The following is a 57,499-nucleotide window of genomic DNA, read 5'->3' on the forward strand; positions in this document are numbered from 1 at the left end:
GTGCATCACTTGTGCCTCACGAAGATCCAACATTGCTTTGGATTAATAGTGGTGTTGCTACACTAAAAAAATATTTTGATGGCCGTGTGATCCCAGAGAACCCAAGAATCGTAAACGCACAAAAGTCGATTCGTACGAATGATATAGAAAATGTAGGCTTTACAGCACGTCACCATACATTTTTCGAAATGCTTGGGAATTTTTCTATTGGAGACTACTTTAAAGAAGAAGCCATGGAGTGGGCATGGGAATTCCTTACGGAAGATCAGTGGATTGGATTTGATCCAGGGAGACTTTCTGTAACTGTCCATCCGGAAGATGATGAAGCCTATCAAATATGGAAAGATAAGATTGGATTGGATGAGGAGCGAATTATCCGGATTGAAGAGAACTTTTGGGATATTGGTGAGGGGCCAAGTGGGCCGAACACAGAAATCTTTTATGACCGTGGCGAAAAATATGGCAATGACCCGAGTGATCCAGAACTATATCCTGGCGGAGAAAATGAACGATACCTTGAAATTTGGAACCTTGTTTTCTCTCAATTTAACCATAACCCTGATGATACTTACACACCGCTTCCTAAAAAGAACATTGATACAGGCATGGGTCTTGAACGAATCGTCTGTGTGATTCAAGACACGGAAACGAACTTTGAAACAGATCTATTTAAACCGATCATCGAAGCGACTGAAAATATCGCTAACAAAAAATACGGGGATAGTGTGGAAGCGGATGCTTCATTTAAAGTCATTGCAGATCATATGAGGACCGTTACTTTTGCAGTCAGTGACGGAGCTTTACCTTCTAATGAAGGGCGTGGCTATGTTCTCCGAAGATTGTTGCGACGTGCGGTCCGTTTTGCCAAGCAGATTGGTATTGACAAGCCTTTCATGTATAAACTAGTTCCTGAGGTTTCCAAAATCATGGTCGATTTCTACCCGGAAGTGAAGAAAAAGGAAGAGTTTATTCAGAATGTCATTCAAACGGAAGAGGAGCGTTTCCATGAAACGTTAAATGAAGGACTTCAGATTCTTTCCACGATTATGAAACAAGAAACAGAGAAAGGGAGCAGTGTTTTTCCTGGAACAGAAGTTTTCCGCTTGTATGATACGTATGGATTTCCTAAAGAGCTAACAGAGGAATATGTAGCGGAAGCTGGTTTTTCAATTGATGAAGAAGGTTTCCAAGAAGAAATGGAAAAGCAGCGTGAGCGCGCTCGCAGTGCCCGGCAGAAAGCTGATTCCATGCAAATCCAGGAAGGGGTCCTTGGAGAGGTTCATGTGGAAAGCAGCTTTATCGGTTATGATGTGCTCAACGTGGAAACAAAACTTTTAGAAATGATTAAAGGGAAAGACTTCAGTAATTATGCGGAAGAAGGGGACACGGTCTACCTATTCCTTAAAGAAACACCATTCTATGCTGAAAGTGGTGGACAAGTTGCCGATCGTGGTTATCTGAAAACTGACACAGCTTTACTAGAGGTTAAAAATGTTCAAAAAGCACCGAACGGCCAGCATATGCATGAAGCTATAGTCAAACAGGGATCCATTGAAAAGGGAGCGACGGTTCAAGCAGAAGTTGACCGTGGTGGAAGATCATTCATTGTAAAGAACCACACGGCTACACACCTTTTGCATCAAGCGTTAAAAGACGTTTTGGGTGAACATGTCAATCAGGCGGGTTCTTTAGTAGAACCAGAACGTTTACGCTTTGATTTCTCCCATTTCGGTTCTGTGACTAATGAGGAAATGGAAAAAATTGAAGCCATCGTGAATGAGAAAATTTGGCAATCTATTCCTGTTACCATTGAACAGAGTTCGATTGAAGAAGCCAAAGCTAAAGGTGCAATGGCTCTCTTTGGTGAAAAGTATGGGGATACAGTAAGAGTTGTGCAAGTTGGTGATTACAGTCTCGAGCTTTGTGGAGGATGTCATGTTTTAAACACAGCAGAAATTGGTCTCTTCAAGATTGTATCCGAATCAGGAATCGGTGCTGGTACAAGAAGAATTGAAGCTGTAACAGCTAAGGATGCTTACATGTACATGAATGGTAAAGAAGCATTGCTAAAGCAAGCGGGTGAACAGTTGAAAACGAAGCCGGATCAAGTACCGGAAAGAATTGAAGCTCTTCATAAAGAACTTAAAGATCTCCAAAAGGAAAAGGAGTCATTAAGCGCGAAGATCTCGAATATGGAAGCATCCAACATCATGGATGATGTGGAAGAAGTCAATGGTGTGAAGATACTTGCTAAACAAGTAGATGTAAAAGATATGAATGCATTGAGAACGATGGTTGATGATTTAAAACAAAAGATTACCTCGGGAATCATTCTGTTAGCAGCACCGAACGGTGATAAAGTTCAATTGATTGCAGGAGTATCGAATGATTTAGTAGAAGAAGGATATCATGCAGGAAAATTAATTAAAGAAGCAGCTACCCGTTGCGGAGGCGGCGGCGGAGGTCGTCCAGATATGGCGCAGGCAGGTGGAAAAGATGCTTCTAAAATTCCAGAAGCGTTGCAATACGCAAAGGAATATGCAAGTCAAAACGCCTAGTTTTTCTTGGAAGAGATTTAGGTATATAATGAAGTAAATACTACAAAGTGCGAGGTGACTGTAATGAGCTCAATGGATAAAACGATGAGGTTCAACTTCTCAGAAGAACCGTTTGATCAAGATGTCCAATCCGTACTCTTATCTGTTTACGGAGCATTACAAGAGAAAGGGTACAATCCGATTAACCAAATAGTCGGATATCTGCTTTCAGGTGACCCTGCTTATATTCCTCGTCATCAGGATGCCAGAAACTTAATTCGCAAAATTGAACGAGACGAGTTAATTGAAGAGCTGGTTAAATTTTACATCAAAGAGAATAAAGAGGGCGTTGAATGAAAATAATAGGATTGGATGTCGGCGAAAAGACGATAGGAATTGCTATCTCTGATGCATTTGGCTGGACGGCACAGGGGCTTACTACACTTCGATGGGACGAACAGGACTTTAATACGGCTAAGGAACCGTTAAAAAAGGTCCTCCAAGATCACGAAGTGACGGAGGCTGTTGTAGGGTTCCCTAAGAATATGAATGGGACTGTCGGCCCCCGCGGAGAAGCCAGCCAAACTTTCGCCGCATGGCTCGAAAAAGAATTTCATCTCCAGACACATTTGTGGGATGAGCGCTTAACAACAATGGCAGCAGAGCGAGTGCTGCTGGATGCAGATGTCAGCAGGAAAAAGCGGAAAAAAGTCATTGATAAAATGGCTGCTGTTATGATTCTGCAAAGCTACTTGGATTCGAAACAATAAGGAGGAAGTCGTATATGGCACTAGAGAAAGAAGAACGGATTATTATTCCTGATGAGAATGGTGAAGAGCATTTATTTGAGGTCTTATTCACATTCGATGTAGAAAAAACAGGGCATTCTTACATTGCAGTTATCCCGGCTGAACAAAAAGATGGCGAAGAAGTTGAAGTCTTTGCATTCCGTTACGAAGAAAAAGGGAATGAAGAGGATGACTTGTCCTTATTCCAAATCGAATCTGATGAAGAGTGGGAAATGGTTGAAGAAATGTTAAACACATTAACTGATGAAGACTTAACCTAAGGAACCGAAGCCTGCAGCTATAGCTGCAGGCTTTTTCATTTAATGCCCGCAAACATACATAGGTCTATGTTTGCGAAGATTATTTTTCATGCCTAATGTTAATTTGTAGACTAAACGCCTAGGGATGTAAATTCAAGTTTTCTTATATTTATTTAAATATAAAGGATGGGTATAAAATAATAAACATAGCATGTGAATAACCCTTTCGGCATGTAGAAATTTACGGGAATATGTAGAAAGATTCTTTCACTTTATAGTATAATGTACCGGATGGAAGGGGGAAGTCCGTTGTCGAATTCTGACTTTAAGAAACAATATAAGAAAAGGTTAAAAAATAGAATAGAGGAAGCAAGCACTGTAAGAAAGATTGTGGCCATCATTATTACGGTGTTAGTTCTTGCTCTTGTTATTGGTGGGCTAACAGGTTATTTTTATGTGAAATCCGCCCTGGAACCTGTGGATCCCGATAATGATAAACAGATTAACGTAGAAATTCCGTTAGGTTCATCAACCTCATCAATAGCTTCCATTTTGGAAGAGAATAATATTATAAAAAATGATCTTATTTTCCGCTTTTATACAAAGTTCAAAAATGAATCTGGGTTTCAGGCGGGGGATTATCAATTTACTTCCTCTATGACTATGAATGAGATTATTGAGACATTGAAAACAGGGAAATTAGTTAAAGAACCTGCATTTAAGGTTACAGTGCCTGAGGGGCGTAACTTGGAGGAAATTGCAGAGATCTACGCTGAAAAGTTTTCTTTCACAAGTGAAGAGTTTATGGAGCGTGTCAATGATGAAGAATACGTTCAGGAACTTATAGACCAATACCCACAATTGCTTACAGCGGATATCCTTCATGATGATATCCGCTACCCGCTGGAGGGCTATATGTTTGCGGCAACTTATGATGTTTATGTAGAGGATCCTACAATTGATCAGCTCATTACAAAAATGCTTGATAAGACTCAGTCAGTTGTTCTTCCTTATCTGGATCAGGTAGAAGGTTTAGAAGGGATTGAGAACGTCCATGACCTTGTTACGATGGCTTCTTTGTTGGAAAATGAGGCCAGAACAGCAGAAAGTCGGAAGATGATCTCAGGGGTATTTCAGAACCGATTAGACAAAGAGATGAAACTTCAGACGGATCCGACTGTGCTTTACGCCCAGGGGGAACATAAAGAGAAGGTTTTATATGAAGACTTGGAAATTGAGTCACCTTATAATACGTATTATATTACAGGGATGCCTGTAGGGCCGATTTCGAACTTCAATGAAAACTCGATTCAAGCAGCTGCAAATCCTGAAGAACATGAACATTTATATTTCCTTGCAGATAGCGATGGAGAAATTCATTATGCAGATTCTTTAGAAGAACATAACAAGTTGAAGAAAAAATACATTAATTGAGCCGTTTTTTCTAGAAGGAATGCAAAGAAACCTCGCATTCCTTCTTTTTTTTATGTTAAAATAATGGGGTTGTAAAATAGATGTAATTATTATGTGAGAGGACGAAACTTAATGAAGCAAGAAGACTATCTACAATCATTGCTTTCCGAGCCTTCCACAGCGGTTAGAGAGATGGAATCCTATGCGAAAGAACAGAGAGTTCCAATTATGGAACCTTTGGGAATAGAATTCCTTATGCAGCTTCTCAGGATCCATCAACCTAAAAATATCCTGGAGATCGGCACAGCGATTGGTTATTCAGCCCTTCGAATGCTGGAGGCCTGCCCAGGTAGTAATATAACGACGGTTGAACGAGATGAGAACCGCTATAACGATGCTTTGCAAAATATTAAAGCCATGAATGTTGAAGACAGCATTCATGTTATACATGGTGATGCTCTGGACGTTGCATCACAGATAGAAAAGAACGGTCCTTTTGATTTACTGTTCATTGATGCGGCCAAAGGGAAATACGAGGAATTTTTTCATTTATATTCCCCAATGATCTCAAAAGAAGGTCTCATCATTTCTGATAACGTTCTTTTTAAGGGGTTTGTAGCAGATGACTCTGAAGCGAATCCTCGAATGGCAAAGATTGCGCGCAAGATCAGGAAGTTTAATGAGTGGCTTGTTCATAATCCTGACTATCACACAACTATTGTCCCTATCGGTGATGGAGTAGCCATTACAAAAAGGAAGCAATAGGTGGTTCATAGAGAGAAGATTTGAATGGATGAAAGGAGTACCAAGGAGCATGAGTGACAAACCAATAGTAATTGGAGTAGCAGGAGGATCAGGTTCGGGAAAAACCAGCGTGACTCGTTCGATAATCCAACGCTTTACAGATAAAACCTTATTGATGCTTGAGCAAGATTATTATTACAAGGACCAAAGTGATCTGCCTTTTGAAGAAAGGTTGCAAACGAATTATGATCATCCTCTTGCCTTTGATAACGATCTTTTAATTGAACATTTAGAACAGCTACTCGAACAAAAGCCTGTAGAAAAGCCGGTCTATGATTATAAGATGCATACACGCTCTGAAGATACAATCCATGTAGAGCCCAAAGAAGTCATCATTGTAGAAGGAATTCTGGTTTTGGAAGATGAACGTTTACGAGATTTGATGGATATTAAAGTATTCGTTGATACGGACGCTGATGTAAGAATCATTCGTCGTTTGATGAGAGATATTAATGAGCGGGGGCGTTCCCTTGACTCTGTGATTGAACAGTATATCAATGTTGTTCGTCCCATGCATTTACAATTTGTTGAGCCAACCAAACGCTATGCGGACATCATCATTCCAGAGGGCGGCCAAAATCATGTGGCTATTGATCTTATGGCAACAAAAATACAAACAGTATTATATGAAAAAGGACAATCAGGAACGAAAGAAAATAGTTGAAATACTACCAGAAATCTGGCATAGTTTCTAATAGTAGTTCTAAATCACAGTGTCCTGGGGTAAAGTATAGTAACTTATCTTTAATGAGCGTACAGTTGTACTGCTCATTTCCTATATAAAGGACATCTTATTTTTTCTTGTAATAAAGGAGTGTATTCGGATTATGGCAGAAGAGAAGAGTTATTATATGACAGAAGAAGGTAAACAGAAACTAGAAGAAGAGCTGCACCACCTAAAAACAGAACGACGTAAAGAAGTGGTAGAACGAATTAAAATCGCTCGTGGTTTTGGAGATCTCTCTGAGAATTCTGAGTATGATGCAGCTAAAGATGAACAGGCTTTTGTTGAAGCACGTATTACCCAGGTGGAAAATATGATTCGCAATGCTGTCATTATCGAGAATGACAATGAGAATCCAGACACAGTAACGATGGGGAAATCAGTAACTTTCCAGGAGCTTCCTGATGGAGATGAAGAAAGTTATACGATTGTAGGAAGTGCGGAAGCGGATCCATTCGAAGGTAAAATCTCTAATGATTCTCCAATGGCCCAGAGTTTAATTGGACATGTTGTAGGTGACAAAGTAAAAGTCGCTACACCAGGTGGCGAAATTGATGTGAAAATTATTTCAGTAGAATAAAAAACGACAGGGATCTCCCCCTGTCTTTTTTATATAGAAATTTAGTAAGTAAAGTTGTAAATATTTTCTGTGATTCCCTAGAAAGTAGGAAAGATGACCATCTTTCCTTATAGCTTATTGATTGGGATGTAGATAGGCCAAAGATAGGATTGGTCACAGCCGCTACATCATGTATAATATACGGCGAGTAAAAAGGAGGAAATGATCATGTCAAACAAACATACCCCTCATTCTCGCTCAAGTCGATATGAAAAGAAACGGCGGGGAACGAAATGGCTGACTTGGCTTGTTGGGGCAGGCAGTTTTTTCTTGGTGTTACTCGTTGTATTAATCGTCTTTGGTGGGGAAGACCAGAGTGGAAAAGCGCAGAATACAGAAGAACAGGAGAAGGAAGAAGCAGCTTTACAAGAAAAGCAAATAGAACAGACAGAAGATAAGGAAAAAAATACAGATGAACCAACAGAGGAAGAATCAGATAAACAGAAAGTATCTATAGAAGAGTTTGATGAATTAAAACCGATTGAAGATGAGGAAGGTTTAAAAATAGAAAAAAGTGACGACCCAAATGTAGAGCGGGTTATAACAAAAGATTGGCCTGTTATTCAGACAGAGATGGAAACAAATGGCGAACACAGTATTACCTACCAATCAGGCTCTCAGGACTATAAAGAATTGCAAGAGGCTATAAGAAGCGCTGTCGGACTCCCTGAGGACAATATTATCTATTGGGATGTCAGCAATAGGGGACATCCTCAAAAAGCTAAAGCGACTGTTTCTGACAAGAATAAAACTGGGTATCTAAGGGTCCATGTGGATTGGATCGATGGTCAAGGATATAAACCTGTAAAATTAGAAGTACTAAAGAATTATAATGGTTAAGAGAGGAAGTTTAGGATGGCAATTGGGATTATTGGCGCAATGGATGAAGAAGTAGAATTATTAAAATCAAAGATACAGGCCCCGCAAGAGAAAGAAATCGCTGGAAGTCTTTTTATTGAAGGATCCTTACACGGTCATGAGGTCGTCTTGCTAAAATCCGGGATTGGTAAAGTTAACGCAGCTATGTCTACAACGATTCTCCATGAACAGTATGACATTGAAGCAGTGATTAACACTGGATCAGCTGGAGGTTTTGCTAGAGATTTGGAAGTAGGAGATGTAGTGATCTCATCCATGGTTACCCATCATGACGTTGATGTGACAGCCTTCCAATATGAATATGGTCAAGTCCCTGGAATGCCTGCCATGTATCCTGCTGATCAGAATCTTGTTTCACAAGCCATGGAGGCCGTTAAAAAGACGGATGCCAATGCGGCTAAAGGAATTATTGCCACCGGTGATTCGTTTATGCAAGAAGAAAAGCGAGTTGATTTTGTTCGTGGGAAGTTTCCAGAAATGATCGCTGCAGAAATGGAAGCTGCAGCGATTGCCCAAGTCTGTTTTAAATATGGAACTCCATTTGTAGTTATTCGGGCTTTATCAGATATTGCTGGTAAGGAATCATCGGTATCATTTGATCAATTCTTACCTAAAGCAGCTGAAAACGCAGCCCTAATGATTATGGAAATGGTAAGGAATTACGCTTAACCACAATGAACGCCACTATGAAAGAAATAGGGTAAGCTTTTCATAGTCGATTGTGTTTAGCATGAATGTGAAAAATCTAAAAAAAGTGGCCAGCATCCACCCTTAGAGGATTGAATGAAACAGTTACTCCATTTGTATAAGATGGGAAGTGGCTGTTTTTTTTACCCTTTTTTCCCTTGTTTGCTTTGTTTGTAGAATTCATGAAAAATCTTCATGAGTGCTCTTTTTTCTATTCTTGAAACATAACTTCTTGAAATTCCAAGCTCCTTGGCGATTTCACGCTGGGTCTTTTCTTCTGTCTGGTTTAATCCATAACGGAAGATAATGACTTCTTTTTCCCGTTCATCCAGAACGGTGATGAAGTCCTTAATTTTTTCAAGTTCCATATGAAGCTGAATCTCCTCCACGATATCTGTTACATCCGCTTGCAAAATATCAAGAAGATTGAGCTCATTTCCTTCCTTGTCGTGTCCAATTGGATCCTGTAATGAAATATCCTTACTCATCTTCTTCGTTGATCTGAGGTGCATGAGTATCTCATTTTCAATACAACGGGCAGCATAGGTGGCAAGCTTCGTACCTTTCCCTGTTGAATAACTTTCTATTCCTTTGATCAAGCCAATCGTTCCTATTGAAATAAGGTCCTCAAAATCTTCTTTCGTGTTTTCAAATTTCTTAACGATGTGGGCAACAAGACGTAAGTTATGTTCAATAAGTTTGTTTCTGGCATCATGACTTCCTTCTGCCATTAATTGAAGTTGCTTGGCTTCTTCATCTGGGGGAAGAGGATTAGGGAAGGCCTGATTCTTTACATAGGACATAAAGAAGAGGGATTCTTTGAAAAAATAAAGAATGGAAGCAATGAGACTGCTCATAGGACGCACCTCCTCAAGGATTAGGCAAATGCCTACAACATACTTATGTCCTTGGGAAGTTGTCTGTGCTTGTCTGTATATAAAAATAATAGTCATATAGATAAAAAAAGCCTCCAAATTAATGGAGGCATGTCAGTTTATGAATGGGGGGCTTGTCGTTTTTGCTCTTTCTTTAATACTTCCGCATATTCATCCTTAATACTTTTTTCCCAAAGAGGTACTCCTGCCCGGTAAGCGGCCCTTGAGATCATATGACCTGATACGGGGGCAGTTAATAGGACAAAAAGTATACCAAGGAGAAGTTTACCACTAACGATATCATGTTCTACATAGTGAAAAAGAAAAGCGCCGATCATAATTCCCGCAACACCAAGTGTCGAACTCTTGGTTGCTGCGTGGAGGCGTGTGTACACATCTGGAAAACGCAGAATACCAATTGATCCGGAGATCAGGAAAAAGGCTCCAATCAACAGAGAAAGACATATAGTAATGTCAAAAATTAAGTTAATCCATGTCCCGCTCAATGATAACACCCTTTTCTAAGAATTTCGCCAGTGCGACTGTACCAATGAAAAGAAGAATTCCAATCAAGAGTACAACGTCATTGAATCGTGTGGTCACAAGCAGGACGGCGATTAATCCTGCTAAAGCCATCAGGTTGATCCCGATAATATCGAGAGCGACAGCTCGATCTGGATTGGTTGGACCAAGAATAGCTCTGTATAATAGGATGATCACGGAGATTGCGACCGCAATAACAGCAATAGTAGCAGATATTTGAATCAATGTTTGAGTTATATCAAGGATGGATTCCATTTAGCGGGTCACCTCCATGATTCGTTTTTCAAATGAGTTCTTAATTTCATTTACTGATTCTTGAACATCTGGCATATCCATGGCGTGAATAAAGATTTTGGTATGATCTTCACTGACGACCACAGACAGCGTCCCTGGGGTTAATGATATTAAATTGGCAAGTAAAGTAATTTCGAAATTTGTTTTTACATCAATCGGAAGAGCGAATATTCCTGGTTGCATATCCATCTTGGGTTTGTACACATGCTTTACAATGTCGATGTTAGAAAGGACGAGTTCCCTGATAAATAAGAGAACAAGTAGGAAAAACTTCCATGCCCGTTTCATATAGAAAGAATCTGGTACGAAACGCTGAAGGACAAAGAGAAGGATAATTCCTAAAATATATCCAACAAAGAAAGTTGTGAAGTTGTATGTTTCACTCAGGAACATCCACATGATCGCGATGATGATGTTCATTACAATTTGTAAAGGCATCGGTTTTTACTCCTTTATCACAGAATCAATGTAGATTTCTGGATCCATCAAGTATTGCGAAATTGATTCGATTGTTGGGAAGAACCATTCTGCACCTACACCCAAAAGTACAGAAACTGTGAGTAAACCAGCGGCTGGAAGTACCATGAGGTTTCCTGTTTTCTTTCGCTCAGGTATAGGGATATCCATCTTTTCTCCCCAAAACCCACGAATGAAAATACGGATCATGGAGAAAAGAATAAGAAGACTCGACACAAGTCCGATAATCACGATGAAAATCTCTTCTTCTCCTAGACCACCGCGTAACAGTTGTAGTTTACCCATAAATCCACTGAATGGCGGTATTCCTGCCAAGACAAGGGAGGCAATAAATAAAAGCCATCCAAGAACTGGATAATGGTGAATTAAACCGCCCATCTTACGAAGATCAGAGGTGCCAGCGACATAAGCAGTAGCGCCTACCAGTAAGAAAAGCACTCCTTTGATAACCATATCATGTACGAGATAGTAAACCGTTCCACTAATGGACACTTCTGTAAAAATTCCTATTCCCATCAACATAAATCCGACTGCTGGGATAATGTTGTAAGCTACGATTAATTTAATGTTATTTGTCGAAATGGCGCCCACGACTCCGAATATCATGGTGAAAGCTGCCAAATATATAAATAATGTGTGTGTCAGCCCGACTTCATGGTTGAAAATAAGACTGAAGGTACGTAAGATCGAATAAATACCAACCTTCGTCAGTAATGCTCCAAACAATGCGGAAACCACAGGGTTTGGAGAAATATATGGTCGAGGAAGCCAATAATAAAGCGGGAAAACTGCAGCTTTGGTCGCAAAGACAAAGAAAAACAGTATTGCAATAGTTGTTAAAATACCTTGTTGTTCCACTTCCTGAACTCTCTGAGCAGCTTGCGCCATGTTTACCGTACCTACGACAGAGTAGAGGAAGGCAATGGTTGTTACAAATAACATGGAGGAAAACAAGTTGATCAGTACGTATTTGATCGATTCTCTTAACTGGGCTTTCCCATTTCCAAGAACAATCAGTCCATAAGAAGCCATGAGCAGGACTTCAAAGAATACGAATAAGTTAAATAAATCTCCTGTAAGAAACGCACCGCTTACGCCTGAAATCAATAAAAAGAAGAAACTGTAAAAATAGTAGGATTCTTCTTTTTCAGATAAGGACTGAGGTGCAAAGAAGACACAAGCGACAGCAATAATATTGGTCGTTAACACAAGAGTCATTGCAAGCAAGTCTCCTACAAGGACGATTCCGAATGGGGCTTCCCAGCTTCCCATTTCAAGAACAATGCTCCCCTGATCCCTCACTTGCATAAAAACCAAACCAACAATAACCAGATTGATAATGGCAAGGCCTTTGGATATATTCCGTACAAGTGTAGTCTTTTTGTGTATGAATGCTACGAGAATGCCGGCGATTAACGGCATCAAAATAGGTAATACAGCTAAATTACTCATAATCGTTACCCCTTAGTTGCTCCATATTATCAGTGCCATTAACTTTGGCAGCACGATAAGCTAATACAAGTAATAGGCTTGTGACACCGAAACTGATGACAATTGACGTTAATATCAAAGCCTGCGGGAGCGGATCTGTATAGTTTTCAATTCCTTCTGTTAGAACCGGTGGTGCCCCCGTTTTCAACTCCCCCATCGTTAGTATAAATAGGTGGGCCCCATGGGAGATGAGGCCTGTCCCGATAATGATGCGCAACAATTGCTTTTGAAGGAGGTTATAAACACCGGTTGTGAAGAGGATGCCGGCTAAAACAGCCATGATAATTTCCATTATTTATTCCTCCTCCTTGTTTTTACGAAGTCGAATCAATCCAAAGATTGCCATAGCAGCAATGCCGAGTACTACAATTTCAAATAAGGTATCCAGTCCACGGAAGTCAACAAGGATGACGTTTACAATGTTATCTCCTCCGCCGAGTTTATAGGAATTGTCTACAAAATACTCAGAAATGGAATCGAAGAACTTACTGCTATGAGAAGATATGGCAACCATGGTCATTAACACTCCAAAACCAACGGAGATGACAAGGTTGAGAATCTTCGTGCTTACAGGTTCCTCTTTCTTCCTGAGTTTAGGCAAGTGATAAAAGACAAGTAAGAATAGAGCAACCGTTACGGTTTCTACAATCAACTGAGTAAGGGCTAAGTCTGGTGCTCTGTAGAGAACAAAAAGCATGGAGAGCCCATAACCAACGACTCCTAAAATAAGGATAGCAGCAATACGGTTATTGGTGATTGCTGTTCCCACAGCTGCAATTACCATCATTATTGCTACTAGTATTTCCGGGGTCGTTATCTCAGCTACATTGGATGTATCGATTGTGAATCCACCTGTAATAGCCATAAATGCAAAAGAAATGACGATGATTGCAGCAAGAATAAGACGGACATAACGTCCTAGTGAACCGTTCATATATCCTTTTGTAATGTTCTTAGAATAGCGTTCCATACGGTCCACCGTACCATCATAAACCTTATTCATACTGAGCACACCTGGTACGAATCGATAGACAGGTGCCCATACTTTTCTCGATAGAGCTAATATACTTCCAAATACTACTACAGTAATTGACATAATAAATGGAGGGATAAAACCATGCCAGAAATAAATGTGTTTCTCTTCTAACACCGCTCCCTTAACAGATTCTGCTGCATGAGCAATGAATGGTTCGTTGATCAGGCTTGGAAACAGTCCAATAATAATTACGCCTGCAACGAGAATAATCGGTGAGATCAACATCCCAATAGGAGCTTCATGCGGCTTCTTTGGTAGTTCCTCTAAATGAGACTTCCCGCGAAAAGTCCCGAAGAAGAAGTACATAGAGTATACAAACGTGAAAATACTACCAAACACAGCCAAGTAAGGTATGCTTGCCTGTAAGAACCCTGCAAATCCTGTACTTGCTGCCTCCAAATGTAAAGAAGATTCAAAAAACATTTCTTTACTATAGAAACCATTTAAGAAAGGTAAAGGCAGTCCAGCCATGGAAAAAGAAGCGATAATAGCAAGGGTTGCTGTCATAGGCATAAACGTCATTAAACCGCCTAGCTTCCGTATATCTCTCGTACCTGCTTCGTGATCCACAATTCCTGCTATCATAAATAAGCTTCCTTTAAACGTAGCATGGTTAAGAATATGGAACACTGCACCGAAAATAGCAACTTTCGTACCGAACCCAAGCATAGCCATAATCATTCCGAGCTGACTGATTGTTGAAAATGCTAGAATTCCTTTTAAATCTATTTGTCTTACTGCCATATAAGATCCCCAACACAAGGTTACGATACCCGCGAGCGAAACGATAATAAAAAACCATTCATTCGCTGAGAGCATTGGAGAATAACGGGCTACTAAATAGATTCCAGCTTTAACCATCGTTGCTGAGTGCAAGTATGCACTAACGGGTGTTGGAGCTTCCATAGCATCCGGAAGCCAGATATGAAATGGAAACTGAGCCGACTTTGTAAAGGCACCCAACAATAATAAAATAAGGATTAACGGGAAAAATTCACTATTAAGTATCAGTTGTTGCTGATCAATCATTCCCTGGATACTTGTTGTATTGGTAAGAATACTCATGAAAATAAGTGCACCAAGTAAACTCAATCCACCAAATACGGTAATAAGCATTGATTTTAATGCCCCATACCTTGATTCTTTCTTATAGTTCCAAAATCCGATCAATAAGAACGAAGATAGGGATGTAAACTCCCAAAAGCTATAAAGAGCAAATACATTATCTGAGAGGACAACCCCGAGCATAGAACCCATGAATATTAAGAAATATACATAAAAATGTCCCAGTTGCTCTGATTTATGCAAATAAAAAATCGAGTAAAAAGCAACTAGGGAGCCTATACCGCTGATCAAGAGTACAAATAGTAAACTTAATCCATCCAAATGGAAGACCATATTGATATCAAGTGATGGAATCCAAGAGTATTCATGGATAACAGGTTCAAATCCTGTCCCTAAAAAGCGTACAAAATAAATAAACACGAGTACAGGTACGATTGTGACAAAAAAACCTGTATGTACTTTATCTTTCCACTTACTTAAAAATGGAATGAAAATAGCAATAATAAAAGGCAATAATACAGCCACCAGCATGTGGAACGTTCCTCCTTTGACATAACTTTCATCTATTTTTTATGGATTTTGGATGTTTGTAATGATGTATTCACTCAATTGTAATCAAAAAAAGACTCATTATTCAACTGTAGTATACCGGCAAATTGATGTTGATAGACCCTATTTAGTTTACCCTTATAAATAAGAAGAGAGACATCATTTGCTTAAATAAAAAAAGTAATAAAAAAAACTCGTCCAGCATTAGCAGACGAGTGGAAATTGGAATTTGATGTCATTGTTTGTTAGATCATGTCAAATTAACCTACATGAGAGATGTGCTTTTCTAAAAGGTGTTGGATCGACCGGTGGTTAATTTCCTTTTTGATTTGATCTATAAATTCTTCTGAAAGGTTGAGTTCAATGGCTTTGTGATAAGATTGTATTAGTAGGGAATCAGATAATTGCTTCATGCCGCTGTCACACATGTGACAGTCACCTCCCGCTTGATTTGTATCTCTGAACGTTACAATTTTTAATGTATTCTTACCTTATCACGACCCTTATTTCGCCACAATATGGAAGTTATCTACATAAAAATGTAGATAACTTTTGGTGATAGGTAGTTTAAATGAGTGATAACAAAGAAGTTACTGTGTGGAATATGTGTATAAACTTATCCACAACCTAGATTTGTCGTTAATTGTCGAACGATTTTTGTTCTTGTGAGAACTCTTTTTGAAACATGTCTCAATTTTGTATATGATGGTGAAGGAGATTTTGCCGTTGTTATGAGGAGATGAACTGATTAGATGCTGAAAAACTTTTTACCAGATGAACATGTACCGAGTGTTTTTGATATTGAACCGGAAAAATTAAAAGATAAGGGTATTAAAGGTGTGGTAACAGATCTTGACAATACTCTTGTCGCTTGGGATGTCCCTGATGCTACTGACGAAATTAAGCAATGGTTCAAGCAAATGAATGACCATGGAATTCAAGTGACGATTGCTTCTAACAATAATGAAGCACGGGTAAAGCTTTTCTCTGAACCACTTGAAGCAACATTTATTTACAGTGCTAAAAAACCATTGTCTAAAGCTTTTAGACAAGCTCAAAAACAGATGAAACTCAAAAAAGATGAAGTTGTTGTAATAGGAGATCAGCTACTTACAGATGTACTTGGAGGAAATACTGCAGGGTTTCATACTATATTAGTTGTTCCTATCGTAGAAACCGACGGGTTTGTGACAAGGTTTAACAGGAAGATTGAGAGAAGGATATTAAACTGGATGAGAAGAAAAGGGAAAATCACATGGGAGAGGAGCGATTCATGATGTCCGAAATACAATGTCAAGGATGCGGAGCCGCTATTCAGACAACAAATCCAGACCAACCAGGCTATGCACCTGCATCTGCCCTAGAGAGGGAAGACATCATTTGTAAGAGATGCTTCCGGTTAAAGCATTATAATGAAGTGCAGGATGTGCCATTCCAAGATGATGACTTCTTGGAGATGCTGAATCAAATCAGTGATACAAAGGGACTTGTGGTTCAACTTGTAGACATTTTTGATTTTAATGGAAGTTTTATCTCAGGTTTAAAACGCCTGACGGGGAACAACCCTGTTATTCTAGTCGGAAATAAAATGGACGTTCTTCCAAAGTCAGTCAATCATGGGAAAGTGAAACACTGGCTTAAACGTTCAGCTAAGGAAAATGGTTTGACGGTTGAGGATGTCTATTTGATTTCTGCTGAAAAGAATCAAGGGATTGAAGAATTGTCTCAAGCGATTGACCGCTACAGAAAAGGAGATAATGTTTATGTGGTAGGGACCACTAATGTAGGAAAATCGACATTCATTAACACCCTTATTTCCAACACTTCCGGTGTGAAAGATGCGATAACCACTTCTTATTTCCCTGGCACCACATTAGGGTTTATAGATATCCCGCTTGATGAAAAAAGCTCTCTCTTTGACACGCCTGGTGTAATTCAACGTCATCAAATGGCTCATTATGTCTCGGATAAGGACTTAAAACAGATTACCCCTCGTAAAGAAGTGAAACCAAAAGTGTATCAATTGAATGAGGGGCAGACTCTTTATGTAGGTGGACTTGCGAGACTCGATTTTGAATCTGGAGGTCGCAGTTCTTTCGTTTGTTATTTCTCCAATGAATTGAACATCCATCGGACAAAATTAGAAAAAGCGGATGAACTTTATAAGAACCATCTAGGGGAGCTGTTATCACCACCGGACCAAGAGACTCTTTCTAAGCTTCCCCCACTAAAGGGACATACGCTTAAAATTAAAGATGATAAAACAGACATTGTTTTCTCCGGTCTTGGATGGGTGACAGTACCGGAAGGCGGCATTACAGTGACTGCTCATGTTCCGGAAGGGGTAAAAGTCTCGCTGAGAGATTCGTTAATATGAGGAGGGGATCATTTGTATAAATTAGGTTTAATCGGCTATCCGGTTGGACATTCTATGTCTCCTTGGATTCATGAAAATCTAATGAAACAACAAGGAGTAGAGGGGAAATATGAATTAATAGAAATTAAACCTGAAGAATTCGATGAGAAAGTGAAAATGCTAAAAACTAAAGAGTTAGACGGCTTTAATGTAACAGTTCCTTATAAAGAAAAAATTATCCCCTATTTAGACGGACTTGATCAGAGTGCCCGTCATTTAGGCGCAGTGAATACTGTGAAGTTAACCAACGATGGATGGATGGGGTATAATACAGATGGACAAGGATTTGTTGATTCTTTAAGGAATCGATTTCCTGATATTTTTCATAAAGGATCTCAGACCTTGCTCTTAGGAAGTGGAGGGGCAGCACGAGGGATCTATGAAGCTTTAATGCGGTCTGAAATTACGAAGATCGACGTAGCAAACAGGACCACAACAAGGGCCGAAGAGCTGATCCAAGATATCTCTGCTGGGATATCCTCTCAACCATTGACACTTAATCAAGCGGAAAGCACACTTGAAAATTATGATTTAATTGTTCAAACAACCACTGTAGGAATGAGTCCTGGGCATGATCAAATGATTATGTCTCTGGATCACTTGACAAAGGGGACGGTTGTAAGCGATATTGTTTACCGCCCGATGAAAACGAAATTTTTAAGCGAAGCAGATAAAAGAGAGGCTCGGCTGCATTTCGGTCATGAAATGTTACTGCAGCAAGCTGTTTATGCTTTTAAAATATGGACGGACACTGAACCACAGGCAGTACCATTGCTTAAAGAGTTCGAACAGAAATTGAAAGGGGTATAGAATGTTAACAAGTAAACAAAAAAAGTATTTGCGTGCAGCTTCTCACTCCATTCAACCGATCTTCCAGGTTGGAAAAGCTGGTGTAAATGAAAATATGACGAAACAAATCGATGAAGCGCTTGAAAAAAGGGAATTAATAAAAGTAAGCATCCTGCAAAACTGCTTTGAGGATAACCAAGAAGTCGCGAATGAAATCGTCGAAGCGACTGGTGCTCATATTGTCCAAGTGATCGGCAATACGATTATCCTTTACAAAGAGTCAGAAGAAAATAAGCAAATTGAATTGCCATAAAAAGGGGAGGCTCTATGAAGAAAATTGGAATTCTTGGCGGCACGTTTGACCCCCTTCACCAAGGCCACCTAATCATAGGGGAGTTTGCTCTTGAGGCTGTGAACCTAGATGAAGTATGGTTCATGCCCTCTTATATTCCTCCCCATAAACAAGAGTCAGCGACTAAACCTGAAGCCCGTCTTGAAATGGTAGAAAAAGCTATAGCTGATCATTCGTCTTTTCGTATATGTGATGTGGAATTACGTAGAAAAGGGACATCCTATACGGTTGATACAATGGCCTACTTAAACAGTGTTTATCCAGACCACCATTTCTACTTTATCATCGGGGGAGATATGGTTGAACATTTGCCGAAGTGGAACCGTATTGAAGAACTTGTCAAAATGGTTGACTTCATAGGAGTACGAAGGCCAGGGTATGGATGGACGGATGAGATCCCTGTCCATTTTGTCGATATTCCTTCCATAGATGTGTCTTCAACGATGATTCGAGAGCGCATTTCTAAGCGCAAGAGCGTACGATATTTGATTCCGGGTGTTGTGGATTCTTTTATAAAGGAGCATTGTTTGTATGAAGATGACGCGTGAAGAGGCGCTTGAATATGTACGACCTTCGCTGAAGGCACACAGATACGAACATACGGTTAGGGTAACGGATACAGCCGTACAATTAGCCGAACGCTTTAAAGTGGATGTGAAAAAAGCTGAGCTGGCAGCTGCCTTTCATGACTATGCAAAATATAAACCGTTGGATGTAATGAGGCGTTGGATTGTGAATGACCGACGTTTATCCAAGGATCTTCTTCATTACCATCACGAGTTATGGCATGGCCCTGTAGGAGCTTTGATGCTGGAGCAGGAAATAGGATTAACAGACCCGGAAATCCTTTCTGCCATCAGTTGTCATACGACAGGAAAAACACACATGTCACTGTTGGATAAGGTTGTTTTTTTAGCCGATTATATGGAACCGGGCCGTAATTTTCCTGGTGTGGAAGAGGTACGCCATTTAGCAGAGAAAAACCTGGATGAAGCGTGTGCATTAGCCCTGAAAAACACAATTGTTTTCTTAGTAGGTAAGGAAAGGACCGTTTATCCGGACACGTTTTATGCATATAATGGTTTAATATGATCTCAAGATCATGGAAAAGATAGAGATAGGAATGAAAAAGGGAGGAAACTCATGGAAAGTAAAGAATTAGTGAATTTAGCTGCACAGGCGTGCGATGAAAAAAGAGCGCAGGACATTGTTGTACTCGATATGTCTGATGTTTCGTTAATCGCGGATTATTTTTTAATTTGTGAAGGTTCTAATGAACGCCAGGTGCAGGCAATTGCTAGAGAATTGAAAAACCAAGCAGAACAAAATGGTATCGAAGTGAAGCGGATGGAAGGATTTGAACAGGCACGTTGGGTCCTGGTTGACCTTAATGATATCGTTTGTCACATCTTCCATAAAGATGAAAGACACTATTATAACCTCGAAAGACTTTGGGGCGATGCGGACAATGTAACTGTAGAAGGGTTAGAAAGATAATATGAGTTATGGGGATATGGCCCATGTATATGACCTTCTTATGGAAGATGCACCATATGACAATTGGATCCAATTCACAAAACGAATGGTCCAGAAATACAAACCTCACACGCATCATATTCTTGATGTAGGGTGCGGCACTGGGGAAATAACCCACCGCTTATCCAATGAAGGTTTCCTCATGACCGGTTTGGATTTATCTTCAGATATGCTGACTGTAGCACAGCAGAAACACCCTAAATCAAATATTCAATGGCTTCAACAGGATATGACATCTTTGAATGGGTTGCGTGGGTATGATTGTATTGTCAGTTATTGTGATGTCGTTAATTATCTGGTGGATGATGACGATGTTCTCAGCGCTTTTCAATCCATCTATGAAGCCCTGAATGAAGGTGGATTATTTTTGTTTGATGTGCATTCTATAGATCATATTCACAACGACCTGAGTGGTGGTACATTTGCTGAGGTACGGGATGAACTATCTTACATTTGGTTTTGTGATCCAGGTGTGAGAGAAAATAGTGTGGTCCATGATTTAACTTTTTTTATTAAGGAGCAAGAAAAATATAAAAGGTTTGATGAAATTCATGAACAGCGAGGGTATGATCTAGACACTTTAGAATCATGGCTTACTACCGCAGGCTTTCACGTTCAAGATGTATACGCTGACTTTAGTGAAGCCCCTTCCTTAGAGGGCGACCGTTGGATGTTCATATGTAAAAAATAAATTTGACAATAAAGAGTCCGTAGAATCGGACTCTTTTTATTGTCCAGGAAATAATGAAAGTAATTCCTCCTAATGAATGGCCTGCACAGACCTGACAAGAGGCACCAGGAATACTTGTATAAGCTCTTGCAGGAGGGAAAAAGGCCCTTCTAGCTCTGGTCTTAAAACAGAAGATTTTATTTGTAGATCATCATATCATCATGAATGCCCTTAACTCATGATTTTTTGAATTTATTGGAGGAATATCGGATTGTTTGTCGAATATAAATACCTATAAGTCAATATGGCTTTTATCTTTTTTGTGCTTATTTTGAGTAGCTTCAAACATTTTTTGGAATAACGGGCCGATATGGTCCTCTAATGCTTGTAACCCTTCTCCTGTCACCCCACCTTTAACGGTTACCTTTGCCATTAATTCCTCAAGCGTCATCACTTTTTGTGCAAGGAGTTCCCCTAATCCAACCATCATATTCTCTGTAAGTGCCGTGGCTTGATTTTTGGGAAGTCCAGCGACATCCCCAGCAGCAGTTATCCACTGACTTAACAGATAACTTATAAATGCAGGTCCGCAAGAAACGATGTCTGACGCAACACGGATGTATCTTTCTTCCACTTCAATTGGCTCAGAGATATGTTCAAAAGTTGTTTTTAATAGTTGTCGATTCTCTTCTTTTATTTTGGTGCCAAACGTGAATAGACTCACACCGGAAAAAGCATGATTCGTTATGGATGGGACAATTCGAACAACTTGGCATGGAGTCACTTTTTCCAATTGGTCAACTGCCACAGGACTTGTAATGGACACAAGACATTGGTCTTCTGTCCACTTTCCACTTAATGAATCAATTATATCCTTGTAATGATGAGGTTTAACGCAAACGAATATAATATCACTTTCTTTTTGCAAACTTAGCAAATCGTTGGCCACTTGAATCTTCGGAAATCCTTCTTGAATTTTCTTGGCTTTCTCTAATGTTCGATTATAAATAGTTAGATTTTCGGCAGGTACGGCCCCGCTCTTAATAAGGCTTGAGATAAGCATACTCCCCATATTCCCTGTACCGATGATTCCCCACTTCATTGGAATCCCTCCTTAATGATTACCTATATATCCTTATTCTGAAAAAATGGAAATATGAAAGAAGGTATGAACCTTGGATATGATCAAGAGATACGGTTGGATATTTATTGTCCTATTAGTAATAGGGCTCCTTTATTTGTTAAAATTCAATGATGGACCAGAAACACAAGAGGTCGAGCTGAAAAGCACGGAATTTGAAGATGAAATAATCGAAGAGCCAAATCTGACTGTTTCTGTAATTAAAGTAGATGTAAAGGGGGAAGTGAAAAAGAGGGGGGGTATACTCCATGCCGGATGACACAAGAGTTGATGATGTTATTAAACGAGCTGGAGGAATGACCGAAGACGCCGATCCTACGAGTGTAAACCTTGCTCAACGACTTCAGGATGAAATGGTTATTTTTGTAGCTTCTAAACAAAAGGGAGAAGGAGGATCTTCAGAAATAATTTCATCCTCAGAAGAAAAAATAAGTATTAATCGCGCCTCGTCTACGGAGATAGAGGCACTAAATGGGATTGGTCCTTCTAAAGCCGCTAGTATCATCGAATATAGGGAAGAAAATGGTCCTTTTTCTTCTGTAGAAGATCTCGTTAATGTTCCTGGAATTGGAGAGAAAACGTTAGAAATTTTTAAAGATCAAATAATGGTACCATAAGTTTGACTGAAATTATTGTTCAAAGTAAACTGAATGAAAAAAGTGGGGGATACATAATGGAGCGTATTACATGGAATCAGTATTTTATGGCACAAAGCTATTTACTTAAATCGAGAAGTACTTGCCAGAGACTTGCGGTAGGAGCTGTTATTGTAAGAGATAAACGAATGATTGCGGGAGGATACAATGGGAGCGTTTCGGGAGGCGTTCATTGTATAGATGAGGGGTGTTATGTAGTCGAAGGCCACTGTGTACGAACGATTCATGCAGAAATGAATGCTCTATTGCAATGTTCTAAATTTGGGGTAGCGACCGATAATGCAGAGATTTATGTTACTCATTTTCCTTGTCTCCATTGTACGAAGGCCATAATTCAGGCTGGAATAAAAGCTGTCTATTATAGTGAAGATTATAAAAATAATCCATATGCGATTGAACTGTTACAACAATCAGGAGTACGTATGCAAAAAGTTCCGATCGAAAAAGAAACTCTCCCAACAGAGCAACAAATACTTATTAATAAAATGTTGGATAAACTTGAATCTTATGAAGATCCTGAAGCTTTGCAGTTAAAAGAAGAAGCGCACAAGAAATTTACATTAGATGAACGATGCTGAATTTAAAAGGGAACTGGCATATCCTCGCCATTGCATTTGTGCTCGGCGGGGTGTTGTCTAATCAGGAGGGTTTGGCTGTTTATTTGATATTAATCCTTTTAATGGCCTGGCTTTTTATTTACCGTTTTCATTTCCTTCATTCAACCCTTCTTCTTCTTTTTGTCTTTATAGGGTACACTTATCTTTCCCCCATATCCCCACATGTCCTCTCACATAGTTCGCCCGCAAAATGGGAAGGGATTATTACTCCAGAAATAAAAAATACAGAACATACCTTATCTCTAATCCTTAAAGATCAGTCAGGTGATAAAAAACAGATTCGGTATATAAAAAAAGATGATGAGGATATTCACCCTCAATGGAAGGTCGGAGCTACATGTATAGTTGAAGGAAATGTAGAGCCTTTTGAAGCTGCTCGAAATCCTGGTCAATTCGATTATCAAAGCTATATGGGAAGAATGGGTATTTTTTCTCAAGTGATCATCAAAGAACCGAGCAACCTGACTTGTGAAGGTGAATCATGGATGAACCAATTGCTCGAAAGCCGGGAAATTTTAAAAGGAAAAGTTAAGACGAATGTGTCTGATTATACATATCGTTGGATGAATGCCCTTGTATTTGGCGATACCGATCTACTTGATTCTTCAATTGTCGATTGGTTTCGAGAATTTAATTTGTCGCACATTTTAGCCATTTCCGGTTTGCATGTTGGTCTTACCATTGGTGGGCTATATTGGTTATTCTTCCGTTCAGGACTCATAACAAAAAGGCAGTCAAAGTTTATTTTAGTGGTATTTCTGCCTGTTTATATGTTTCTTTCAGGTGGGGCTCCCTCGGTTATGCGTGCTGGATTGATGGCAGGTGTTTTAATGCTCACTGGATCCTTTCAAAGGAAATTTCCCCTTACAGATATTCTCTCTATTATATGTCTTCTCTTCCTATTTTTGTCTCCTTCTTATTTCCATCATATAGGATTTCAATTTTCTTTTTTGGTTACATTTAGTTTACTGCTTACCATTCCAATTTTAAAACACTACACTAATACATGGATGCAGTCCGCAGTGATTGGATTAACAAGTCAACTTTCTATCTTAGCTTTGCAGGTCCACTACTTTTATGAATTTCAGCCTTTTTCTTTATGGATGAACATGATTGCCGTTCCTTATTTTTCGTTTTTTGTTATCCCTGGGTTAATGGTCATTTTAGTTGTTTCTTTTCTCTATCCCCCGTTTTCCTCCTTTCTCTCTTCTTTGTTTCAGGACGTCCACGAAATTGTTTTATCTTATATGATCCATATTTCTGAATGTCTTGATTTTCTTTGGGTAATTGGAGAAATTTCTATGCCTTATGTAGTTTTGTATACCCTTTGTTTTATACAAATGATGAGAATTTGGGAGAAGGGGGAAAAGTGGAAAACTTTTTTAGCATCTTGTGCGGTGGTGGGTGTTTTTATAGTTTGGTGTTTGTCCCCTTATCTTTCTGAAAAGGGTACCCTTACAATGTTGGACGTTGGACAAGGTGATTCCTTTATTATAGAGCTTCCATATAGACGTGGGATTGTAATGGTGGATGCAGCAGGACCTCCCGTCTATGCTTCAAATAAGGAAAGGACGGCAGAGGACGTGATTCTCCCTTACTTGAAATCAAAGGGAATTCATCGAATAGATGCTATGTTTATTACTCACGATGATACAGATCATAGTGGCAGTGCACCTTATATTGTAGATGATATCGATGTTCATCGTATTTATGTCAGTCCATATCATAAAGAGGAGTATCATGTAGCGGGAAAGGCAGAGAGGATTAAGGCTGGTCAAAAATTGTTGGTCGGTGACCATGCTTTCGATGTTCTTCACCCTTCGGACGTAGATCATAAGGATTCTAATGAAAATTCTCTTGTCCTACACAGTATCATTGGGGGGAAACAATGGTTATTTACTGGGGATATATCCAAACGTATTGAACAAGGTATTGTTGAGCATTACCCTTCTTTGAAGGTTGATGTGTTAAAAGTTGCCCCACCATGGAAGTCATACATCAACATCAGACGAGCTGCTCAAAGCCTTTCAACCGAGAGTGGCGATGATTTCTGCAGGCGTAAATAATCGTTATGGTCATCCACACCAGGATGTAACGGACCGCCTCCATGAAAATGGAGTTCTACTTTTGCAGACCAATCATCATGGTGCAGTACAATACATTTTTTCTGAGCAAACTGGAACGTTTTCAACATTTTTGCCGTATAATGCGAGCAGAGAATAAAAAAAGACTGCCGAGAAGCAGCCTTCTGGTTTTGCATTTACTTATTGTCCAATAAAAGCAAATACAACGCCGATTAAGAAAATGACGAAGAAGAAAACAAATGAAAATACAAACCCTAACCCAGAGTCGATCACATCATTAGTTTTGGATTGAATATCGTTTTTAAACTCGTTCATTGTTACCCCTCCTATATCAATTACTAAGTATAGTCCATTCTTAAACAAAAATCTACAATCACTCGGCATGAAATCGAATTTTACCGATGATTCATACCATTCCCACTGCTAGCAAGACTTGTCACCGATAATTCTTAAAGAAGCGGTCAAACTAAACGCAAGAGAGGAACAACATCGTCCTCTTCAAAAGCACCCGGGGCTTTTGGAATGGCGTTTATATAGATGGTTCATACGGCGAAATCAGTCCACTATTTTGACAGAACTTCCAATGAAACATAAAATAGTGACACTGAGCCCCATAATTGGGGCGCCGTATTCTTTTTTATGAAGGAAGGACAACCACATTATGGTTAATGTAAAACAATCACAAGTGTACTTATTATATGGAGAAGAATCTTATCTAATTCAGGAATATAAAAACAAAATCATACAAAATACGTTGAAGAAAGAAGACCAAGAATTTAACGTCTCACAATATGATTTGGAAGAAATCCCTATTGAAGATGCTGTCACAGATGCAGAAACATTCCCTTTTTTGGGTGAAGGGAAAGTAGTCATCGCCAATCATCCTGTGTTTTTAAAAGCGAAACCTGATAAGCTTCCTTTTGAACATGATATTGACGTGCTTCTGGAGTACCTTCAGAACCCTGCGGAATATACGGTTCTTATTTTGGTTGCGCCCTATGAAAAACTAGATGAAAGGAAAAAGGTATTTAAGCAATTGAAAAAGAACGGGGAAGTCATTAGTTGTCACTCTGTAAAGGAATGGGACATTGATCAATGGGTCCAAACTTTAGCAAGGGATTTACATATCACAGTCCCAGAGGAAATTCATGAGCTTTTCGCCCAAGAAATAGGAGCAAACCTTATGGCTCTTAGAAAAGAAATGGAGAAGTTAGCACTAAATGTTGGAGAAGGCGGTGTAGTAACAAGAGAGCTTGCCGAACAACTGCTATCCCACAGTGTTGAAGCTTCTGGGCTCAAGCTTGTGGATGCGGTCATGGAAAAAGATTTAAGCCGTGCGATTCGTATCTACAAAGATCTAGAAAAATTAAATGAAGAACCAATAGCTTTAACTGCACTCCTGGCATCGCAATTTAGAATCATTACTCAGGCAAAAGTATTAAAACAGAAAGGGTACGGCCAGAATCAAATGAGGAGCTACATTAAGGCGCATCCCTATGTTATTAAAATGGCATTGAAGAGGGAAACCCGCTTTACACAACAAGAACTTGATCAAGTAATGGACCAACTCGCTGAGACGGACCATAGCCTGAAGCAAGGGAAAATGGAAAAATCTCTTGCCTTTGAAATGCTGTTGTATCGTTTGATTAACATAAAACAAAACCCGGCCGTTACGTCTTAAGCTGAAAACTGTTAATAGGCAGGAAAGTACGATTAGGGTCACACAATACTGATTAAGAGAGAAACATTCCTGGCAAACGTTGATCTTAAACACTGTAGTGTAGGAGTAATGGATGAGTTATAAATAATAAAGAAGCCCTCCGGAATCCGGAGGGCTTCTTTCATGTAAAAACGACCCATTCAAAAAGAAGGATCGTCTGTTGGTCATAAATTACGAATGAATTATAATGCGTTAACTAATTTAGTTAGGCGGGATTTTTTGCGGTTCCCACTGTTTTTTGGAAGGGCACCACGTTGAACAGCTTTGTCGATCTTCTTAACTGCTGTAGGAAGTGCTTGTTTCGCGTTCTCTACATCCTTGCTATCAACAAGTGTTTCTACACGTTTAACCGCAGTACGCATGTCAGATTTGAAGGCTGCATTCAAAGAACGAGCGTCGTTATTCACACGTACACGTTTTTTCGCTGATTTAATGTTAGGCATAGTTTCACCTCCTAGGTAAAAACAAAAGACTCATTCATATCGAACAAAAGACATTTTACCAGAGCGGTGCTCTGTTTTCAATACTTATATCAATACCAATCGACGGTTTTGCATAGTTTTTACCGCCTTGGGAGAAGATTTTCATAAGGAGGTTGAAATTAATGGAGGAAAAATTCGACTATTCATTAAGGACGGACTTGGCTTTAGAGGCCCAGGAGATGAACGTCAAAGATGACCCACAGTCGGCAGATAATGATGGTGTGGAAGTTCACGAAAATGAAAAAAATGATATTAAAATCACTTATGTAACCGTGGATCAGTCTGGCGCTGAAAGAATAGGGAAAAAAGCTGGCCACTATGTAACTTTAGAATCTTTGGCTATTCGGAAACAAGATCATGATTTGCAAGTTCATTTGTCTAAAACGTTATCCGGGCAATTGAGAAAACTCATGAATGAGTGCGGCATTAAAGAAATGGATAGAGGTCTAATCGTGGGATTGGGGAATCAAAATGTTACTCCTGATGCCCTAGGTCCATTAGTCACGGAAGAGGTTTATGTTACGAGTCATTTATTTGAACTTCATCCTGAAACTGTATCTGATGGGTTTCGTCCGATTTCAGCTTTTACTCCAGGGGTAATGGGTGTGACAGGTATAGAAACAAGTGATATGGTTCATGGGATTATTGAAGAGACAAAGCCCGACTTCGTGTTAGTCATTGATGCATTAGCTTCACGTTCTATCAACAGAATAAACGCTACCATTCAACTTTCCGATACAGGCATCCACCCTGGATCAGGTGTCGGCAATAAGCGTAAGGAAATAAGCAAGGAAACCTATGGGATTCCTGTTATTTCAATTGGGGTGCCTACGGTTGTTGATGCGGTAACCATCACAAGTGATGCCATTGATTATGTATTAAAGCACTTTGGGAGGGAATGGCGTGAAAAAGATCGCCCGTCAAATGCTCTTTCTCCGGCTATGAATCCTTTTGAAAGAAAAACGTTGACAGAAGAGGACCATCCTGATGAAAAGCAAAGTAAGGCCGTGATGGGAATGTTTGGGCAGTTAGCAGAATCGGAAAAGAAACAATTGATTAAAGAAGTCCTAACCCCACTCGGACATAATTTAATGGTCACGCCAAAAGAAGTGGACAGCTTTATACAAGATATGGCCCATGTAATTGCTAAAGGAATAAACGGTGCTCTTCATCCGGGAGTCGAAGATGGGGAAGGTCAATCATATTTCAAATAACAATTTAATAGAGGTGTTCTATCAAATCCCTCTCTCTCATACCATTTACTAGATAGTGGATGAGGGGAGGATTTTTTATGTCTCGTTACCCGGTTTTGAAAAAAGATCGGAAAAGTTATATGAAACAGGGAACAAGATGGACAATCATCACGGTCACTGTTTTGATTTTATTATTTATTGGTATTGGTGTACTTACAGGTGCGAAAACGACGTATCGTGTTTATTCAAGCACCATCCAGGAATGGACGGCAAAGCTGGATGGAAGCGCCTTTCTCTATTTGTTTGAAATGGAGAACAGGTCTTTCAGAGAGGCTCATCCGGAGGGGAACAGGATTCCGAGTTTAACTTCGTTATCTTTTCAATTGCTTACTAGCCTAACCCCAAATGATCCCCGCAGTCTGTTAGGGCGGGAAATTCCAGGTCTTTCATCTTACAATAGTCAGATTATTATAGCGGGGAAAGGGACCGATTATTCGACTCTTCCGATTGAGTCGGAACCTCCAATGACCGTAGATGAAAGAGGGGAAGTGGGGGAAGTTGAAGAGGAAAAAGAAGATAATGGACAAACGGAGGAAAAACCTTTAGGGGAGAAAGATATTTACATTTACCATACGCACAACACAGAATCTTTTTACCCACACTTGCCGGATACCTCAACAGGTCATGATGGAAAAGTGAATATTACTCTTGTTGGTGAACGTTTAAGTGAGAGTTTAGAGGAAAGGGGGATAGGGTCTATCGTGGATACAACAGATATTGCCTCTCTTTTGAAAGAGAAAGGGATGAAGCATTATCAGTCGTATGATGCAATGAGACCGGTAGTAGAAGAAGCTATAAGTCAAAATGACGATCTTAAATATTTCTTCGATCTGCATAGAGATTCCCTTTCAAGAGAGCACACTACGGCAAACATTAATGGCAAGGATTATGCCCGTTTCGCCTTTGTCATCGGTGCTGAACATCCGAAATATGAACAAAACTTACAGTTTGCATCTGAAATGCATCAGCGTTTAGAAGAAAAATATCCAGGAATCAGCCGTGGGGTTATTACAAAAAAAGGCTCAGGAGTAGATGGTGTATATAACCAGGATCTGCACCCAAATGCAATATTGATTGAGTTTGGTGGTGTGCATAATAATTTAGACGAATTGTATCGATCGGCCGATATAATGGCGGAAGTTTTTAGTGAATACTACTTTGAGGATGAAAAAGTATCAACAGATTAAAAAAGTAGAAAGGGGGGGCAGCATGAAGGGGATGGCTGCTATTGTAATGATTTTAATCGTATTCGTAGCAGGAGCTCTTTATGGGATCGACAAAAATAATGAAAAGGCACATGAACAGCCGGATATGGTGGTTACAGAACAGGATGCCAGTAATGAGGATAGTAAAATAACAAAAGAAGATAAGGATCACCCTAAAGAGGATTCCATTTGTGCGCCTCCTCCAATGGAATCCAATGGTCCGTGGGTTACTAAGTTGGCTGAAGGATTGGGCAATGGAGTGGCCTCAGGGTTTAATGGAGTGATTGTTGTTTTATCGGAAATCATTCAGGCAGGGTCATAAGTTTAGAAGTGTTCTGCCAGTTTACATTGAATATTGCTCTCCGTATTGCTATAATCAAGCTAGATATTTGTGTCGAATTCAGTAGGAGTGATTTAAGTTGACAGCACAATCAAAACAAGAAAGGGTCCGCAATTTTTCGATTATTGCCCATATCGACCACGGGAAATCGACACTTGCTGATCGTATTTTAGAGAAAACGAAAGCCTTAACACAAAGAGAAATGAAAGAACAATTCCTTGACGCGATGGATCTTGAGCGTGAGCGTGGGATTACAATTAAATTAAATGCCGTCCAGTTGAGTTACGAAGCTAACAATGGTGAAGATTATACGTTTCATTTAATCGACACCCCGGGTCACGTAGACTTTACATATGAGGTCTCAAGAAGTTTAGCAGCCTGTGAAGGGGCGATCCTCGTAGTAGATGCTGCCCAGGGGATAGAAGCTCAAACCCTAGCCAATGTTTACTTGGCGTTAGAAAATGACCTGGAAATTATTCCAGTGATAAATAAAATCGACCTGCCAGGTGCTGATCCCGAACGAATTAAACAGGAAATTGAAGATGTCATTGGGATCGACGCCTCTGATGCTATCCTTGCGTCAGCGAAGGAAGGCGTTGGGATTGAAGAAATATTAGAAAGGATTGTCACGGATATCCCTGCTCCTGAAGGGGATAAGAATGATCCTACGAAAGCTTTGATTTTTGATTCCCTTTATGATTCTTACCGTGGAGTAGTTGCTTATACGTGTGTCCGTGAAGGCTCGATCAAAGTCGGGGATAAGATCAAGATGATGGCTACAGGGAAAGAGTTTGAAGTTAATGAACTGGGTGTTTTCCGTCCAACCCCAACCCCGCTGAAAGAGCTAAATGTCGGGGATGTCGGATTTTTGACAGCTTCCATCAAGAATATTGGTGACAGCCGGGTCGGTGATACGATTACACTTGCTGATAAACCGGCAGCGGAACCACTTCCCGGCTATAAGAAAATGAATCCAATGGTCTTTTGCGGGATGTACCCGGTGGATGCGAACAAATACAATGATTTAAGGGATGCACTTGAGCGCCTGGAGCTCAACGATTCTTCCCTTCAATTTGAACCTGAAACATCACAGGCGCTTGGTTTTGGATTCCGTTGCGGCTTCCTAGGAATGCTTCATATGGAAATTATCCAGGAACGGATTGAGCGAGAGTACAAAATTGATCTTATTACGACAGCTCCGAGTGTTATTTATCAAGTAACCCTTACGGATGGCTCTGTCATTGATGTGGATAATCCATCTATGATGCCGGATAATCAAAGGCTGGATGAAGTCCAAGAGCCTTATGTCAAAGCAACAATCATGGTACCGAATGATTATGTAGGACCTGTGATGGAAATATGCCAGCGGAAGCGAGGCAATTTCATAGACATGCAATATTTAGATGATAACAGGGTTAATATTGTTTATGAAATTCCATTGTCTGAAATTGTTTATGATTTCTTTGACTCTCTTAAGTCTCAAACAAAAGGATACGCCTCTTTTGATTATGACTTGATTGGTTATCGTGTATCTAACCTCGTGAAAATGGATATCTTGCTGAATGGAGATACCATTGATGCCCTTTCCTTTATCGTTCACCGTGATTTTGCTTACGAGCGTGGTAAGCTGATTGCTGAGAAACTTAAGGAACTGATACCAAGGCAGCAGTTTGAAGTTCCTGTCCAAGCTGCAATCGGGAACAAAATTGTTGCGCGTTCTACAATTAAAGCCATGCGTAAGAATGTTCTCTCCAAATGTTATGGTGGAGATATTTCCCGTAAACGTAAATTGTTAGAAAAGCAAAAAGAAGGGAAAAAGCGTATGAAGATGGTAGGGTCAGTGGAAGTACCTCAGGAGGCCTTCATGTCTGTTCTTGATTTGAATGAAGACTAAAGCTTAAGTATGACGGGTGAAACCGCAGGAGATATTCTCTTGCGGTTTTCCTTATGAAAGGTGGAAACAACCATGAAAATTTCATCCGCTTATATCCACATTCCTTTTTGTCAGCAAATTTGTCATTATTGTGATTTTACAAAGTTCTTTTATAATGAACGGCTGGCCGATGAGTATTTGGAGGCGTTAGAAAAAGAGATAAACACATATATCCCTGGAGAAAAAGCAAATGTCCGTACAATATTTGTTGGGGGAGGGACACCGACAGCTGTAAATCACAAACAATTGGAAAAACTTTTACAAATGATTGATGATCATTTTGACATTTCTGGTTGTGAAGAATATACGTTTGAAGCGAATCCAGGGGATCTTGATCAAGAAAAAGTAAGATTGCTAAAAGCTTATGGCGTGGATAGAATCTCGCTTGGTGTTCAGGTTTTTGATGACGAAATGCTTGAAAAGATTGGGCGTGTCCATAAAGTGAAAGATGTGTACACGAATATTGATCGGCTGCTCCAAGCCGGATTATCCAATATCAGTATTGATTTAATGTATGCCTTACCTGGACAGACGGTAAAAGATTTTGAAAAAACGATCGATGAGGCTTTGCAGTTTGATTTGCCGCATTATTCTTCCTATTCCCTTCAAATTGAGCCGAAAACTGTGTTTTACCAACGCTATAAAAAGGGTAAGCTCTCCAAGGCGAAAGAAGATGATGAAGCTGAAATGTATGAGCTTCTCCAACAGAAGCTAACGAAAGCGGGAGCCATTCAGTATGAAATCAGTAACTTTGCTAAACCTGGGTTTGAAAGCAAACACAACTTGACATACTGGAATAACGAATATTATTTCGGGATTGGTGCCGGCGCTCATGGCTATCTGCCAGGGAAGCGAACGATTAATATCCGTCCTCTCCCAGCTTATGTTAAGAAAGCTTTTGAGGATGGAAAACCTATTCTGCATGAAGAACCTATTGGCTTGAAAGAACAATTGGAAGAAGAAATGTTTCTTGGTTTGAGAAAATCCAAAGGCGTTTCTAAAGAGCTTTTCAGAGAAAAATACGGAAAAACACTTACAGATGTTTTTGGCCGCAAACTTACTGATTTGAAAAACCGTGAGTTAATAGCAGAAGATAGTGAAAACATCCGCCTTACACCCAAGGGACGTATTTTAGGAAATGAAGTATTTCAGGAATTTCTATTGGATGAGTAATCATCAGATTTCTTTTTCATTGTCGCAGACAATGAAAAAGAGTGATGGTAGAGTTCATATTGAAGTGGAGATCAAGCTGTATTGTTCACGACGAACACAGTGTTGACCTTCATTTTGTTTGGCAAAGGCTGGAGGAGGATGAACACACTTCTGTTCATGGGGCGTTTAGGTACCCTTCTGAAGTACCTATAACGCACCCAAACACTTTAATGAGATCTAATCCTGGGGGATTGGGGTCAACAGTTAAAAAAAAGGGCCATATCCGTTGACATCAATATCCCCTTTTGATAATTTATTAATTAGATTTAGCACTCACCATAAACGAGTGCTAACAGGGGTGATCATCGATGTTAACAGATAGACAGTTGCTCATTTTGCAGGTCATAATTGATGATTTCATTCTGACTGCCCAACCTATAGGTTCGCGGTCCATTGCTAAGAAAGATGCTGTGACATTTAGTTCCGCAACAATTAGGAATGAAATGGCTGATTTAGAGGAAATGGGGTTCATTGAGAAAACCCATTCGTCCTCAGGGAGAGTCCCTTCTGAAAAAGGGTATCGCTTCTATGTCGACCACCTTCTTTCTCCCTTACGTCTTACCAGTAAGGAAATTCTGACAATCAGAGAAGCTTTTGATGATAAGATGATGGAGTTTGAACGTGTGGTGCAAAAGTCAGCAGGGATACTCTCTGACTTAACCAATTACACGTCCATTGTGCTTGGACCAGAAGTGTTTGAGACAAAATTGAAGCAATTGCAGATTGTTCCTTTGTCAGAGCAGTCTGCCATCGCCATTTTGGTTACAGATACGGGTCATGTCGAGCACCGGGCTTTTAACGTTCCTGTAGAAATCAAGGGTGTAGACTTAGAGAAGATGGTGAACATCTTAAACAGCCGGCTCGAGGGAGTTCCTTTGGTGAAGTTGCATGAGAAACTCTATACTGAAATCAATGATCTATTGAAAACACATACGGATCAGCATGAAGAAGCTTTTCAATACCTTCGTGCCGCTCTCGTAGATGAACATCCTACAAAGCTGTATATTGGTGGGAAGACGAATATTCTTATGCAGCCTGAGTTTCGGGACCTTGAGAAAGTGCGGTCCCTCTACGCTACCATTGAACAGGAAAATGAAATGGCTGATTTACTCCGAACTGGGGAAGATGGGATTCAGGTGCGTATTGGACAGGAAAATCCTTATGATGCTATGCAGAACTGCAGCCTGATTACAGCCAGCTATCAACTGGGAAACGACCAGTACGGCACTATTGCACTGCTGGGGCCCACTCGAATGGAGTATAACCGTATGTTTTCATTAATGAATGTCTTATCCAAGCATATGACAAATACCTTCCGGGGCTGGTACTAGAACGGAATGGAGATATGAGATGGGAAATCCCCATCGCTTCTTATTGGTCTATTGCTTTTTCAGGATATTGATTCATGTTATAGTCAGTAACGGTGTAAAGGAAAGTAGGAGGTGGAAGTCATGGAAGAGAATAAGCAAGAAATCATCGATGAAAAAGATGAATCACAAAATGAAGAGATTGAAGCTGAGACTGAGGTAGTTGAAGAGGAGCCGAATGAGCTTGAACAACTACGTCAGGAGAAAGAAGAAATCAACAATCGACTGCTTCGTCTGCAAGCGGATTATGATAATTTCCGCCGCCGTACTCAGAAAGAAAAAGAGGCGGATAGGAAGTATAGATCTCAGAGCTTGGTAGAAGAATTGATCCCTGCTTTGGATAACTTTGAAAGAGCTCTCCAGGTTGAAGTGGATGGCGATTCAGCTAAAAACTTTGCTAATGGTATGAAAATGGTTTATGACCAATTCAAAGCGGCTCTGGAAAAAGAGGGTGTGGAAGAAATTCCTGCTAAAGGAGAGGAATTCGATCCCCACATGCACCAGGCGATCATGCAAGTCGAAGATGAAAACTATGAGAGCAATATCGTAGTAGAAGAATTGCAAAAAGGGTATCGCTTGAAAGATCGGGTTATCCGCCCGTCAATGGTAAAAGTAAATCAATAATTTGAAATGAACGAGTACGTAAAGGAGGACATTTAACCATGGGTAAAATCATTGGTATTGACTTAGGTACAACAAACTCTTGTGTAGCAGTAATGGAAGGTGGAGAAGCGAAAGTAATTCCGAATCCGGAAGGTAACCGTACTACTCCATCTGCTGTTGCATTCAAGAACGGTGAACGTCAAGTAGGGGAGGTCGCTAAACGTCAGGCGATCACAAACCCGAACACTATTCTTTCCATTAAACGTTATATGGGTACAGACCATAAGGTAGAAGTAGAAGGAAAAGAATATACACCACAAGAAGTTTCTGCAATCATTCTCCAGTATATTAAGAGTTATGCAGAAGATTACCTTGGTGAAACAGTAGATAAAGCGATTATCACTGTTCCTGCTTACTTTAACGATGCTGAACGTCAGGCAACGAAAGACGCTGGTAAAATTGCAGGTCTTGAAGTCGAGCGTATTATTAATGAACCGACAGCTGCAGCACTAGCTTACGGTATCGATAAAGAAGACCAAGATCAAACAATTCTTGTTTATGACCTTGGTGGAGGTACATTTGACGTATCCATTCTTGAAATTGGAGACGGAACGTTTGAAGTAATTTCTACGGCAGGTGACAACCGCCTGGGTGGGGACGACTTCGACCAAGTCATTATCGACCACATGGTAGCTGAATTCAAAAAAGAAAACGGTATTGACTTGTCCCAAGATAAAATGGCGAAACAGCGCCTTAAAGATGCTGCTGAAAAGGCGAAGAAAGATCTTTCCGGCGTAGCGCAAACGCAAATTTCCCTGCCATTCATCACGGCAGGAGAGGCAGGACCGCTTCACCTGGAAATGAACTTGACTCGTGCTAAATTTGAAGAGCTTGCTTCTAATCTTGTTGAGCGTTCTATGAAGCCGACACGTCAAGCTCTTAAAGATGCTGGAATGAGTGCCAGTGATATCCACAAGGTCATCCTTGTCGGTGGATCTACACGTATCCCGGCAGTACAAGATGCTATTAAGAAAGAAATCGGTAAAGAACCTTCAAAAGGGGTGAACCCGGATGAGGTTGTAGCACTCGGTGCTTCCATCCAAGGTGGGGTATTGCAGGGTGACGTTAAAGACGTTGTCCTCCTTGACGTAACTCCGCTTTCTCTAGGTATCGAGACAATGGGTGGCGTAACAACGAAATTGATCGAGCGTAACACTACTATTCCGACAAGCCACTCTCAAGTATTCTCTACTGCTGCTGATAACCAAACAGCTGTAGATATCCATGTACTTCAAGGAGAGCGTGAGATGGCTCAAGATAACAAGACACTTGGCCGTTTCCAATTGACAGATATTCCGCCAGCCCCACGTGGTGTGCCTCAAATCGAAGTGAGCTTCGATATTGATGCGAACGGAATTGTAAATGTCCGTGCGAAAGACATGGGTACAAATAAAGAACAATCCATCACAATTAAATCTTCTTCCGGTCTTTCTGATGAGGAAGTGGAAGAAATGGTGCGTCAAGCAGAAGAGAATGCAGAAGAAGATAAGAAGAAACGTGAAGCGATTGAACTTCGTAATGAAGCTGATCAGCTGATCTTTACAACCGATAAGACCATCAAAGATCTTGGTGAACAAGTAAGTGAAGAAGAAAAACAAAAAGCTGAATCTGCAAAAGAAGAACTTCAGACTGCTCTTGAAGGTGAAGACCTTGAAGACATCAAAGAGAAGAAAGAAGCCCTTCAAGAACAAGTGCAGGCACTTTCTGTAAAACTTTATGAGCAGGCTCAAGCTCAGGCTCAAGAAGCTCAAGGGCAAGAAGGCGGCACTGAAGAAGATGTCGTTGATGCTGACTACGAAGAAGTCAACGAAGATGAGAACAAGAAGTAAGATAAAGTAAGAAAAAAAGTCAAAGTCAGGTTCTTCTTGACTTTGACTTTTTTCATGAAGAAGAAAATTAGTCAGTTTGCCTGCCTTCATATAGAATGTTAATATAAAATTTATGTAATAGCGTCCGGGAGAGTGATCGACAAGTGAGTAAACGAGATTATTATGAAGTCCTTGGCGTGTCCAAGGATGCTTCGAAAGATGAAATAAAGAAAGCCTATCGTAAACTGGCGCGTAAGTATCACCCAGACGTCAGTGAAGAAGAAAACGCTTCGGAGAAGTTTAAAGAAGCCAAAGAAGCTTATGAAACATTAAGTGATCAACAGAAGCGTGCCCAATATGACCAGTTCGGCCATGCTGGTCCAAACCAAGGTGGATTTGGTGGTTTCGGTGGAGGCGCTGAAGATTTCGGTGGTTTTGGTGATATTTTCGATATGTTCTTTGGAGGGGGCGGCCGTCGTCGCGACCCGAATGCTCCGCGTAAAGGAGCAGATCTACAGTACACAATGACGCTTCAGTTCGAAGAAGCAATTTTTGGGAAATCTACAGATATTGAAATTCCGGCCGAAGAAGATTGTGATACATGTGACGGATCTGGAGCCAAACCGGGAACTTCTCCTGAAACCTGCTCACACTGTCAAGGAACAGGGCAAGTTAACCAAGAACAAAACACACCGTTTGGCCGTGTGGTCAATCGCCGTGTCTGTCATCATTGCCAAGGAACAGGGAAGGTTATTAAAGACAAATGTAATACCTGTGGTGGAGAGGGCCGTGTGAAGACACGCAAGAAAATCCACCTGGATATTCCAGCGGGAATTGATGATGGTCAGCAAATCCGTGTCCAAGGAAAAGGTGAAGAAGGAGCCAATGGTGGGCCAGCAGGGGACTTGTTTGTAGTTATCCGTGTCCAGCCTCATGAATTTTTCCAACGTGAAGGGGACCACATTTTCTGCGAAATTCCACTGACGTTTGCCCAAGCTGCTCTCGGTGACGAGATTGAAGTGCCAACTGTACATGGCAACGTCAAGTTGAAAGTACCTGCAGGAACTCAGACAGGGAAGACCTTCCGTCTGAGAGAAAAAGGTGCTCCAAATGTTCATGGCAGAGGACAGGGTGACCAACACGTTAAGATGAAAGTAATCACACCTAAGAATTTGACAGAAAGACAAAAAGAATTACTTCGTGAATTTAATGATATTAGTGGAAATGAGGCCACGGATGAGCAGCATGGAAACTTTTTTGAGCGTATGAAGCGTGCGTTTAAAGGTGATAGCTAAAGATTAAAGGAAGGTGTCTGTACGATTGATTATTAGGGTTTTTCAAGGTGAATTTCCCGTTCCTTCGTGCAGGCACTTTTTATTGTAAGAAACAGTCTATTAAGGAAGAATGAGACTTTTTTTTATTTAGAAAATTATAATGAAGAGGGTGGATCATAAATGAAATGGTCTGAAGTGTGTATCCATACAACTACCGAAGCGATCGAACCAGTCTCGAATATCCTACATGAATCAGGAGCAAGTGGAGTGGTAATTGAAGATCCTTCAGATATGAAGAAGACAAAGACAAAGCTTGGAGAAATATATGAATTGAATCCTGATGATTATCCTTCTGAGGGTGTTTATGTAAAAGCGTACTTGCCCTTGAATAGTTTCCTTGGAGAAACAGTCGATGGGATTAAACAGTCTGTAACGAATCTTACGGATTTCGGCATTGATATCGGCCATAATAACGTAACTATAAGCGAAATTCATGAAGAAGATTGGGCTACGGCGTGGAAAAAATATTATAAGCCTGTAAAAATATCAGAAAGAATGACGATCATCCCGACGTGGGAAGAATATACACCGGTGTCGAGTGATGAAATTATTATAGAAATGGATCCGGGAATGGCTTTTGGGACAGGGACTCACCCAACAACTGTCTTAAGCATCCAGGCACTAGAACAGTATTTAAGCAAAGGAGATCAAATCCTGGATGTTGGCTCAGGATCCGGTATTTTAAGTGTCGCTTCTGTCCTTTTAGGCGCTGAGCATGCTCATGCATATGACCTTGATGATGTTGCCGTCTCTAGTACGAAGAATAATGCTGTATTAAATGGTGTTGAAAATAAGGTAACAGCCAAAGTGAATGACCTCCTTGAAGGAGTTGACTGGGAAGCAGACTTAATTGTATCTAATATCCTGGCAGAAATTATTATTAAATTTACCAATGATGCCTACCGTGTGGTTAAGCCAGGGGGTTACTTCATTACATGCGGGATTATATCAGGCAGAAAAGAAATGGTTCATGATCGGTTAATCCAATCAGGATTTGAAATTGTTGAAACCAATAAAATGGAAGATTGGATAAGTATTATCGCCAGAAAACCGGAGTGATTTCATGCAGCGTTATTTTGTTGAAGAAACAAGGTGGGAAAATGACATCCTGCGTATTAGCGGGGATGACTCCCATCATATTGTGAGAGTCATGAGAATGAAGGCAGGGGACGAACTGATTGCGATCCATCCTGAAAAGGGTCCGGCTCATTGCAAAATCGCGGAAATCTCAGAGGGGTCTGTTTCATGTAAAGTGATGAATTGGGTTGAGGAAGAAAGAGAAATGCCTGTGCACGTAACTATTGTAGCGAGTCTTGGAAAAGGAGACAAGCTTGAACAGATTGTTCAAAAAGGTACGGAACTTGGTGCTTCTTCATTCATACCGTATCAGGCTGATCGTTCAGTGGCAAAGTGGGACGCTAAGAAAGAACCCAAAAAAATTCAACGTTTGCAAAAGATTGCAAAAGAGGCTTGTGAGCAGTCTGAGCGTACTTTTGTCCCTGATGTCAAAAGTGTACACACATTGGACCAAATCCTTAAACTCAGAGAAAACTACGATTATTGCTTTTTCGGCTATGCAGATGAAGCGAGACACTCGAACGCAGGAACACTAAAACACGCTTTAAAACCTGTTAAAGATGAACAGTCTATTTTAGTTGCTTTTGGCCCTGAGGGGGGTTTTTCAGAGTTGGAAGTGGAAAGGTTTAAACAATCGGACTTTTCATCAATTACACTAGGCCCGCGAATTTTACGGATGGAAACTGCCCCACTCTACTTTTTATCAACCCTTTCCTTTATGATGGAATAAAATTTGCAGTTCCACGAACTGGCTCGCATTTTAATCGCTTTCATGCTAAAATGAAAGAGATGTACGAACAACTTAATTTTGGAGGGACAATTTCATTATGGAACAAAATTTAGCTAAAATGATTGATCATACACAATTAAAACCGGATACACCTAAAGAAAAAATCACTCAAATTTGTGAAGAAGCCAAAGAACATCATTTTGCTTCTGTTTGTGTCAACCCTCACTGGGTAGCTCACTGTGCAGATTTATTGGAAGGTACAGATGTGAAGGTATGTACAGTTATTGGTTTTCCGCTTGGTGCTACAACAAAAGAAACAAAAGCATTTGAAACAAAACAAGCCATTGAAAAAGGTGCGACTGAAGTTGATATGGTTATCAATGTTGGTGAACTGAAGTCTGGAAATAAGGACCTTGTTCAACAAGATATCGAAGCGGTTGTCCGGGAAGCAGAAGGGAAAGCGCTCGTTAAAGTAATTATTGAAACTTCCTTATTGTCCGAAGATGAAAAGGTTGTTGCTTCTGAGCTTGCTAAAGCTGCTGGAGCGGACTTTGTAAAGACATCTACAGGATTCTCCGGTGGTGGAGCGACAGTAGAGGATATCAGCCTTATGCGTAAAACAGTAGGCCCTGATATGGGTGTGAAAGCCTCTGGCGGAGTACGTGATTATGAAGGAGCAAAAGCTATGATCGAAGCAGGCGCGACTCGTATTGGTGCAAGCTCTGGTATTGCCATTGTTAATGGTGGACAAGGTACATCAGATTATTAATATTTCCTTCAAAAGCCACCAGCTTTTCGGTGGCTTTTATAGGTTTTCAAATTATAGACTACTTCAATTAGAAGAAAAATTCCTATCTTTTAAAAAAAGTTGACCATATGACGTGCATATAATATAATTGTCAAAGGTATGGGGGGTTCCCATACAAGAGAAACAGTTTTGTTTGCTTCGGAGGGAGGGAAATTAGCATGTCAAAAACAACTCGCGTTCGTAAAAACGAGTCTCTTGAAGATGCTCTTCGTCGCTTTAAGCGTGATGTATCAAAAAGTGGTACATTAGCCGAATATCGTAAGCGTGAATATTACGATAAGCCTAGCGTACGCCGTAAGAAAAAGTCTGAGGCGGCTAGAAAGCGTAAGTAATTGAAGAGGGTGTTGAAGAGATGACAATTACAGACCGTCTGACCCAGGACATGAAGACAGCCATGAAGGCCCGCGATAAAGAAAAATTATCGACGATCCGCATGGTGAAAGCTTCTATGCAAAATGAAGCGATTAAACTGGGGAAAGACTCATTATCTGAAGAAGAAGAATTGACTGTTTTATCTCGTGAGGTAAAACAGAGAAATGATTCCCTCCATGAATTCAAAGAAGCTGGACGTGAAGATCTTGTAGAAGGACTCGAACGTGAAATTGAGATTTTACAAGTATATATGCCGAAACAGCTGACAGATGAAGAACTCAAGCAGGTCGTTGATGAAGCGATCGAAGAAGTAGGCGCTACTTCTAAGAGTGACATGGGTAAAGTCATGAGTGCCGTCATGCCTAAAGTTAAAGGCAAGGCCGACGGATCCAAGGTCAATAAGCTCGTTCTTCAGCAACTATCGTAAATATAAAGGCCTCTCTTAGTAAAGAGAGGCCTTTTTACATAACCAGCTTTATTACTATGATGAAGAAAGCTGAGAAAATTTGAAACCAACGTAGGAATCAAATCGTATAAGGTAATAACCGATAGGAAGCTTTTGACTGATTGGGGAGGTGGATGTGAGTGAAGCGGTCTTGGCGACTTTACGTTTTGGGATTGCTCATTTTAACAGCGGGTGTGTTATCGCTTTTCCATCTCCAACCTGCAGCTTATGCAGAAGGAGAAGGACAGACGGTTTACATCATACCGGTAAAGGACACTGTGGAACGGGGGATGGCCTCATTTTTAGAAAGAACGACGGAAGAAGCAAGTGAAAGTGGCGCGGATCATATTATTTTCGAAATCAATACTCCCGGCGGTCGTGTAGATGCAGCGGGGGATATTGGGGAAGTCTTTCAGGGTCTGGATATTCCGAATAGCGCGTTTGTAACGAACAGGGCTTATTCGGCAGGTTCTTATATCGCTTTGAATGCAGATGAAATATACATGAAGCCTACGGCTACAATGGGGGCTTCAGGTGTCATCAATTCAGATGGAACGGCTGCAGATAAGAAAGCACAATCTGCTTGGATTTCATCTATGGTTGCAGCAGCGGAATCTGCAGGACGTGACCCACTATATGCTCGTGCTATGGCCGATGCCAATGTGGACTTGGAGGAGTTGGGTGCACCTAAAGGTGAATTTCTTACACTTGGGCCTACTGATGCTGAAGAGGTGGGGTATACCGAAGGGATTGTTGATGATCGAAACGAACTTCTTCATGTCCTGGGTTTATCGGATGCGTCGATTATTGAAGAAGAACCCACGCTATCAGAAAATATTGCAAGATTTCTTACAGACCCTGTCGTTATACCGATCTTATTATCAGTGGCAAGTATCGGACTTGTTGTAGAATTATATTCACCTGGTTTTGGGATTCCCGGAACAATGGGGGGACTTGCTCTTGTCCTATTCTTTTACGGGCATATAGTAGCGGGTCTTGCTGGGTATGAAGCTATTATTTTATTGGTTCTTGGTATCGGTTTAGTCATTGCAGAGTTCTTTTTACCTGGTGGTATTGCCGGGATCGCAGGAGTTATCGCCATTGTTTCATCGTTGATGTTGTCCTCCCAAGATATGGGACATATGGCTATGAGTATTGGGATCGCCTTATTGGTAACGATTATAGTGTCCATCCTTCTATTTAAATTTATCGGATTGGAAAGAGGTTTCTTTCGTCATATCATACTTAATGATTCTACATCATCCGATCAAGGGTATGTGTCCTCGCATAATCGCTTGGACTTAATGGGGATGGAAGGAGAAACGATTACACCACTGCGTCCTTCCGGTACTGCCGATTTTGATGGAGAACGTTTAGATGTGGTGACAGAGGGGGGATTTATTCCATCCAACCATGGGGTTAAAGTAGTGAAAACAGAAGGGTCACGCATAGTCGTGCGGGGGCTCAAAAAAAATGAACAAGAGGAGGAAAAAGAATGACATTAGAACAACTTATGCCAATTATTATTATTGGTATTATTATCATTGTGCTGGCTGTTTTGTTTACGTTCATCCCTGTCATGCTTTGGATTAGCGCTTTAGCAGCGGGAGTGAAGATCAATATATTCACTTTAGTAGGGATGCGTTTGAGAAGGGTTATTCCTTCACGTGTTATTAATCCATTGATTAAAGCCCACAAAGCAGGAGTGAATGTTAATACGAACCAGCTAGAAAGTCATTACTTAGCAGGTGGTAATGTAGACCGAGTGGTGAACGCTCTTATTGCAGCTCAACGAGCCAATATTGAGCTTAGTTTTGAACGTTGTGCAGCCATCGATTTGGCAGGACGTGATGTGTTAGAAGCTGTTCAAATGAGTGTAAACCCGAAAGTGATTGAAACTCCATTCATTGCAGGTGTGGCAATGGACGGGATCGAAGTGAAAGCCAAGGCACGGATCACAGTTAGAGCTAACATTGACCGACTTGTCGGTGGTGCGGGAGAAGATACGGTCATCGCCCGTGTTGGGGAAGGTATCGTATCAACGATTGGTTCGAGCGAAAACCATAATAAAGTGCTTGAAAACCCAGATTTAATTTCCCAAAATGTGCTGGGGAAAGGGTTGGATGCTGGAACAGCATTTGAAATCCTTTCTATCGATATAGCCGATATTGATATTGGTAAAAACATTGGCGCCATTCTGCAAACGGATCAGGCGGAAGCTGATAAGAATATTGCACAAGCTAAAGCTGAAGAACGTCGCGCGATGGCGATAGCACAAGAACAAGAAATGCGCGCACGTGTACAAGAAATGCAGGCTAAAGTTGTAGAAGCGGAAGCTCAAGTACCTCAAGCTCTTGCAGAGGCATTGCGTTCAGGCAAGATGGGTGTCATGGACTATATGAATTACCAAAACATCAATGCGGATACGGATATGAGAAATACTTTGGGTAAGATGTCCGATGAAGATGGGGAAGAAGAAAAATAACCTTTGATTATCCAAAAGGAGAATTCGCATGGGAGATCTTATAGAACTCATTTTCAGTAATTTTCTCATTCTCGCAGCCATAATAGGTGGAATCATCAGTTGGTTCAGTGGGATGACGAAAGAAAGTGAGAACAAGCAAAGACCAGATCGGAAAACCTCCCCTGTCCCGCCTTCCTATCCAAGCGGCCCTAATCCAGATCTTGAGGAAAAGGCCAAAGCAGGGGATGAACGGTTAACGGATTATTATAAAACGAAACAAAAAAAGCTTGCTGAGGTTAAGGAAGGACGAAAGCAGTCCGTAGATCAACCACGATTATCAGATTCTGAAGGGGAGACATACACTCAACCGAGCTTTTTACAGAAGGAACAGAGGATATCTCGATCACAATTGAATCAAGAGGGCCCTTTAATCGAAAACACAAGGAAGTGGGATAAAAAACGATTAGCGGAAGGGATTTTAATGGCTGAAGTGCTGGGTCCTCCCCGTGCTCACAAGCCTCACAGCTCCCACCCTCGAAAAAGATAAGCAGAACGCACGAATTGTAGTGATACAATTCGTGCGTTTTTCGTATAAATGAAAAGAGGGGAGGGCGTCGCATGTCAAAATGGCAACAGCAAATCCGGACGTGGCTTAGTCGTTATTTCGATTTACCTTCCGATGTCATGTTGGATCTGCCGCGTATCACCACTATAGGATCCATTCATGTGTACATAGAAAATCACACAGGCCTCCTTCATTTTTCTGATGAAGAAGTGAGAATTCAATACAAACAAGGTCAGATCCGTATCTTAGGAAAAGACTTGGGTGTGAAAATGATGTTAAAGGAAGAATTACTATTGGAAGGAGAACTCAAGTCTGTAGAGTTTTTGCCAGATTCTAAAGGGAGGTGAGCGGATGAAAAACCAGCATGATTTCTTTCAAGGGATCATGACGGTACAAGTGGAAGGAACATTAATTGAACCATTTTTACAAGCGTGTATAAAACGAGGCTGCTACATTACAAACATGCGGAGAGTGGACCCTTCAATTGTCATCCTTACGATCCGCCTCAAAGATTGGAAGACATTTAGGCAATTGCGGAAAAAGTATCGGTGTAAATTATCCATAAAGAGCGGAAAAGGGGTTCCATTTCTCCTTCAGCAATTGGTGAGCAGGTTATCTCTGTTGTTTGCTTTTATTGTAGCGGTCGTTGTTATTTTCATACTAGCCAACACACTGTGGTCAATAAAAGTGGACGGACTTTCTCCTGAGCTCGAAGCAGATGTGGAAAGTAAACTGAATACGTATGGCGTATCTCCTGGAAAATTAACAATAGGAATGAAAGATCCTATCGAAATTCAACAACAGTTGTTGGAAGATATTCCGGACCTTTTATGGATTGGCGTAAAAAAGCAAGGGACGAGCTATCATCTGTATGGAGTTGAAAAAACGAGATATGATACAGATAAGAACAATCGTCCCTCAGACCTTGTGGCCACGAAAAAAGGAATGATCATTGAGACATTCATTAAAAAAGGTCGCCCGATGGTTTCTGTATATGATGTTGTCCGTAAAGGACAGGTTTTAGCAACAGGTCAACTTGTTGAAGAAGAGGATACTTTTGTTCATTCAGAGGGAGAGGTTATTGCAGAAACTTGGTACCGAGTGGCTCAGACTTTGCCTTTAAAACAAGTCCTTATGCTAACGGATGGAACAGTTGAAAGTGAATACCACCTTAAACTAGGGAAGTTTTCTATCCCTGTATGGGGATTCTGGCGAGGAGAGGATGGAGACTTTCGAGAAGAAATTCACGGTTCAGATTGGAATCTTTTTGGTTTCAAAATTCCTATCCATATACAAACCATTGATTATTATTCCATCGACCGGAAAGCATACGAATCATCTAAGAAGGAAATTGAGAAATTGGGGTTGTCCTCTGCCAGAAGTAACTTACAACAGGAACTTGACCCTGACGCAGAAATTAAAGAAGAAAAAGTTTTGCACCTCAGTGAGGAGAATGGTAAAGTAAAATTAATCCTAATGTACAAAGTTTATGAAAATATTGCAGAAACCAAGTATATAAGCCAAGGAGATTGAGTATGCCAGAAGATTTGAAAACCATGGACATTCAATTAGATAATACAACAGAAGCTTTAACCCTGTTTGGTACAGAGGATCGGAACCTTAAGCAGATAGAAGAGCTGCTGAAAGTCACGATTATCACACGTGGAGAACAAGTCAGAGTTTCAGGACAAGTCGAACATGTTCAACTGGTAGAGCAGATTCTACACAGTGTTCTTGCCATTATTCGTAAAGGGATAACCATTACCGAGCGAGATATCGTATATGCTGTGGAATTAGCAAAAAAAGGGAAAATCAACCAGTTCGAGGCCCTTTTTGAAGATGAAATTACCAAAAATTCTAAAGGGAAGTCTATAAGGGTTAAAACTCTCGGCCAAAGAAATTATATAGCAGCGATCAAAAAAAATGATTTGGTATTTGGAATTGGTCCTGCTGGTACCGGGAAGACTTACTTGGCCGTTATTATGGCTGTAAACGCGTTGAAGAACGGAGATGTGAAAAGAATCATTTTAACCCGCCCTGCTGTTGAAGCAGGAGAAAGTTTAGGCTTTTTGCCTGGGGATCTTAAAGAAAAAGTTGATCCATATTTAAGACCGCTGTATGACTCTCTTCATGATGTTTTTGGTGCGGAGCATACTGCACGTCTTATTGATCGGGGAACCATAGAAATTGCTCCACTTGCTTATATGAGAGGGCGTACGCTTGATGATGCCTTTGCGATTCTAGATGAAGCGCAAAATACAACACCTGAACAAATGAAAATGTTTCTAACCCGTTTAGGGTTTGGTTCAAAGATGATTATAACGGGAGACATTACTCAAGTGGACCTTCCGAAAGGCGTAAAGTCCGGATTACGTGTAGCTGAAGAACGTTTAGCTGAAGTGAAAGGGTCATCCTTTATCCATTTGGACCAATCTGACGTGGTGAGACACCCACTTGTACAGCGAATTATTGATGCGTATGAAGGGGATAGTAAATAAGGCCCAACCTTTTGGGTCTTATTTCATGTTCACTTATGGAATAAAATGGGAGATGTAGTGTGAAGATCCCCTCCTATCAACGCCTGAGAAACTTTACATAAGAATAAACGTCAATGGTAGACTTGCTTGTTTTCTTTTATGTAACATTAAGAGAAAGCAGGAAGTTGAGCGGCATTTAAACTGAAGCTCATGTCTTGCTGTTTGTGAGGCATCCTAAAAAAGGGTGGAGTATAGCTGCTTTGGGTGTAATTCCCCTTGCAAAAACCTTTAAAGGGTCTGCTAGATAAAGTTTAACAGTAGATGAACATTGGAACATCTAACTATGAATCGTTTATTGGATGATCCAAGCGATTACATTTCAAGGAGGCAAAAGAAAATGATAACGATTGATTTTCAAGATGAAACGAACTCTGTTGATGAAGCTTTCGTTGATATGATTCAACGGATTATCCACTTTGCTGGAGAAAAAGAAGAAGTAAATGGGGATGCGGAAGTGTCAGTGAGCTTTGTGGACAATAAACACATCCAGGAAATTAACCGAAATTATCGCCAAAAGGACGAGCCTACGGATGTGATTTCTTTTGCAATGCAAGAGCTCGGAGAAGACGAATTGAATGTATTGGACGAAAATATGCCCCTTATGCTTGGGGACATCGTTATTTCTGTAGATAAAGCGAAAGAACAAGCAGAGGAGTATAACCATTCCTTAGAAAGGGAGTTTGGGTTTTTGGCATTGCATGGATTCCTGCATTTGCTCGGATACGATCATCTAAATGAAGAAGATGAAAAGAAAATGTTCGGACGCCAAGAGGAAATCTTATATGAGTTCGGACTTCAAAGGTCGTAACCAAAAGAATACAGTAGGGTTCCGTTTTGCTTGGAATGGGATAGTTTGGGTTTTTAAGGCAGAGCGAAACTTTCGTATTCACCTAGCTTTTGCACTTCTAGTCATTGTATCTGCCTTTCTTCTAAAGGTATCCTTATGGGAATGGACTGCTATCATGATCATCATTTCATTGGTATTGACTTTAGAAATGATTAATACAGCCATGGAAAGGTTGCTCGATCACTTTCATCCCGAAATTCACCCGGTAATTGGATCGATTAAAGATATTACAGCAGGTGCGGTTCTAGTGGCGAGTATCAGTTCTGTATTCATCGGGCTCATTATTTTTCTTCCGAAACTCTTTGCCTTATGATAACTGGTATGAATTGAAGTGGATAATGTAATAAAATAAAGAGATAACGTTGCTTAAGAATCTATTGGAGGAACAATTATGACAGAGAATTTTAAATCGGGTTTTGTCACAATCGTGGGGCGCCCGAATGTGGGAAAATCAACATTCATGAATAGAGTGATTGGTGAGAAAATTGCAATCATGAGTGATAAGCCACAGACAACAAGAAACAAAATACAGGGAGTCATGACGGATAAGGAATCGCAGATTATTTTCATTGATACTCCCGGAATTCATAAGCCTAAGCATAAACTCGGGGACTTTATGGTGAATGTTGCAGAAAATACTTTAAATGAAGTAGATGCTGTCCTTTTCATGATTAATGCTGAAGAGGGGTATGGACGAGGAGATCAGTTCATTCTCGAGCGTCTTAAGCGTGTTGATCAGCCGATCTTTTTAATTATCAATAAAATTGATCAAGTGCATCCGGACCAATTACTCCCCTTAATTGACCAGTATAAAGAAAAAATGGAATTTGAGGAAATCATTCCAATTTCAGCTTTGGAAGGTAATAATGTCAATCATTTATTAGATGTACTAAAAAAACATTTACCTGAAGGACCACAGTTTTATCCGGAGGATCAAATTACCGATCACCCTGAGCGCTTCGTGATTAGTGAATTTATTCGCGAAAAAGTACTTCACTTAACACGGGAAGAGATTCCTCATTCCGTTGCTGTTGTTATCGAAGGCATTGAACCACGTGATGAACATAATAAAGTTCATATTCAAGCAGCAATTGTGGTGGAACGTAAATCACAAAAAGGAATTATTATTGGTAAACAAGGGAGCATGTTAAAGGAGATTGGTAAGAGAGCAAGAAAAGATATAGAATCTCTGTTAGGCAGTAAAGTCTACTTAGAATTATGGGTAAAAGTGCAGAAAGACTGGAGAAATAAGCAAATTCAACTCAGTGATTTTGGATATCGCGAAGACGAATATTGAGGGTTGGAAAAAATTAAGTCTAATGAATTCAGGCAGAGGAAGCATTCTAGTAATGTACAATCATTTATTGATGATTAAGAAAGGCGGTGTTTCTTGTGCGCGACAAGCTTTCATGGAACGTTTTCAGGCAAACAGGCAGTGTGGAAACTTATTTATTGATGAAAGAATTGGAGTCTCAAGATCAGCACTCTCAAGAGCAGTTCGCTTCCTCTCCTGAACCAATCTCTACGGATGATTTGAATCCGTAACAAAGCAGGTGAGGCCAATGATGGATAAGGTGGAAGGAGTCGTCATTCGGACAAATAACTACGGAGAAACACACAAAATCGTTACAATGATGACCAGAGAAAAAGGTAAAATTGGAGTGATGGCTCGCGGTGCCAAGAAACCCAAGAGCCGTATGTCTTCCATTACCCAACCATTCATACATGGCACATTTTTAATTCAAATAGGGTCCGGTTTAGGCTCCATGGGCCAGGGGGAAATGTTGTCTTCTTTAAGGTCGATTCGTGAAGACATAGTGAAAACGGCTTATGCTAGCTACATTGCAGAATTAACAGACAAGCTTATTGATGAAAAACAGCCGGACCCTTTTTTGTACGAACAGTTGCTTCAAACATTCGTATGGATGAACGAAGGAAAGGAACCGAATATTCTGACGATGATGTATGAACTGAAAATATACAAAAAAGCGGGTTTTGCTCCGGTTGTTGATCAGTGTATACAATGCGGCGGACAAGAAGGTCCTTTTTCCTTTTCTATAGTGGAAGGCGGGGTGCTTTGTTTTCGTTGTAAACACAAAGACCCACAGGCCTATGGTCTTCCTGATCCACTTCCAAAATTACTGAGAATTTTTTTACATATGGATGTGAAACGACTGGGAGAAATCACCATGAAGGAAGAAAATAAAAATCTGTTGCGTCAGATTATGGATGAATACTATGATCGATATGGTGGATACTTCATTAAATCCAAAAAGTTTTTAAAACAGCTGGATTTGTTTTCAGAATGATGTTTGACAATTTGATAGGATTTAGAGTATGATGCTATTACTTAATAACGTGTTGCGGAGAAGGAGAGTAGTATCCGGGGAAACTATTTCCAAGAGCGAGCTTGTGACGGTGAGAGACAAGCGGAAAAAGCCCGGGGAAGGCGTTCCTGAGCGACGGTGAAAGTGGCTTCCTATACATGAAGGGAGCAATTAGGGTGGAACCGCGGAGACCCCGTCCCTATGTCTTTGATAGACGTAGGGACGGGGTCTTTTTCGTTGTCTGTGAAAGATAATGCGCACATGAGGATATAGAGGGTCCTTGTTGAAGGGCCGGAATTAGCACAAGCGGCCCCTGAAGCCTCTGTGGCCAATAATGCGATTTTGAGACTTCACCTTTTAAGGTGAACAAGGCACATAGAGCTTGAAATTTTTGAGGAGGGAAAGTATGAATATTCAAGACATGATTTTAACGTTACAAAATCATTGGTCAAATCAAGGTTGCTTGCTTATGCAAGCATATGATACTGAAAAAGGAGCGGGAACAATGTCTCCAATGACCCTATTAAGAAGTCTGGGTCCAGAACCTTGGAACGTTGCTTATGTAGAACCTTCCCGTCGTCCAGCTGATGGACGGTATGGACAAAATCCAAATCGCTTATATCAACACCATCAATTCCAAGTCATCATGAAGCCGTCTCCAGATAATATTCAGGAACTTTATCTGGAATCCTTGGAAGCTTTGGGAATTGATCCTAAAAAACATGACATCCGATTCGTGGAAGATAACTGGGAGAATCCTACATTGGGGGCTGCCGGACTGGGCTGGGAGGTTTGGCTTGATGGAATGGAAATCACCCAATTTACTTACTTTCAACAGATAGGCGGCCTTGAAGCAAAACCGGTTTCTGCAGAAATCACATATGGTTTAGAACGGTTGGCTTCTTATATTCAGGATAAAGAAAATGTGTTTGAATTAGAGTGGACCGATGGAGTTACCGTTGGTGATATTTTCACTCAGCCGGAATATGAGCATTCTGTATATACATTTGAAGCTTCTGATGAACAGATGCTTTTTGATCTATTTTCTACTTACGAAAAGGAAGCTAAGCGCATCATGGAAGAAGGGCTTGTCTTTCCTGCTTATGATTATGTCCTTAAATGTTCACACACTTTTAACCTTCTAGATGCTAAAGGTGTGATCAGTGTGACAGAAAGGACCGGCTATATTTCCAGGGTGCGGAATCTAGCAAGGAAAATAGCCAAAACATATGTTGAGGAGCGGGAGCGGCTTGGCTTCCCGATGCTGAAAAAGGAGGAGGATCATCATGAGTAAATCCGTATTGTTTGAACTCGGCGTCGAAGAGCTACCGGCTCGTTTTATCAATAATGCTTTAGCGCAGTTGGAAGAAAAGACAGCTAAGTGGCTAAAGGAGCAGCGAGTTCCATTTGGGGAAATCACTGGATTTGCTACTCCAAGAAGACTGGCTGTGAAAATTACGGAAGTCGAAGAAAAGCAGCCTGATATTGAAGAAGAAGCTAAAGGGCCGGCCAAGAAAATTGCCCTCGACGATGAAGGGAACTGGACGAAAGCTGCTATTGGGTTCTCAAAAGGGCAAGGAAAAAGTGTGGAAGATATATATTTCAAGGAGATTAATGGCACAGAATATATCCATGTGAATAAATTCATTGAAGGTGAGCAAACAGCAAAACTACTTGAAGATTTTCGTGAAGTATTTTTATCTTTGACCTTTCCTAAAAATATGCGATGGGGAAATCGCGACTTACGTTATGCCCGTCCTATTCGCTGGATGGTTGCTCTTTTTGGAAAAGAAATCATACCATTTTCTATAGAAGGTGTGAACACAGGAAATCGCAGCTTCGGGCATCGGTTCCTAGGATCAGAAACGACTATAGTAGATGCGGATCAATATGAGTCTTTGCTTAAGGACGAGTATGTTATAGCCTCTGTGGAAGAAAGAAAGGCAGAAATCCTTAGCCAGCTTAAGCAGCTAGAAAAGGAAAATAATTGGAAATTGATATTAGATGAAGGATTATTGGATGAAGTTACTCATTTGGTAGAATATCCAACTGTTTTTAGTGGCGAATTTTCGGAAGAGTTTCTTGAGGTTCCAGAAGAAGCGTTAATTACATCTATGAAGGAACATCAGCGATATTTCCCAGTACGTTCTTCCAACGGCCGGTTACTTCCATGTTTTGTAGGGGTACGGAATGGGGATGATCAGTATATTGATACGGTAGCAAGGGGAAATGAAAAAGTTTTAAAAGCACGCCTGAAAGATGCCCAATTCTTCTTTGAGGAAGATCAGAAAGGAAGCATCGACGAAAAAATGCAGAAGCTTTCGAGAATGGTTTATCAAGAAGAGCTTGGTACATTAGCAGATAAAGTTCAGAGGATTATTGCTATTACTGGTAAAATTGGCGAATGGGTTGGCCTTGAAGCGGAGCAAATGACCAAGGCTAAACGAGCAGCGGAAATCTGTAAGTTTGACCTAGTGACACAAATGGTTGATGAGTTTACTGAGTTACAGGGCGTAATGGGTGAGAAGTATGCTCGAATTTTTGGAGAAGAAGAAGAAGTGGCTATGGCCATTAATGAGCATTACATGCCGCGTCAAGCAAGTGGTGCCGTGCCATCTACTACAATCGGCTCAATCGTTAGCATTGCGGACAAGCTTGATACGATTGTGGGAAGCATTTCCATCGGGATCATTCCTACAGGGTCTCAGGATCCCTACGGATTAAGGCGACAAGCCCTAGGTATTCTCCAAACTCTTACCGCTCAAGGGTGGTCCATACCTGTGGAAAAATTGATTGACCTTGTTCATCAGTTCTACTATGAATTAGATCTCCCGACACGGGATAAGAAAGATGTTCGTAATGATTTACAAGAATTCTTCCAGGTACGAGCTGCCTATTTAATGAAAGAAGATGAGATTGACCCCGATGTAGTAGAAGCGGTATTGGCAACAGGAATAGGTGTATACCCCGCTACAAAAGCAAAAGCTATTCTATTAGTAGAGAAGCGTCAGGATCCTTCCTTTAAGTCTGTACATGAAGCTCTAGGAAGGGTATTGAATTTGGCAAGGAAAGCAGAGAGTGCAAAAGTAGATCCTAAGTTGTTTGAAAATGATAAAGAGCATGGCCTATTTAATGCGTATCAAAATGTGCATGATGTTTATAGGAAATCAATGCAAAATAATCAACCACAAGATGCTCTGAACCGGTTATCAGAACTTGCCAAACCAATTCATGACTTCTTTGACGAAACAATGGTCATGGCAGAAGATGAAGCTATTCGTCATAACCGTTTAGCTCTTCTGAAACAAATAGCAGAAGATGTTTATGCCTTTGCAGACCTGAATGCAATTGAATGGAAGCAACAGTTCTAGATCTCCCTCTTTTACCGATAGTTAAAAATGAGCTATAATGAAAAAATAGTATGTCACAGTCACTGATCGGGGTGAAAAGAGTGGAACTATCGAATCGGCAAGAACAGATTATTCAAATCGTTAAGGATAATGGACCGATTACTGGTGAGAATATCGCAGACCAATTGAACTTGACCCGGGCTACGCTGCGTCCTGATCTGGCTATCTTAACTATGGCGGGATATTTGGATGCCCGCCCCCGGGTCGGTTACTTCTTTACGGGAAAAACCGGGTCTGAACTTTTTACTGAACGATTAAAGAAATTTAAAGTGGATGAATATCAATCCAGGCCTATCGTAATAGAAGAAGATGTTTCGGTTTATGATGCGATTTGTGCCATGTTTTTAGAAGATGTGGGAACATTGTTTGTAACTAACAAAAATTCCATGTTGGTTGGGGTTTTATCAAGGAAAGATCTATTAAGGGCTTGTATTGGAAACCAGGACCTTACTTCTGTACCTGTTCACATCATTATGACGCGTATGCCAAACATAACGGTTTGTGAACCTGAAGACTTATTGTTGGATGCAGCCCAGAAATTGATTGAAAAACAAATCGATGGACTTCCTGTAGTCAATCCGAGTGAAGAGGGGATGGAAGTAGTCGGGCGTTTAACTAAAACGAATATAACAAAAGCACTTGTGGAGCTTGCTCGAGATCAGCATCTGTAACTGGGGTGGTGAGAGGAGGAGAAACATGGAAAAACCTTTAATTTATGTATTGTCTGATTCGGTTGGGGAAACCGCTGAATTGGTAGTGAAAGCATGTCTTAGTCAGTTTGATGATGGTCCTTTTGATTTGCAGCGTATACCTTACGTCGAGGATAAGGGGACCATTAATGAAGCTATTCAACTAGCCAAAGAACATAAGGCCATGATTGGTTTCACACTTGTTATACCGGAATTCAGACAACATTTGAAAGAAGAAGCAGAGAAGCACGGGATCAAATGTGTAGACATTATGGGGCCAATGATGGAAATAATGGAAGAACATCTTCATATCAAACCACGTCTGGAACCAGGGCTTGTTCATAAACTGGATGAGGATTATTTCAAAAGAGTAGAAGCCATTGAATTTGCTGTTCGTTACGATGATGGGCGTGATCCGCGTGGTATAGCTAAAGCAGATATCGTCCTTATTGGCGTATCACGAACTTCTAAAACGCCTTTATCTCAGTATTTAGCTCACAAGCGTTTGAAAGTTGCAAACGTTCCTATTGTTCCTGAAGTACAACCTCCATCTGAATTATTTGGAGTAGCTCCAGAAAAATGTATTGGTTTGAGCATCAGTGCAGAAAAACTTAATGATATTAGAAAAGAAAGATTGAAGTCTTTAGGATTGGGTGATCAAGCAAGTTATGCAAATATCAATCGAATCCAACAAGAAATCGATCATTTTAATCGTATTATTGAAAGAATTGGATGTCCAATCATTGATGTTTCAAACAAGGCGGTTGAGGAAACGGCAAATGTCATTATGAACAAATTACGGAAAAATGCTCAAGAATAGTACAATTTCACAAAAGTCGCGCTTTGATTAAGCGCGACTTTTGTTGGGAAGAATGAAATTAGGTACAATTAGACATGGCATATTATGTTGGAATGTATTATAATATCTATTTGTGGTAAAAATCCTTTTAATGAGAGGTGTCTTCTAAATGATGTGTTTTTAGGCGGAAAGCCCTAAAAAGATACACTTTTCAGAAAAATAAAACATTCACTTTCAAGGAGGATTCTACCGCTTATTGTAGAAATATTGATATTATGCCAATTAAAAATGTCCATATTTATGTCGATGCAGATAGTTGTCCAGTTCAAGAAGAAATTTTGGAAGTCTGTAAACACTTTCTTTTAAGACCTCATTTTATAGCAACCGTGAATCACTATAGTCCTGAAAAAGCAGAGGCTGGATGGATGTTTGTCGACGACGGTTCACAGTCCGTGGATATATATATCCTTAACCATGTCCGAAATGGCGATATCGTCATTACTCAAGACCTTTCCCTGGCTGTATTGTTAACGTCCAAAGGAGTTTATGTATTAACTCCAAGAGGTAAACTGGTAAAAGAAAACGATGCGGACCTTATTATGAATCAGAAGTATATTCGGCAGCAAACGATGAAGCGAACGAAGAAGTGGAAAGGCCCGTCTGCATTTACGGTCAAGGATCGTGAAAAGTTTCGCTCCGTTTTCAAAGATTTGTTGTCAGAACATGAAGGAATTTAATCATTTACCGAGAATAATTGAGTAGTATGGTGATCATATGGCTGGACAAATTCCAGAAGAGAAAGTAGATGAAATAAGAAAGTCAGCAGATATTGTTGAAGTCATTGGCAATTATGTCGATTTGAAAAAGCAAGGAAGAAACCATTTTGGGCTTTGCCCGTTTCATGGAGAGAACACTCCTTCTTTTTCCGTTTCCCAGGACAAGCAGATTTTTCACTGCTTTGGTTGTGGAAAGGGAGGGAATGTCTATACCTTCCTGATGGAGATTGAAGGCTTCAGTTTTATCCAGGCGCTGAAGCAGCTGGCCGAACAGACCGGTATCGATCTTCCTGAACAAATGGCTGAAGAAGCTCCTCCTGAACAGAGCCAGGAGTCCCAAGTAATGCTGGAAGCTCATCAATGGCTGACTAAATTATACCATCATTTGTTAAAGAATTCCAAAGATGGCCGGGAAGCTTATCAATACCTGATTGATCGGGGATTCACCGATGAAACGATTCAGAAATACCAAATTGGTTATTCCCCTGATTCTAAGGACTTCGTTGTCACATTCCTTGAAAAGAAGGGATATCATCCACAGACGATGGTGAAGGCTGGTTTACTTAGTGCAAATGATCAAGGGGATTATGCGGACAGGTTTCGGGGGAGAATTATATTCCCTCTTCGGAATCACTTGGGAAAGACAGTAGCTTTCGCAGGAAGGGCACTAGGTGAAAATGAACCCAAATATCTAAACAGTCCTGAGACAGAACTTTTCCATAAGGGGCGGCTTCTATATAACTTTGACCTTGCTCGCTCCGCGATTCGGAAAGAAAAAACAGTGATTTTGTTTGAAGGATTTGGTGATGTAATATCTGCTGACCAAGCTGGAATCCATTATTCTGTGGGTACGATGGGCACATCATTATCCAGTATGCAAGCAAATCTACTCAAAAAGTACGCAGACCAAATCATCATCTGCTACGATGGGGACCGCCCAGGAATAGAGGCTGCAGTTAAGGCAGCAAAGTTAGTTAAAAGCGTAGGATGTCAAACGTATGTTGCCCGTATCCCGGATGAAATGGACCCGGATG

Annotated in this window: 65 protein-coding genes (2 of these 65 cut by a window edge); 54 read left to right on the forward strand and 11 right to left on the reverse strand. The window is 40.5% G+C overall.

The genetic code is table 11. The features are described 5' to 3' along the window. The 10 genes from alaS to mtnN all read left to right on the forward strand — a co-directional run. Positions 1 to 2,558, forward strand: partial view of an alanine--tRNA ligase gene (gene alaS / locus BLW54_RS05805; RefSeq protein WP_035509270.1) — the 3' portion only. 79 nt of this gene lie to the left of the window's left edge; 2,558 of the gene's 2,637 nt are visible here — the last part of the coding sequence; the start codon falls outside the window, past its left edge; the stop codon is at positions 2,556 to 2,558. A 63-nt stretch (positions 2,559 to 2,621) separates the two neighbouring features. Beyond that, positions 2,622 to 2,894, forward strand: coding sequence for an IreB family regulatory phosphoprotein (locus BLW54_RS05810; protein WP_035509268.1), 273 nt, complete (start codon positions 2,622 to 2,624; stop codon positions 2,892 to 2,894). Then, positions 2,891 to 3,307, forward strand: a complete 417-nt coding sequence (ruvX, locus tag BLW54_RS05815; RefSeq protein ID WP_035509265.1) for a Holliday junction resolvase RuvX — start codon at positions 2,891 to 2,893, stop codon at positions 3,305 to 3,307. The genes BLW54_RS05810 and ruvX overlap by 4 nt, the downstream gene beginning before the upstream one ends. Before the next feature lie 14 nt (positions 3,308 to 3,321). Next, on the forward strand, positions 3,322 to 3,606 hold the full coding sequence (locus tag BLW54_RS05820; protein ID WP_035509264.1) for a DUF1292 domain-containing protein: 285 nt from the start codon (positions 3,322 to 3,324) through the stop codon (positions 3,604 to 3,606). A gap of 288 nt (positions 3,607 to 3,894) precedes the next feature. After that, on the forward strand, positions 3,895 to 5,019 hold the full coding sequence (gene mltG / locus BLW54_RS05825) for an endolytic transglycosylase MltG (RefSeq protein ID WP_035509261.1): 1,125 nt from the start codon (positions 3,895 to 3,897) through the stop codon (positions 5,017 to 5,019). 111 nt (positions 5,020 to 5,130) lie between these two features. Continuing rightward, positions 5,131 to 5,763, forward strand: a complete 633-nt coding sequence (locus BLW54_RS05830) for an O-methyltransferase (RefSeq protein ID WP_035509259.1) — start codon at positions 5,131 to 5,133, stop codon at positions 5,761 to 5,763. A 49-nt stretch (positions 5,764 to 5,812) separates the two neighbouring features. Next, entirely contained in the window at positions 5,813 to 6,466 is a 654-nt protein-coding gene (gene udk / locus BLW54_RS05835; RefSeq protein WP_035509257.1) for a uridine kinase, read from the forward strand. Positions 6,467 to 6,629: 163 nt separating this feature from the next. Next, positions 6,630 to 7,106 carry a transcription elongation factor GreA gene (greA, locus tag BLW54_RS05840; RefSeq protein WP_035509256.1) on the forward strand — a complete coding sequence of 159 codons (477 nt, stop codon included), beginning with the start codon at positions 6,630 to 6,632 and terminating at the stop codon, positions 7,104 to 7,106. 207 nt (positions 7,107 to 7,313) lie between these two features. Next, positions 7,314 to 7,985, forward strand: coding sequence for a YrrS family protein (locus tag BLW54_RS05845; protein ID WP_035509254.1), 672 nt, complete (start codon positions 7,314 to 7,316; stop codon positions 7,983 to 7,985). Positions 7,986 to 8,000: 15 nt separating this feature from the next. Beyond that, complete coding sequence (gene mtnN, locus BLW54_RS05850) at positions 8,001 to 8,693, forward strand: 5'-methylthioadenosine/S-adenosylhomocysteine nucleosidase (RefSeq protein ID WP_074733418.1); 693 nt, start codon at positions 8,001 to 8,003, stop codon at positions 8,691 to 8,693. 161 nt (positions 8,694 to 8,854) lie between these two features. Here the strand turns inward: mtnN and sigK are convergent, their stop codons facing one another. The 8 genes from sigK to BLW54_RS05890 form a co-directional block, all read right to left on the reverse strand. Further along, entirely contained in the window at positions 8,855 to 9,568 is a 714-nt protein-coding gene (sigK, locus tag BLW54_RS05855) for an RNA polymerase sporulation sigma factor SigK (protein ID WP_035509249.1), read from the reverse strand. Positions 9,569 to 9,705: 137 nt separating this feature from the next. Next, positions 9,706 to 10,092 carry a monovalent cation/H(+) antiporter subunit G gene (gene mnhG, locus BLW54_RS05860; RefSeq protein WP_035509247.1) on the reverse strand — a complete coding sequence of 129 codons (387 nt, stop codon included), beginning with the start codon at positions 10,090 to 10,092 and terminating at the stop codon, positions 9,706 to 9,708. Beyond that, positions 10,073 to 10,384, reverse strand: coding sequence for a Na(+)/H(+) antiporter subunit F1 (locus BLW54_RS05865; protein ID WP_035509245.1), 312 nt, complete (start codon positions 10,382 to 10,384; stop codon positions 10,073 to 10,075). The genes mnhG and BLW54_RS05865 overlap by 20 nt, the downstream gene beginning before the upstream one ends. Next, positions 10,385 to 10,861: a Na+/H+ antiporter subunit E gene (locus BLW54_RS05870; RefSeq protein WP_074733419.1), complete on the reverse strand. Its 477-nt coding sequence runs from the start codon at positions 10,859 to 10,861 to the stop codon at positions 10,385 to 10,387. A 6-nt stretch (positions 10,862 to 10,867) separates the two neighbouring features. Beyond that, positions 10,868 to 12,352, reverse strand: coding sequence for a Na+/H+ antiporter subunit D (locus BLW54_RS05875; protein WP_035509241.1), 1,485 nt, complete (start codon positions 12,350 to 12,352; stop codon positions 10,868 to 10,870). Further along, complete coding sequence (locus BLW54_RS05880) at positions 12,345 to 12,683, reverse strand: Na(+)/H(+) antiporter subunit C (protein ID WP_035509239.1); 339 nt, start codon at positions 12,681 to 12,683, stop codon at positions 12,345 to 12,347. The genes BLW54_RS05875 and BLW54_RS05880 overlap by 8 nt, the downstream gene beginning before the upstream one ends. A 3-nt stretch (positions 12,684 to 12,686) precedes the next feature. Continuing rightward, positions 12,687 to 15,023, reverse strand: coding sequence for a Na+/H+ antiporter subunit A (locus BLW54_RS05885; RefSeq protein WP_035509237.1), 2,337 nt, complete (start codon positions 15,021 to 15,023; stop codon positions 12,687 to 12,689). Between the two features lie 278 nt (positions 15,024 to 15,301). Continuing rightward, entirely contained in the window at positions 15,302 to 15,469 is a 168-nt protein-coding gene (locus BLW54_RS05890) for a sporulation histidine kinase inhibitor Sda (RefSeq protein ID WP_392387175.1), read from the reverse strand. 324 nt (positions 15,470 to 15,793) lie between these two features. Here BLW54_RS05890 and BLW54_RS05895 point away from each other — a divergent pair, with 324 nt between their 5' ends. Genes BLW54_RS05895 through BLW54_RS05930 form a run of 8 tightly spaced genes read left to right on the forward strand, consistent with a single transcriptional unit; the run spans position 15,794 to position 20,825 of the window. Beyond that, a complete protein-coding gene (locus tag BLW54_RS05895; RefSeq protein WP_035509235.1) occupies positions 15,794 to 16,318 on the forward strand; it encodes a YqeG family HAD IIIA-type phosphatase in 525 nt (174 codons plus the stop codon). Continuing rightward, on the forward strand, positions 16,318 to 17,418 hold the full coding sequence (gene yqeH / locus BLW54_RS05900) for a ribosome biogenesis GTPase YqeH (RefSeq protein ID WP_074733420.1): 1,101 nt from the start codon (positions 16,318 to 16,320) through the stop codon (positions 17,416 to 17,418). Before BLW54_RS05895 ends, yqeH begins: the two co-directional genes overlap by 1 nt. Before the next feature lie 12 nt (positions 17,419 to 17,430). Beyond that, positions 17,431 to 18,267 carry a shikimate dehydrogenase gene (gene aroE / locus BLW54_RS05905; protein WP_074733421.1) on the forward strand — a complete coding sequence of 279 codons (837 nt, stop codon included), beginning with the start codon at positions 17,431 to 17,433 and terminating at the stop codon, positions 18,265 to 18,267. 1 nt (position 18,268) lies between these two features. Beyond that, complete coding sequence (gene yhbY, locus BLW54_RS05910; RefSeq protein WP_074733422.1) at positions 18,269 to 18,559, forward strand: ribosome assembly RNA-binding protein YhbY; 291 nt, start codon at positions 18,269 to 18,271, stop codon at positions 18,557 to 18,559. A 14-nt stretch (positions 18,560 to 18,573) separates the two neighbouring features. Then, complete coding sequence (locus BLW54_RS05915; protein ID WP_035509226.1) at positions 18,574 to 19,146, forward strand: nicotinate-nucleotide adenylyltransferase; 573 nt, start codon at positions 18,574 to 18,576, stop codon at positions 19,144 to 19,146. Beyond that, the gene (gene yqeK, locus BLW54_RS05920) at positions 19,136 to 19,690 is read left to right on the forward strand and encodes a bis(5'-nucleosyl)-tetraphosphatase (symmetrical) YqeK (RefSeq protein WP_035509804.1); all 555 of its coding nucleotides are present in this window, start codon (positions 19,136 to 19,138) and stop codon (positions 19,688 to 19,690) included. The genes BLW54_RS05915 and yqeK overlap by 11 nt, the downstream gene beginning before the upstream one ends. A 51-nt stretch (positions 19,691 to 19,741) precedes the next feature. After that, complete coding sequence (gene rsfS, locus BLW54_RS05925) at positions 19,742 to 20,095, forward strand: ribosome silencing factor (RefSeq protein WP_035509224.1); 354 nt, start codon at positions 19,742 to 19,744, stop codon at positions 20,093 to 20,095. A gap of 16 nt (positions 20,096 to 20,111) precedes the next feature. After that, the gene (locus tag BLW54_RS05930; protein WP_083391487.1) at positions 20,112 to 20,825 is read left to right on the forward strand and encodes a class I SAM-dependent DNA methyltransferase; all 714 of its coding nucleotides are present in this window, start codon (positions 20,112 to 20,114) and stop codon (positions 20,823 to 20,825) included. Positions 20,826 to 21,096: 271 nt separating this feature from the next. Here BLW54_RS05930 and comER read toward each other — a convergent pair whose 3' ends face one another. Then, entirely contained in the window at positions 21,097 to 21,906 is an 810-nt protein-coding gene (comER, locus tag BLW54_RS05935) for a late competence protein ComER (protein ID WP_074733424.1), read from the reverse strand. A gap of 73 nt (positions 21,907 to 21,979) precedes the next feature. On the opposite strand from comER, the gene BLW54_RS05940 reads away from it, so the two are divergent. The 4 genes from BLW54_RS05940 to BLW54_RS05955 are packed head-to-tail and all read left to right on the forward strand — an operon-like array spanning position 21,980 to position 25,284. After that, positions 21,980 to 22,204 (forward strand): hypothetical protein, encoded by a 225-nt coding sequence (locus BLW54_RS05940; RefSeq protein WP_074733425.1) that lies wholly within the window; start codon positions 21,980 to 21,982, stop codon positions 22,202 to 22,204. Further along, entirely contained in the window at positions 22,194 to 22,562 is a 369-nt protein-coding gene (locus tag BLW54_RS05945) for a helix-hairpin-helix domain-containing protein (protein WP_074733426.1), read from the forward strand. The genes BLW54_RS05940 and BLW54_RS05945 overlap by 11 nt, the downstream gene beginning before the upstream one ends. 56 nt (positions 22,563 to 22,618) lie before the next feature. Next, positions 22,619 to 23,179, forward strand: coding sequence for a ComE operon protein 2 (locus tag BLW54_RS05950; RefSeq protein WP_035509220.1), 561 nt, complete (start codon positions 22,619 to 22,621; stop codon positions 23,177 to 23,179). After that, a complete protein-coding gene (locus tag BLW54_RS05955) occupies positions 23,173 to 25,284 on the forward strand; it encodes a DNA internalization-related competence protein ComEC/Rec2 (RefSeq protein ID WP_074733427.1) in 2,112 nt (703 codons plus the stop codon). Before BLW54_RS05950 ends, BLW54_RS05955 begins: the two co-directional genes overlap by 7 nt. A 198-nt stretch (positions 25,285 to 25,482) precedes the next feature. Here the strand turns inward: BLW54_RS05955 and BLW54_RS05960 are convergent, their stop codons facing one another. Then, positions 25,483 to 25,617 (reverse strand): YqzM family protein, encoded by a 135-nt coding sequence (locus tag BLW54_RS05960; protein WP_035509215.1) that lies wholly within the window; start codon positions 25,615 to 25,617, stop codon positions 25,483 to 25,485. Positions 25,618 to 25,963: 346 nt separating this feature from the next. On the opposite strand from BLW54_RS05960, the gene holA reads away from it, so the two are divergent. Further along, a complete protein-coding gene (gene holA, locus BLW54_RS05965) occupies positions 25,964 to 26,983 on the forward strand; it encodes a DNA polymerase III subunit delta (RefSeq protein ID WP_074733428.1) in 1,020 nt (339 codons plus the stop codon). Positions 26,984 to 27,204: 221 nt separating this feature from the next. On the opposite strand, the gene rpsT is transcribed toward holA, so the two are convergent. After that, positions 27,205 to 27,465, reverse strand: a complete 261-nt coding sequence (gene rpsT / locus BLW54_RS05970) for a 30S ribosomal protein S20 (RefSeq protein ID WP_035509211.1) — start codon at positions 27,463 to 27,465, stop codon at positions 27,205 to 27,207. Positions 27,466 to 27,626: 161 nt separating this feature from the next. Here rpsT and gpr point away from each other — a divergent pair, with 161 nt between their 5' ends. From gpr to dnaG, 31 genes are all read left to right on the forward strand, one after another. Then, the gene (gpr, locus tag BLW54_RS05975) at positions 27,627 to 28,718 is read left to right on the forward strand and encodes a GPR endopeptidase (protein WP_035509208.1); all 1,092 of its coding nucleotides are present in this window, start codon (positions 27,627 to 27,629) and stop codon (positions 28,716 to 28,718) included. A 77-nt stretch (positions 28,719 to 28,795) separates the two neighbouring features. Then, a complete protein-coding gene (gene spoIIP / locus BLW54_RS05980; RefSeq protein ID WP_074733429.1) occupies positions 28,796 to 29,944 on the forward strand; it encodes a stage II sporulation protein P in 1,149 nt (382 codons plus the stop codon). Between the two features lie 22 nt (positions 29,945 to 29,966). Further along, a complete protein-coding gene (locus BLW54_RS05985; RefSeq protein WP_035509206.1) occupies positions 29,967 to 30,284 on the forward strand; it encodes a hypothetical protein in 318 nt (105 codons plus the stop codon). A 97-nt stretch (positions 30,285 to 30,381) separates the two neighbouring features. Next, positions 30,382 to 32,196 (forward strand): translation elongation factor 4, encoded by a 1,815-nt coding sequence (gene lepA, locus BLW54_RS05990; RefSeq protein ID WP_074733430.1) that lies wholly within the window; start codon positions 30,382 to 30,384, stop codon positions 32,194 to 32,196. 72 nt (positions 32,197 to 32,268) lie between these two features. Next, complete coding sequence (gene hemW, locus BLW54_RS05995) at positions 32,269 to 33,408, forward strand: radical SAM family heme chaperone HemW (protein ID WP_074733431.1); 1,140 nt, start codon at positions 32,269 to 32,271, stop codon at positions 33,406 to 33,408. Positions 33,409 to 33,755: 347 nt separating this feature from the next. Next, positions 33,756 to 34,778 carry a heat-inducible transcriptional repressor HrcA gene (hrcA, locus tag BLW54_RS06000; protein WP_035509200.1) on the forward strand — a complete coding sequence of 341 codons (1,023 nt, stop codon included), beginning with the start codon at positions 33,756 to 33,758 and terminating at the stop codon, positions 34,776 to 34,778. 120 nt (positions 34,779 to 34,898) lie between these two features. Continuing rightward, positions 34,899 to 35,438, forward strand: coding sequence for a nucleotide exchange factor GrpE (gene grpE / locus BLW54_RS06005; RefSeq protein WP_035509197.1), 540 nt, complete (start codon positions 34,899 to 34,901; stop codon positions 35,436 to 35,438). 38 nt (positions 35,439 to 35,476) lie between these two features. Beyond that, on the forward strand, positions 35,477 to 37,306 hold the full coding sequence (gene dnaK, locus BLW54_RS06010) for a molecular chaperone DnaK (RefSeq protein ID WP_035509195.1): 1,830 nt from the start codon (positions 35,477 to 35,479) through the stop codon (positions 37,304 to 37,306). A 143-nt stretch (positions 37,307 to 37,449) separates the two neighbouring features. Next, positions 37,450 to 38,580, forward strand: a complete 1,131-nt coding sequence (gene dnaJ / locus BLW54_RS06015) for a molecular chaperone DnaJ (protein WP_035509193.1) — start codon at positions 37,450 to 37,452, stop codon at positions 38,578 to 38,580. 159 nt (positions 38,581 to 38,739) lie between these two features. Further along, on the forward strand, positions 38,740 to 39,678 hold the full coding sequence (gene prmA / locus BLW54_RS06020) for a 50S ribosomal protein L11 methyltransferase (RefSeq protein ID WP_074733432.1): 939 nt from the start codon (positions 38,740 to 38,742) through the stop codon (positions 39,676 to 39,678). A gap of 4 nt (positions 39,679 to 39,682) precedes the next feature. Then, positions 39,683 to 40,426, forward strand: coding sequence for a 16S rRNA (uracil(1498)-N(3))-methyltransferase (locus BLW54_RS06025; protein ID WP_035509187.1), 744 nt, complete (start codon positions 39,683 to 39,685; stop codon positions 40,424 to 40,426). A gap of 97 nt (positions 40,427 to 40,523) precedes the next feature. Further along, positions 40,524 to 41,195 carry a deoxyribose-phosphate aldolase gene (gene deoC / locus BLW54_RS06030; protein WP_035509185.1) on the forward strand — a complete coding sequence of 224 codons (672 nt, stop codon included), beginning with the start codon at positions 40,524 to 40,526 and terminating at the stop codon, positions 41,193 to 41,195. Positions 41,196 to 41,392: 197 nt separating this feature from the next. Next, entirely contained in the window at positions 41,393 to 41,566 is a 174-nt protein-coding gene (rpsU, locus tag BLW54_RS06035) for a 30S ribosomal protein S21 (protein WP_008638284.1), read from the forward strand. Positions 41,567 to 41,586: 20 nt separating this feature from the next. Further along, a complete protein-coding gene (locus BLW54_RS06040) occupies positions 41,587 to 42,033 on the forward strand; it encodes a GatB/YqeY domain-containing protein (protein ID WP_035509183.1) in 447 nt (148 codons plus the stop codon). A gap of 158 nt (positions 42,034 to 42,191) precedes the next feature. Next, positions 42,192 to 43,550 (forward strand): NfeD family protein, encoded by a 1,359-nt coding sequence (locus BLW54_RS06045; RefSeq protein WP_074733433.1) that lies wholly within the window; start codon positions 42,192 to 42,194, stop codon positions 43,548 to 43,550. Continuing rightward, positions 43,547 to 44,536 (forward strand): flotillin-like protein FloA, encoded by a 990-nt coding sequence (gene floA / locus BLW54_RS06050; protein WP_035509178.1) that lies wholly within the window; start codon positions 43,547 to 43,549, stop codon positions 44,534 to 44,536. The genes BLW54_RS06045 and floA overlap by 4 nt, the downstream gene beginning before the upstream one ends. 28 nt (positions 44,537 to 44,564) lie before the next feature. Then, the gene (locus BLW54_RS06055; RefSeq protein WP_035509175.1) at positions 44,565 to 45,062 is read left to right on the forward strand and encodes a YqfB family membrane protein; all 498 of its coding nucleotides are present in this window, start codon (positions 44,565 to 44,567) and stop codon (positions 45,060 to 45,062) included. A 71-nt stretch (positions 45,063 to 45,133) separates the two neighbouring features. After that, positions 45,134 to 45,427 (forward strand): sporulation protein YqfC, encoded by a 294-nt coding sequence (yqfC, locus tag BLW54_RS06060; protein WP_035509174.1) that lies wholly within the window; start codon positions 45,134 to 45,136, stop codon positions 45,425 to 45,427. A gap of 4 nt (positions 45,428 to 45,431) precedes the next feature. Next, positions 45,432 to 46,613 (forward strand): sporulation protein YqfD, encoded by a 1,182-nt coding sequence (gene yqfD, locus BLW54_RS06065; protein ID WP_035509171.1) that lies wholly within the window; start codon positions 45,432 to 45,434, stop codon positions 46,611 to 46,613. A gap of 2 nt (positions 46,614 to 46,615) precedes the next feature. Then, positions 46,616 to 47,578 carry a PhoH family protein gene (locus BLW54_RS06070; protein WP_035509169.1) on the forward strand — a complete coding sequence of 321 codons (963 nt, stop codon included), beginning with the start codon at positions 46,616 to 46,618 and terminating at the stop codon, positions 47,576 to 47,578. A gap of 376 nt (positions 47,579 to 47,954) precedes the next feature. Next, positions 47,955 to 48,425, forward strand: a complete 471-nt coding sequence (ybeY, locus tag BLW54_RS06075) for an rRNA maturation RNase YbeY (RefSeq protein WP_074733434.1) — start codon at positions 47,955 to 47,957, stop codon at positions 48,423 to 48,425. Then, on the forward strand, positions 48,400 to 48,777 hold the full coding sequence (locus BLW54_RS06080; RefSeq protein ID WP_074733435.1) for a diacylglycerol kinase family protein: 378 nt from the start codon (positions 48,400 to 48,402) through the stop codon (positions 48,775 to 48,777). The genes ybeY and BLW54_RS06080 overlap by 26 nt, the downstream gene beginning before the upstream one ends. Positions 48,778 to 48,855: 78 nt before the next feature. Then, complete coding sequence (gene era, locus BLW54_RS06085; protein ID WP_035509165.1) at positions 48,856 to 49,761, forward strand: GTPase Era; 906 nt, start codon at positions 48,856 to 48,858, stop codon at positions 49,759 to 49,761. A gap of 95 nt (positions 49,762 to 49,856) precedes the next feature. Then, positions 49,857 to 50,009, forward strand: coding sequence for a YqzL family protein (locus tag BLW54_RS06090; RefSeq protein WP_074733436.1), 153 nt, complete (start codon positions 49,857 to 49,859; stop codon positions 50,007 to 50,009). A gap of 17 nt (positions 50,010 to 50,026) precedes the next feature. After that, positions 50,027 to 50,773, forward strand: a complete 747-nt coding sequence (recO, locus tag BLW54_RS06095; protein WP_074733437.1) for a DNA repair protein RecO — start codon at positions 50,027 to 50,029, stop codon at positions 50,771 to 50,773. Positions 50,774 to 51,197: 424 nt separating this feature from the next. After that, entirely contained in the window at positions 51,198 to 52,085 is an 888-nt protein-coding gene (gene glyQ / locus BLW54_RS06100) for a glycine--tRNA ligase subunit alpha (protein ID WP_074733439.1), read from the forward strand. Beyond that, the gene (glyS, locus tag BLW54_RS06105) at positions 52,078 to 54,162 is read left to right on the forward strand and encodes a glycine--tRNA ligase subunit beta (RefSeq protein WP_074733442.1); all 2,085 of its coding nucleotides are present in this window, start codon (positions 52,078 to 52,080) and stop codon (positions 54,160 to 54,162) included. Before glyQ ends, glyS begins: the two co-directional genes overlap by 8 nt. A gap of 50 nt (positions 54,163 to 54,212) precedes the next feature. Continuing rightward, on the forward strand, positions 54,213 to 54,872 hold the full coding sequence (gene ccpN, locus BLW54_RS06110; RefSeq protein ID WP_074733445.1) for a transcriptional regulator CcpN: 660 nt from the start codon (positions 54,213 to 54,215) through the stop codon (positions 54,870 to 54,872). 25 nt (positions 54,873 to 54,897) lie between these two features. After that, positions 54,898 to 55,710, forward strand: a complete 813-nt coding sequence (locus BLW54_RS06115; RefSeq protein ID WP_035509156.1) for a pyruvate, water dikinase regulatory protein — start codon at positions 54,898 to 54,900, stop codon at positions 55,708 to 55,710. Positions 55,711 to 55,964: 254 nt separating this feature from the next. Further along, positions 55,965 to 56,426 carry a YaiI/YqxD family protein gene (locus BLW54_RS06120; protein ID WP_074733448.1) on the forward strand — a complete coding sequence of 154 codons (462 nt, stop codon included), beginning with the start codon at positions 55,965 to 55,967 and terminating at the stop codon, positions 56,424 to 56,426. Between the two features lie 37 nt (positions 56,427 to 56,463). Beyond that, positions 56,464 to 57,499: the 5' portion of a DNA primase gene (dnaG, locus tag BLW54_RS06125; RefSeq protein ID WP_074733451.1), read on the forward strand. 776 nt of this gene lie beyond the right edge of the window; only the first 1,036 of its 1,812 coding nucleotides appear in the window; it begins with the start codon at positions 56,464 to 56,466; its stop codon lies beyond the right edge, outside the window.

It is taken from the genome of Halobacillus karajensis, assembly GCF_900108515.1.
In the GTDB taxonomy this organism is placed as follows: domain Bacteria; phylum Bacillota; class Bacilli; order Bacillales; family Halobacillaceae; genus Halobacillus; species Halobacillus karajensis.

Coding starts and splice junctions, on each gene's coding strand:
- grpE (WP_035509197.1), top strand. CDS start 34,899: ATGGAAGAGAATAAGCAAGAAATCATCGATGAAAAAGATGAATCACAA.
- BLW54_RS05960 (WP_035509215.1), bottom strand. CDS start 25,617: ATGAACGAGTTTAAAAACGATATTCAATCCAAAACTAATGATGTGATC.
- BLW54_RS05870 (WP_074733419.1), bottom strand. CDS start 10,861: ATGCCTTTACAAATTGTAATGAACATCATCATCGCGATCATGTGGATG.
- yqeH (WP_074733420.1), top strand. CDS start 16,318: ATGTCCGAAATACAATGTCAAGGATGCGGAGCCGCTATTCAGACAACA.
- floA (WP_035509178.1), top strand. CDS start 43,547: ATGACATTAGAACAACTTATGCCAATTATTATTATTGGTATTATTATC.
- dnaK (WP_035509195.1), top strand. CDS start 35,477: ATGGGTAAAATCATTGGTATTGACTTAGGTACAACAAACTCTTGTGTA.
- BLW54_RS06070 (WP_035509169.1), top strand. CDS start 46,616: ATGCCAGAAGATTTGAAAACCATGGACATTCAATTAGATAATACAACA.
- rpsT (WP_035509211.1), bottom strand. CDS start 27,465: ATGCCTAACATTAAATCAGCGAAAAAACGTGTACGTGTGAATAACGAC.
- era (WP_035509165.1), top strand. CDS start 48,856: ATGACAGAGAATTTTAAATCGGGTTTTGTCACAATCGTGGGGCGCCCG.
- BLW54_RS06025 (WP_035509187.1), top strand. CDS start 39,683: ATGCAGCGTTATTTTGTTGAAGAAACAAGGTGGGAAAATGACATCCTG.
- BLW54_RS05915 (WP_035509226.1), top strand. CDS start 18,574: ATGAAGAAAATTGGAATTCTTGGCGGCACGTTTGACCCCCTTCACCAA.
- BLW54_RS05930 (WP_083391487.1), top strand. CDS start 20,112: ATGGCCCATGTATATGACCTTCTTATGGAAGATGCACCATATGACAAT.
- glyS (WP_074733442.1), top strand. CDS start 52,078: ATGAGTAAATCCGTATTGTTTGAACTCGGCGTCGAAGAGCTACCGGCT.
- BLW54_RS05890 (WP_392387175.1), bottom strand. CDS start 15,469: ATGTGTGACAGCGGCATGAAGCAATTATCTGATTCCCTACTAATACAA.
- BLW54_RS05820 (WP_035509264.1), top strand. CDS start 3,322: ATGGCACTAGAGAAAGAAGAACGGATTATTATTCCTGATGAGAATGGT.
- ybeY (WP_074733434.1), top strand. CDS start 47,955: ATGATAACGATTGATTTTCAAGATGAAACGAACTCTGTTGATGAAGCT.
- BLW54_RS05830 (WP_035509259.1), top strand. CDS start 5,131: ATGAAGCAAGAAGACTATCTACAATCATTGCTTTCCGAGCCTTCCACA.
- sigK (WP_035509249.1), bottom strand. CDS start 9,568: ATGAGCAGTCTCATTGCTTCCATTCTTTATTTTTTCAAAGAATCCCTC.
- BLW54_RS06120 (WP_074733448.1), top strand. CDS start 55,965: ATGCCAATTAAAAATGTCCATATTTATGTCGATGCAGATAGTTGTCCA.
- recO (WP_074733437.1), top strand. CDS start 50,027: ATGATGGATAAGGTGGAAGGAGTCGTCATTCGGACAAATAACTACGGA.
- hrcA (WP_035509200.1), top strand. CDS start 33,756: ATGTTAACAGATAGACAGTTGCTCATTTTGCAGGTCATAATTGATGAT.
- BLW54_RS06080 (WP_074733435.1), top strand. CDS start 48,400: ATGAGTTCGGACTTCAAAGGTCGTAACCAAAAGAATACAGTAGGGTTC.
- BLW54_RS06115 (WP_035509156.1), top strand. CDS start 54,898: ATGGAAAAACCTTTAATTTATGTATTGTCTGATTCGGTTGGGGAAACC.
- rpsU (WP_008638284.1), top strand. CDS start 41,393: ATGTCAAAAACAACTCGCGTTCGTAAAAACGAGTCTCTTGAAGATGCT.
- BLW54_RS05895 (WP_035509235.1), top strand. CDS start 15,794: ATGCTGAAAAACTTTTTACCAGATGAACATGTACCGAGTGTTTTTGAT.
- BLW54_RS05945 (WP_074733426.1), top strand. CDS start 22,194: ATGCCGGATGACACAAGAGTTGATGATGTTATTAAACGAGCTGGAGGA.
- BLW54_RS05875 (WP_035509241.1), bottom strand. CDS start 12,352: ATGAGTAATTTAGCTGTATTACCTATTTTGATGCCGTTAATCGCCGGC.
- spoIIP (WP_074733429.1), top strand. CDS start 28,796: ATGTCTCGTTACCCGGTTTTGAAAAAAGATCGGAAAAGTTATATGAAA.
- BLW54_RS05810 (WP_035509268.1), top strand. CDS start 2,622: ATGAGCTCAATGGATAAAACGATGAGGTTCAACTTCTCAGAAGAACCG.
- greA (WP_035509256.1), top strand. CDS start 6,630: ATGGCAGAAGAGAAGAGTTATTATATGACAGAAGAAGGTAAACAGAAA.
- BLW54_RS06055 (WP_035509175.1), top strand. CDS start 44,565: ATGGGAGATCTTATAGAACTCATTTTCAGTAATTTTCTCATTCTCGCA.
- deoC (WP_035509185.1), top strand. CDS start 40,524: ATGGAACAAAATTTAGCTAAAATGATTGATCATACACAATTAAAACCG.
- BLW54_RS05955 (WP_074733427.1), top strand. CDS start 23,173: ATGCTGAATTTAAAAGGGAACTGGCATATCCTCGCCATTGCATTTGTG.
- yhbY (WP_074733422.1), top strand. CDS start 18,269: ATGTTAACAAGTAAACAAAAAAAGTATTTGCGTGCAGCTTCTCACTCC.
- prmA (WP_074733432.1), top strand. CDS start 38,740: ATGAAATGGTCTGAAGTGTGTATCCATACAACTACCGAAGCGATCGAA.
- yqfC (WP_035509174.1), top strand. CDS start 45,134: ATGTCAAAATGGCAACAGCAAATCCGGACGTGGCTTAGTCGTTATTTC.
- BLW54_RS05950 (WP_035509220.1), top strand. CDS start 22,619: ATGGAGCGTATTACATGGAATCAGTATTTTATGGCACAAAGCTATTTA.
- BLW54_RS06040 (WP_035509183.1), top strand. CDS start 41,587: ATGACAATTACAGACCGTCTGACCCAGGACATGAAGACAGCCATGAAG.
- BLW54_RS05885 (WP_035509237.1), bottom strand. CDS start 15,023: ATGCTGGTGGCTGTATTATTGCCTTTTATTATTGCTATTTTCATTCCA.
- glyQ (WP_074733439.1), top strand. CDS start 51,198: ATGAATATTCAAGACATGATTTTAACGTTACAAAATCATTGGTCAAAT.
- BLW54_RS05865 (WP_035509245.1), bottom strand. CDS start 10,384: ATGGAATCCATCCTTGATATAACTCAAACATTGATTCAAATATCTGCT.
- mtnN (WP_074733418.1), top strand. CDS start 8,001: ATGGCAATTGGGATTATTGGCGCAATGGATGAAGAAGTAGAATTATTA.
- ccpN (WP_074733445.1), top strand. CDS start 54,213: ATGTCACAGTCACTGATCGGGGTGAAAAGAGTGGAACTATCGAATCGG.
- udk (WP_035509257.1), top strand. CDS start 5,813: ATGAGTGACAAACCAATAGTAATTGGAGTAGCAGGAGGATCAGGTTCG.
- ruvX (WP_035509265.1), top strand. CDS start 2,891: ATGAAAATAATAGGATTGGATGTCGGCGAAAAGACGATAGGAATTGCT.
- comER (WP_074733424.1), bottom strand. CDS start 21,906: ATGAAGTGGGGAATCATCGGTACAGGGAATATGGGGAGTATGCTTATC.
- BLW54_RS05880 (WP_035509239.1), bottom strand. CDS start 12,683: ATGGAAATTATCATGGCTGTTTTAGCCGGCATCCTCTTCACAACCGGT.
- holA (WP_074733428.1), top strand. CDS start 25,964: ATGGTTAATGTAAAACAATCACAAGTGTACTTATTATATGGAGAAGAA.
- hemW (WP_074733431.1), top strand. CDS start 32,269: ATGAAAATTTCATCCGCTTATATCCACATTCCTTTTTGTCAGCAAATT.
- gpr (WP_035509208.1), top strand. CDS start 27,627: ATGGAGGAAAAATTCGACTATTCATTAAGGACGGACTTGGCTTTAGAG.
- rsfS (WP_035509224.1), top strand. CDS start 19,742: ATGGAAAGTAAAGAATTAGTGAATTTAGCTGCACAGGCGTGCGATGAA.
- BLW54_RS05985 (WP_035509206.1), top strand. CDS start 29,967: ATGAAGGGGATGGCTGCTATTGTAATGATTTTAATCGTATTCGTAGCA.
- yqeK (WP_035509804.1), top strand. CDS start 19,136: ATGACGCGTGAAGAGGCGCTTGAATATGTACGACCTTCGCTGAAGGCA.
- BLW54_RS05845 (WP_035509254.1), top strand. CDS start 7,314: ATGTCAAACAAACATACCCCTCATTCTCGCTCAAGTCGATATGAAAAG.
- yqfD (WP_035509171.1), top strand. CDS start 45,432: ATGAAAAACCAGCATGATTTCTTTCAAGGGATCATGACGGTACAAGTG.